The 56,215-nt window shown below is 64.1% G+C and carries 53 protein-coding genes and 1 pseudogene (1 of these 54 running past the window's edge); 28 read left to right on the top strand and 26 right to left on the bottom strand.

Going from position 1 to position 56,215, the window contains the following annotated elements; all coding sequences use genetic code 11:
- Positions 1 to 84: the 3' end of a hypothetical protein gene (locus tag C7G41_RS30315; RefSeq protein ID WP_146159828.1), read on the top strand. 387 nt of this gene lie to the left of the window's left edge; only the last 84 of its 471 coding nucleotides appear in the window; its start codon lies beyond the left edge, outside the window; its stop codon occupies positions 82 to 84.
- Between the two features lie 431 nt (positions 85 to 515).
- On the top strand, positions 516 to 812 hold the full coding sequence (locus tag C7G41_RS30310; protein WP_106945966.1) for a hypothetical protein: 297 nt from the start codon (positions 516 to 518) through the stop codon (positions 810 to 812).
- A gap of 155 nt (positions 813 to 967) precedes the next feature.
- On the opposite strand, the gene C7G41_RS30305 is transcribed toward C7G41_RS30310, so the two are convergent.
- Positions 968 to 1,669, bottom strand: a complete 702-nt coding sequence (locus tag C7G41_RS30305; RefSeq protein WP_106945965.1) for a hypothetical protein — start codon at positions 1,667 to 1,669, stop codon at positions 968 to 970.
- A 363-nt stretch (positions 1,670 to 2,032) separates the two neighbouring features.
- Between C7G41_RS30305 and C7G41_RS30300 the strand changes: the two genes are divergently transcribed.
- Positions 2,033 to 2,539, top strand: coding sequence for a cupin domain-containing protein (locus tag C7G41_RS30300; RefSeq protein WP_106945964.1), 507 nt, complete (start codon positions 2,033 to 2,035; stop codon positions 2,537 to 2,539).
- An 81-nt stretch (positions 2,540 to 2,620) separates the two neighbouring features.
- On the opposite strand, the gene C7G41_RS30295 is transcribed toward C7G41_RS30300, so the two are convergent.
- From C7G41_RS30295 to C7G41_RS30250, 11 genes and pseudogenes are all read right to left on the bottom strand, one after another.
- Positions 2,621 to 3,115, bottom strand: coding sequence for a hypothetical protein (locus C7G41_RS30295; protein ID WP_106945963.1), 495 nt, complete (start codon positions 3,113 to 3,115; stop codon positions 2,621 to 2,623).
- Between the two features lie 894 nt (positions 3,116 to 4,009).
- Entirely contained in the window at positions 4,010 to 5,185 is a 1,176-nt protein-coding gene (locus C7G41_RS30290; RefSeq protein WP_106945962.1) for an AAA family ATPase, read from the bottom strand.
- Positions 5,182 to 6,069: a toprim domain-containing protein gene (locus tag C7G41_RS30285; protein WP_106945961.1), complete on the bottom strand. Its 888-nt coding sequence runs from the start codon at positions 6,067 to 6,069 to the stop codon at positions 5,182 to 5,184. The genes C7G41_RS30290 and C7G41_RS30285 overlap by 4 nt, the downstream gene beginning before the upstream one ends.
- Positions 6,070 to 6,191: 122 nt before the next feature.
- Positions 6,192 to 6,491: an AlpA family transcriptional regulator gene (locus tag C7G41_RS30280; RefSeq protein ID WP_199198695.1), complete on the bottom strand. Its 300-nt coding sequence runs from the start codon at positions 6,489 to 6,491 to the stop codon at positions 6,192 to 6,194.
- Positions 6,488 to 6,730, bottom strand: coding sequence for a helix-turn-helix domain-containing protein (locus C7G41_RS30275; RefSeq protein ID WP_106945959.1), 243 nt, complete (start codon positions 6,728 to 6,730; stop codon positions 6,488 to 6,490). The genes C7G41_RS30280 and C7G41_RS30275 overlap by 4 nt, the downstream gene beginning before the upstream one ends.
- Positions 6,731 to 7,087: 357 nt before the next feature.
- Positions 7,088 to 7,933 carry a tyrosine-type recombinase/integrase gene (locus C7G41_RS30270; RefSeq protein ID WP_245446772.1) on the bottom strand — a complete coding sequence of 282 codons (846 nt, stop codon included), beginning with the start codon at positions 7,931 to 7,933 and terminating at the stop codon, positions 7,088 to 7,090.
- A gap of 84 nt (positions 7,934 to 8,017) precedes the next feature.
- A pseudogene (locus tag C7G41_RS39070) lies at positions 8,018 to 8,311 on the bottom strand (Arm DNA-binding domain-containing protein); the annotation flags it as partial.
- 639 nt (positions 8,312 to 8,950) lie between these two features.
- Positions 8,951 to 9,628, bottom strand: coding sequence for a hypothetical protein (locus tag C7G41_RS30265; protein ID WP_106945957.1), 678 nt, complete (start codon positions 9,626 to 9,628; stop codon positions 8,951 to 8,953).
- 54 nt (positions 9,629 to 9,682) lie between these two features.
- Positions 9,683 to 10,165: a transcription elongation factor GreA gene (gene greA, locus C7G41_RS30260; protein ID WP_106945956.1), complete on the bottom strand. Its 483-nt coding sequence runs from the start codon at positions 10,163 to 10,165 to the stop codon at positions 9,683 to 9,685.
- 40 nt (positions 10,166 to 10,205) lie between these two features.
- Entirely contained in the window at positions 10,206 to 10,721 is a 516-nt protein-coding gene (locus tag C7G41_RS30255; protein WP_106945955.1) for a hypothetical protein, read from the bottom strand.
- Positions 10,722 to 10,878: 157 nt separating this feature from the next.
- Positions 10,879 to 11,217: a hypothetical protein gene (locus C7G41_RS30250; RefSeq protein ID WP_106945954.1), complete on the bottom strand. Its 339-nt coding sequence runs from the start codon at positions 11,215 to 11,217 to the stop codon at positions 10,879 to 10,881.
- A gap of 249 nt (positions 11,218 to 11,466) precedes the next feature.
- Between C7G41_RS30250 and C7G41_RS30245 the strand changes: the two genes are divergently transcribed.
- The 4 genes from C7G41_RS30245 to C7G41_RS30230 all read left to right on the top strand — a co-directional run bounded on the left by C7G41_RS30245 (position 11,467) and on the right by C7G41_RS30230 (position 16,014).
- Positions 11,467 to 11,700: a DUF3551 domain-containing protein gene (locus C7G41_RS30245; protein WP_106945953.1), complete on the top strand. Its 234-nt coding sequence runs from the start codon at positions 11,467 to 11,469 to the stop codon at positions 11,698 to 11,700.
- Between the two features lie 324 nt (positions 11,701 to 12,024).
- Positions 12,025 to 13,560 (top strand): heme peroxidase family protein, encoded by a 1,536-nt coding sequence (locus C7G41_RS30240; protein ID WP_106945952.1) that lies wholly within the window; start codon positions 12,025 to 12,027, stop codon positions 13,558 to 13,560.
- 263 nt (positions 13,561 to 13,823) lie between these two features.
- Entirely contained in the window at positions 13,824 to 15,425 is a 1,602-nt protein-coding gene (locus tag C7G41_RS30235) for a hypothetical protein (RefSeq protein ID WP_106945951.1), read from the top strand.
- A gap of 22 nt (positions 15,426 to 15,447) precedes the next feature.
- Positions 15,448 to 16,014, top strand: coding sequence for a hypothetical protein (locus tag C7G41_RS30230; protein WP_106945950.1), 567 nt, complete (start codon positions 15,448 to 15,450; stop codon positions 16,012 to 16,014).
- 138 nt (positions 16,015 to 16,152) lie between these two features.
- Here C7G41_RS30230 and C7G41_RS30225 read toward each other — a convergent pair whose 3' ends face one another.
- From C7G41_RS30225 to C7G41_RS38855, 3 genes are all read right to left on the bottom strand, one after another.
- Entirely contained in the window at positions 16,153 to 16,671 is a 519-nt protein-coding gene (locus tag C7G41_RS30225) for a hypothetical protein (RefSeq protein WP_106945949.1), read from the bottom strand.
- Between the two features lie 137 nt (positions 16,672 to 16,808).
- The gene (locus C7G41_RS30220) at positions 16,809 to 18,356 is read right to left on the bottom strand and encodes an acetolactate synthase large subunit (RefSeq protein WP_106945948.1); all 1,548 of its coding nucleotides are present in this window, start codon (positions 18,354 to 18,356) and stop codon (positions 16,809 to 16,811) included.
- A gap of 47 nt (positions 18,357 to 18,403) precedes the next feature.
- The gene (locus tag C7G41_RS38855) at positions 18,404 to 18,529 is read right to left on the bottom strand and encodes a hypothetical protein (protein ID WP_306768066.1); all 126 of its coding nucleotides are present in this window, start codon (positions 18,527 to 18,529) and stop codon (positions 18,404 to 18,406) included.
- A gap of 92 nt (positions 18,530 to 18,621) precedes the next feature.
- Here C7G41_RS38855 and C7G41_RS30215 point away from each other — a divergent pair, with 92 nt between their 5' ends.
- Positions 18,622 to 19,200 (top strand): L,D-transpeptidase, encoded by a 579-nt coding sequence (locus tag C7G41_RS30215; protein ID WP_106945947.1) that lies wholly within the window; start codon positions 18,622 to 18,624, stop codon positions 19,198 to 19,200.
- Positions 19,201 to 19,269: 69 nt separating this feature from the next.
- Entirely contained in the window at positions 19,270 to 20,085 is an 816-nt protein-coding gene (locus tag C7G41_RS30210) for a DUF2927 domain-containing protein (protein WP_199198694.1), read from the top strand.
- Between the two features lie 261 nt (positions 20,086 to 20,346).
- Here the strand turns inward: C7G41_RS30210 and C7G41_RS30205 are convergent, their stop codons facing one another.
- On the bottom strand, positions 20,347 to 21,474 hold the full coding sequence (locus C7G41_RS30205) for a threonine synthase (RefSeq protein ID WP_106945985.1): 1,128 nt from the start codon (positions 21,472 to 21,474) through the stop codon (positions 20,347 to 20,349).
- Positions 21,475 to 21,861: 387 nt separating this feature from the next.
- Here C7G41_RS30205 and C7G41_RS30200 point away from each other — a divergent pair, with 387 nt between their 5' ends.
- The 3 genes from C7G41_RS30200 (at position 21,862) to upp (ending at position 25,194) form a co-directional block, all read left to right on the top strand.
- The gene (locus C7G41_RS30200; RefSeq protein ID WP_106945945.1) at positions 21,862 to 23,118 is read left to right on the top strand and encodes a GTP cyclohydrolase II; all 1,257 of its coding nucleotides are present in this window, start codon (positions 21,862 to 21,864) and stop codon (positions 23,116 to 23,118) included.
- A gap of 7 nt (positions 23,119 to 23,125) precedes the next feature.
- Positions 23,126 to 24,364 (top strand): URC4/urg3 family protein, encoded by a 1,239-nt coding sequence (locus C7G41_RS30195; RefSeq protein WP_106945944.1) that lies wholly within the window; start codon positions 23,126 to 23,128, stop codon positions 24,362 to 24,364.
- A gap of 200 nt (positions 24,365 to 24,564) precedes the next feature.
- Positions 24,565 to 25,194, top strand: a complete 630-nt coding sequence (upp, locus tag C7G41_RS30190) for a uracil phosphoribosyltransferase (protein ID WP_106945943.1) — start codon at positions 24,565 to 24,567, stop codon at positions 25,192 to 25,194.
- Positions 25,195 to 25,203: 9 nt separating this feature from the next.
- Here upp and C7G41_RS30185 read toward each other — a convergent pair whose 3' ends face one another.
- Positions 25,204 to 26,313 (bottom strand): M48 family metallopeptidase, encoded by a 1,110-nt coding sequence (locus tag C7G41_RS30185; protein WP_106945942.1) that lies wholly within the window; start codon positions 26,311 to 26,313, stop codon positions 25,204 to 25,206.
- A gap of 3 nt (positions 26,314 to 26,316) precedes the next feature.
- Positions 26,317 to 27,462: a YjgN family protein gene (locus C7G41_RS30180; RefSeq protein WP_199198693.1), complete on the bottom strand. Its 1,146-nt coding sequence runs from the start codon at positions 27,460 to 27,462 to the stop codon at positions 26,317 to 26,319.
- Positions 27,463 to 27,837: 375 nt separating this feature from the next.
- On the opposite strand from C7G41_RS30180, the gene C7G41_RS30175 reads away from it, so the two are divergent.
- Positions 27,838 to 29,103 (top strand): cytochrome P450, encoded by a 1,266-nt coding sequence (locus tag C7G41_RS30175; protein WP_106945983.1) that lies wholly within the window; start codon positions 27,838 to 27,840, stop codon positions 29,101 to 29,103.
- Positions 29,104 to 29,282: 179 nt separating this feature from the next.
- Positions 29,283 to 30,557, top strand: coding sequence for a cytochrome P450 (locus C7G41_RS30165; RefSeq protein WP_199198692.1), 1,275 nt, complete (start codon positions 29,283 to 29,285; stop codon positions 30,555 to 30,557).
- 217 nt (positions 30,558 to 30,774) lie between these two features.
- Here C7G41_RS30165 and C7G41_RS30160 read toward each other — a convergent pair whose 3' ends face one another.
- On the bottom strand, positions 30,775 to 31,695 hold the full coding sequence (locus C7G41_RS30160) for a LysR substrate-binding domain-containing protein (protein WP_007614509.1): 921 nt from the start codon (positions 31,693 to 31,695) through the stop codon (positions 30,775 to 30,777).
- 125 nt (positions 31,696 to 31,820) lie between these two features.
- Between C7G41_RS30160 and C7G41_RS30155 the strand changes: the two genes are divergently transcribed.
- The 4 genes from C7G41_RS30155 to mdlC all read left to right on the top strand — a co-directional run bounded on the left by C7G41_RS30155 (position 31,821) and on the right by mdlC (position 36,740).
- Positions 31,821 to 32,990, top strand: a complete 1,170-nt coding sequence (locus C7G41_RS30155) for an acyl-CoA dehydrogenase family protein (protein ID WP_106945941.1) — start codon at positions 31,821 to 31,823, stop codon at positions 32,988 to 32,990.
- 9 nt (positions 32,991 to 32,999) lie between these two features.
- On the top strand, positions 33,000 to 34,103 hold the full coding sequence (locus C7G41_RS30150) for a CaiB/BaiF CoA-transferase family protein (protein ID WP_106945940.1): 1,104 nt from the start codon (positions 33,000 to 33,002) through the stop codon (positions 34,101 to 34,103).
- A gap of 15 nt (positions 34,104 to 34,118) precedes the next feature.
- Positions 34,119 to 34,970 carry a MaoC family dehydratase N-terminal domain-containing protein gene (locus C7G41_RS30145; protein WP_106945939.1) on the top strand — a complete coding sequence of 284 codons (852 nt, stop codon included), beginning with the start codon at positions 34,119 to 34,121 and terminating at the stop codon, positions 34,968 to 34,970.
- 147 nt (positions 34,971 to 35,117) lie between these two features.
- Positions 35,118 to 36,740 carry a benzoylformate decarboxylase gene (mdlC, locus tag C7G41_RS30140; protein ID WP_106945938.1) on the top strand — a complete coding sequence of 541 codons (1,623 nt, stop codon included), beginning with the start codon at positions 35,118 to 35,120 and terminating at the stop codon, positions 36,738 to 36,740.
- A gap of 177 nt (positions 36,741 to 36,917) precedes the next feature.
- Here mdlC and C7G41_RS30135 read toward each other — a convergent pair whose 3' ends face one another.
- Positions 36,918 to 37,694, bottom strand: coding sequence for an SDR family NAD(P)-dependent oxidoreductase (locus C7G41_RS30135; protein WP_106945937.1), 777 nt, complete (start codon positions 37,692 to 37,694; stop codon positions 36,918 to 36,920).
- A gap of 75 nt (positions 37,695 to 37,769) precedes the next feature.
- Here C7G41_RS30135 and C7G41_RS30130 point away from each other — a divergent pair, with 75 nt between their 5' ends.
- Positions 37,770 to 38,231: a MarR family winged helix-turn-helix transcriptional regulator gene (locus tag C7G41_RS30130; protein ID WP_199198691.1), complete on the top strand. Its 462-nt coding sequence runs from the start codon at positions 37,770 to 37,772 to the stop codon at positions 38,229 to 38,231.
- Positions 38,232 to 38,387: 156 nt separating this feature from the next.
- Here the strand turns inward: C7G41_RS30130 and C7G41_RS30125 are convergent, their stop codons facing one another.
- Positions 38,388 to 39,182: an SDR family oxidoreductase gene (locus C7G41_RS30125; protein ID WP_106945935.1), complete on the bottom strand. Its 795-nt coding sequence runs from the start codon at positions 39,180 to 39,182 to the stop codon at positions 38,388 to 38,390.
- Positions 39,183 to 39,237: 55 nt separating this feature from the next.
- Entirely contained in the window at positions 39,238 to 39,933 is a 696-nt protein-coding gene (locus C7G41_RS30120; RefSeq protein ID WP_106945934.1) for a hemolysin III family protein, read from the bottom strand.
- A 193-nt stretch (positions 39,934 to 40,126) separates the two neighbouring features.
- On the opposite strand from C7G41_RS30120, the gene C7G41_RS30115 reads away from it, so the two are divergent.
- The gene (locus C7G41_RS30115; protein ID WP_106945933.1) at positions 40,127 to 41,596 is read left to right on the top strand and encodes a YcjX family protein; all 1,470 of its coding nucleotides are present in this window, start codon (positions 40,127 to 40,129) and stop codon (positions 41,594 to 41,596) included.
- Positions 41,593 to 42,621, top strand: coding sequence for a YcjF family protein (locus tag C7G41_RS30110; protein WP_106945932.1), 1,029 nt, complete (start codon positions 41,593 to 41,595; stop codon positions 42,619 to 42,621). The genes C7G41_RS30115 and C7G41_RS30110 overlap by 4 nt, the downstream gene beginning before the upstream one ends.
- Positions 42,622 to 42,814: 193 nt before the next feature.
- Here the strand turns inward: C7G41_RS30110 and C7G41_RS30105 are convergent, their stop codons facing one another.
- The gene (locus C7G41_RS30105) at positions 42,815 to 44,380 is read right to left on the bottom strand and encodes a glycosyltransferase family 39 protein (protein ID WP_106945981.1); all 1,566 of its coding nucleotides are present in this window, start codon (positions 44,378 to 44,380) and stop codon (positions 42,815 to 42,817) included.
- Positions 44,381 to 44,605: 225 nt separating this feature from the next.
- On the opposite strand from C7G41_RS30105, the gene C7G41_RS30100 reads away from it, so the two are divergent.
- The 4 genes from C7G41_RS30100 to C7G41_RS30085 all read left to right on the top strand — a co-directional run bounded on the left by C7G41_RS30100 (position 44,606) and on the right by C7G41_RS30085 (position 48,592).
- A complete protein-coding gene (locus tag C7G41_RS30100) occupies positions 44,606 to 46,339 on the top strand; it encodes an adenylate/guanylate cyclase domain-containing protein (protein ID WP_106945931.1) in 1,734 nt (577 codons plus the stop codon).
- 324 nt (positions 46,340 to 46,663) lie between these two features.
- Positions 46,664 to 47,863, top strand: coding sequence for a molybdopterin-dependent oxidoreductase (locus tag C7G41_RS30095; RefSeq protein ID WP_106945930.1), 1,200 nt, complete (start codon positions 46,664 to 46,666; stop codon positions 47,861 to 47,863).
- 11 nt (positions 47,864 to 47,874) lie between these two features.
- Positions 47,875 to 48,183 carry a cytochrome c gene (locus C7G41_RS30090; protein WP_199198690.1) on the top strand — a complete coding sequence of 103 codons (309 nt, stop codon included), beginning with the start codon at positions 47,875 to 47,877 and terminating at the stop codon, positions 48,181 to 48,183.
- A 208-nt stretch (positions 48,184 to 48,391) separates the two neighbouring features.
- Complete coding sequence (locus C7G41_RS30085; protein ID WP_007596519.1) at positions 48,392 to 48,592, top strand: cold-shock protein; 201 nt, start codon at positions 48,392 to 48,394, stop codon at positions 48,590 to 48,592.
- 168 nt (positions 48,593 to 48,760) lie between these two features.
- Here the strand turns inward: C7G41_RS30085 and C7G41_RS30080 are convergent, their stop codons facing one another.
- On the bottom strand, positions 48,761 to 49,222 hold the full coding sequence (locus C7G41_RS30080) for an Lrp/AsnC ligand binding domain-containing protein (RefSeq protein WP_007596520.1): 462 nt from the start codon (positions 49,220 to 49,222) through the stop codon (positions 48,761 to 48,763).
- Between the two features lie 113 nt (positions 49,223 to 49,335).
- Here C7G41_RS30080 and putA point away from each other — a divergent pair, with 113 nt between their 5' ends.
- From putA to C7G41_RS30065, 3 genes are all read left to right on the top strand, one after another.
- On the top strand, positions 49,336 to 52,335 hold the full coding sequence (putA, locus tag C7G41_RS30075) for a bifunctional proline dehydrogenase/L-glutamate gamma-semialdehyde dehydrogenase PutA (protein ID WP_106945928.1): 3,000 nt from the start codon (positions 49,336 to 49,338) through the stop codon (positions 52,333 to 52,335).
- A 114-nt stretch (positions 52,336 to 52,449) separates the two neighbouring features.
- Positions 52,450 to 53,655, top strand: a complete 1,206-nt coding sequence (locus C7G41_RS30070; protein WP_106945927.1) for a CaiB/BaiF CoA-transferase family protein — start codon at positions 52,450 to 52,452, stop codon at positions 53,653 to 53,655.
- A 151-nt stretch (positions 53,656 to 53,806) separates the two neighbouring features.
- Positions 53,807 to 54,454 (top strand): glutathione S-transferase family protein, encoded by a 648-nt coding sequence (locus C7G41_RS30065; RefSeq protein ID WP_106945926.1) that lies wholly within the window; start codon positions 53,807 to 53,809, stop codon positions 54,452 to 54,454.
- A gap of 9 nt (positions 54,455 to 54,463) precedes the next feature.
- On the opposite strand, the gene C7G41_RS37985 is transcribed toward C7G41_RS30065, so the two are convergent.
- On the bottom strand, positions 54,464 to 54,628 hold the full coding sequence (locus C7G41_RS37985) for a hypothetical protein (RefSeq protein WP_199198689.1): 165 nt from the start codon (positions 54,626 to 54,628) through the stop codon (positions 54,464 to 54,466).
- A 27-nt stretch (positions 54,629 to 54,655) separates the two neighbouring features.
- Positions 54,656 to 56,206 (bottom strand): hypothetical protein, encoded by a 1,551-nt coding sequence (locus tag C7G41_RS30060; RefSeq protein ID WP_106945925.1) that lies wholly within the window; start codon positions 56,204 to 56,206, stop codon positions 54,656 to 54,658.
- Positions 56,207 to 56,215: the final 9 nt, after the last annotated feature.

The raw sequence follows: 56,215 nt of genomic DNA, 5'->3' as shown, positions 1-56,215 counted from the left end.
GATGATCCCTACGAAAGACGAAGCCTATCGATTGTGGGCGATCAAGCAGCGGAGCCGGTAAGCGCGCGATACGCTTACGGATGACATGATGGCAGCGTTGCTCACGCAGGTGCCGGTGCAGCCGGACAAACGTGGCACCGGGCTGTCGGAACCGCATAGCGGGCATCGAGCGCAACACGCAACGCGCATTTACCCGAAAGCACCAAACTGCGCTGAAATTCAAATCCCGCTGTTTAACCACAGCCGCAACATCAGAACGCGCAGGCTCAGAACGCGTCGTCGGACAAACCTTCCGAGAAGGCAAACTCGGAAGGTTTAGCGGAGCCGCCGCAGCATCAGAACCCGCAAACGAAGACGCACGAAGCGTGCGAGGATCATCACCAATCATCGCATCATGCGCAGACAACTCCACCTTGTCGCGTTTGGCCACGCGCACCCTTCCAATTTGCCAGCGATCTTGCGATGGTGGCTTGATCGGTCGAAGCGATTTGCCGACTGACTTGAGGGGGGCGACCATGAACGCACTTGAGAAGAATATCGCGGCGGCGCGCGGCGAAGCTCTGGCTGCAAGCCTTCTGGCATCGGCCGCGTTACAGTCCGTGTTCATGTTCGTGCCTCCGCAGGACCGGGAAAAGTTTATTTCTGGTCTGAACGCCTTTGTTGACCATGCTCTGAACCGCGCTGGACCGGCCGACGCTAACGCGAACGATGATGAGCCCAACACGCTGATGCGCGAGACCGCCCGGTTTCAAGCCATGCAGCATCTCGATGCAATGACGCAAATGTTCAAAGGTCCGCCAGCAGGAAGCTGATCGCCAGTGGTGATCCTGCCACAGCATCGTCGGCAGTGACGGGTCAATGCAACGTCTTGCGATCTTGCTCAGGCTCGACGCCGCGCATCATCGCTTCCGCGAACCTGCGCCAGCACCGGCTTTGCCATGCCCTTCGGCACTCGTCGCAATGATAGTCAGACGCGGACACGTTCGCGCGCTGACACTGCGCGCACCTCACGATGCGTTCCATCTGAAGCCTCCGCTTCGTCTTCTGCATCTGCGATCCCGTTCATCGTCTTGGCTATTGCGAGGCGCACATCAGTCACCCATCGTTCAAGCTTCCGTCTGGCTGGCAGATCGCCAACCGGCGCGCACTGCGCTGGCATCGATGACAGGGCCGACAATATCACGCCAGCGATGGCTTCGACGCGGGCCTCATGCTCGGCACCGGGGATCAGCGTGGCCTTGCGTTCGGCAACACGAAGCTGCACCAGCTCCGCTTTCGCTTGCTGCAGGGCCACGTCCGCAGCGCCGCGAGGCGACAGCTTGCGGGCTTCCCGCAGATGCTTCAGGTAGGCCATTCGACATGCATCCTGATCGAAGCGGCCATCGCTGCGCTTTTCGATCACGCCTTGCTGGACCAGCTTGTCGAGGTAGCTCCTGACGCACCCGAGATGCTCGGCCAGCGCGGCTGCCGACACCGGCTCGCCCGCATCCGGCTTGCGGATATAGCGCACATAGCCCTGCACCAGATCGACCAGCCGGTAGCGGCCCGGCGCCATCGGCTTGAACGCGCCGTTCCGTTGCAGCCGCTTCAGCTCGGCTGGCCCGTCCAACAGCAGCAGCATCATCGCCTGATCCGCGCTGACGGTCCCGGCTTGCGGTTCGTCTGCCATCTCAATTTTCCTTCACCTCGCCCTTTGGCTTTGATGCCATGCCGCGTCTGCGCTTCGTTTTACCCACGCGGGTAAAAGGGCCCCGCTTGCGATCCGCCGCGCCAATCTGCCGCCGGTCACCGCAGAATGGCAAGTCACTGCCACCACGGAAATTCCTGATTTGAAATACGCTGGGAACTCAAGGTCGCGCGGTCCCGCCACTTGATCACGCCCTCCAGAGGACCCGCGACCCGATGAGGCCGCCATCTTGCGGAGGGCCGCCATCGTGAGAACGGTCACCGCCAGTCCCGTCGCGCATCTAACAGACATTTCTCAGGAAAGGCCTTATTGTGAGGGCGTTCGCGCACAAGGGAGCTTGATGACATGGAACGCGAATTTTCGGGTCGATCACCTCTTTCGTCCGGTCCACTGTTGATCCCGCTGGAGGCGGGTGAGAAATTCCACACTGGCCGCCTCGGTACGCAGTGGAAGATTGATGGTCCTCAAACCGGTGGCCGCTTCTCCGTAGTTCATCATCAGTTACCACCCCGCACGTTGGCAGCGCCCTTGCATCGCCACCACCGCGAAGACGAGCATTCGTATGTGTTGACCGGCACCCTCGGGGCGTTGCTCGGCGATGACGTTGTCACAGCCGAACCGGGAACATGGGTGTTTAAGCCACGAGGGCAGTGGCACACGTTCTGGAACGCGGGCGACGCCCCGTGCGAAATCATCGAAGTAATTTCACCCGCCGGTTTCGAAGATTACTTTCGCGAACTGCAGGCGATTTTTCCCGACAAAACCAAGGCCGCGCTGCTTCGTCAAAAGTATGAACTGGATATGGACCCCGACAGCGTCGCTGGATTGTGCGCGCGCTTTGGTTTGGTTTGATGTGACCTTGGTGTGGACGGCATCACCATCGCGAACGGCGCCAGCATCACGGCGCGGACAGGCGACCGACAGCGGACGGCATCACGTCATCAGCGCCGCGCGTGCCTTCCGCAGATTGCGCTCGGCTTTCTCGCGCATTTCGTCGGAGACCACCAGCTTGAAACGGTCATCCAATACGAGGTTTTCAGCTGCCAAATTCAAACGGTTATTTTCGATCAGAAATTCCAAGCCGTCAGTCTTCCGCTCGACCAGCTTTTCAAGCGTACCGATCACGCCATTGTCGGCGATCATCTTGTAAACGCGTGAGCCAACACTGGGCTTGCCCTGCACCTTGGCTTGGAGGCGCTGATACTCCAGCGTGATGCGGCGCAGCTCGCTGTCGAGCAGCTTCAACTGAGCCTGTTTGGTTTCGGGGCTGGCAGTGGCGCTCTCGGCCATCGGAAGGTCCGGGTATTTTTCGTCGCGATAGAGCTGAAGCGCATCGAGCAGGAGTTGGGTGCGGCTGACACCGGCATGATGCGCCAGACGCTCGGCCAGATCGACGGCGGCGGGATCATTGATGTGGAGGGCAGGCATGTATTTCTCTCTATGTTGATGGTCTGAGTTAGGCGATGTTGATAGTCTGACGTAGACTATGTAGATCGTTAGGTCAAGGAGGGTTCGCGACCAACAAAAAAACCGTGCGTCACCCACGACCGGCGGTAACAGCGTCAATCGTCGAGGCCGCAGGGAAGCCCGCAAATCCGGGGCTACAGGCGCTTCGCCGAGCGTGATAGGAGATCATAGCGGCGCGCCGAAAGGCCACTCAGCGGGCTTCCAAACGCTTCTGAGCCGCCATCGCCCCACCGGGGAATAGGATACACGCCGGGATACATGGAAAACCGGCCCGCAAAAATTCAATCGTCATTTCAAGGGGTTTAGCGGGCTTACCGAAAACGGATTTTCCCACAAGGGGAGAAGGTAGGCCAGCCGAGGGGGGATGGATCACCCCCGGCGTTTTGCGGCAAGGCCAAAGGTAAAGTTTTGCATGACAAACGCATAGGTAGCCCATGGCGAACCCACACCCCGTCGCAGCCGGCAACGTCGCTTGGCGGTTGATCATGCTGCAAAACCAATTCACGCCGGGCCGGACCAATCGACTGGCCTGCAAGGCCGTCAAACGCAATGGTGAAAAGTGCAACATGCTGGCGCTGACCCGATTTGGCCTATCAGTCTGCTCTGCTCACGGCGGGGCTGCGGCAATCGCAAGGATGCGACGGCGACAGGTAATTGATTGTTGGCGACCAAAGTTCACTAAAGGTGAGCGAGATTGATATGAAGCTCAAAAGAGCTGCCTGAGGGAGGCCACGCACGCCAATTTTGTGCGGCTCAAGCGAACCTCACGGCGAACTAGCGAACTTTGGCGAACTTGTTCGCCGGTGTACGCGAACGAACGCGAACACCCCCTTTAAGGGTGTTCGCTGGTTCGCCTCACCCGCTGTGCTTGGAGGCCGACCAATACTGGCCTTCCCAACATCCAACGAGCTTTCGAGCAAGGAGGACCTCATAAGAGGTTTTGAAGGCCTTCTGGTTCGCCCTTTCCCCGCCGCCGCTTATTCCGCGCGCATACGCGTAGCGCCTCCACTGGGCCTCGCTGACCACCCTAACGCTGCCCGGGATGATATTGGATGGTGGCGCGGCCACGCCCTCCTCGTTCACCGCATCATGCAGGGCGTCGAGCGTAATTCTAGCGGCGTTTGACAAATTTGCCTGCTTCGCTGCCTTGGTGCCGATGCCCTCGACCGGGACGACCACAGGCGCGGAAGTCTCCACGCCATCGACGCAGGCAACTTGCACGCTCTCCAGCCGAAATGTAATTCGCTGCCCTTCCTCAGCATCGTTTGCTTTCATGACGGTGGCGGTGCGGGCATCGCCGGCCTTCTCGACATGGACCGTGGTGTCAACGGCCGCGAGCAGCGCGCCATGGCCCCTCATCCTCGCGTTGCCGTCCTGCGGCTGGTGATGGGTCAGCAGGACGTGCGCACCGACGGCATTCTGGATGCGCCCAACTGCGGCGTTTGCAGCACCGACATCCTTGGGCGAGTTTTCGTCACCGCCACAGAGTGCCCGATTAAAGGTGTCGATGACAATCAGCACCACGGGCAGCCCTGTTACCTTGCTCAGAAGTTTCGCCGCCTGAATTACCCTGTCGGCGGTGGATCTTTCGCGAAAGTCGAGCACCCCCTGCATAACGGCGAATGGCAGGTTCTCTTCGACAGCGCGCTTCTTCCTAAATGCGACGGCCCGGCGCTTGACCAATTGGGCGCGCTCCAAGGCAACAAACAGGACAGCGCCATGCCGGATCGCTCGGCCATGCCACTGGAGGTCGGCAGCAACGTGGATTGCGAGATCCTCGACCAGCACGCTCTTGCCGCTCCCCGGCTCACCGAACCATGCACTGAACTCACCGTCGCCAAGAAGGTCGTGAACAAGCCAGCGTTTGGCGGCGTCGTTCTCGACGAGATCCCGCCACAACGCGAACGGCAGTGTTGCAGTTTTCTCGGCGGATGGTGCGCTTTGCCCTGCATCATCGGGTTGGCCGGTCACCTCCCGGATATCTATCAATCCGGTCAGGCGCGGGTCGGATAAGGGGATGTCGTCGCTCATCGCGCAACCTCCCGCCACACGTCCGCGAAGTCCTTCCCCCTGAGGGGGGCAATCACGAACACCTGCCGGCCGGCGCGGCGCCAACGCGCGGCGCAGGCTTGTGTCACCTCCGCGTTCCTGCCGTTCTTGTCGTTCTCGCCGAGAATGATCAGGACGTTGATTTCCGATAGAACCGGGAATGCTCCAATACCTCCCGCCGAGCCCACACTCCAAACTGGCCGAAGCCCGGCAACATAGGCCGCCAAACATGTCTCGAAGCCCTCCCCAATCACCAGCCGCCGACCAGCGAGAGGATGGGGATCAAGCTTTATGGCCGCGCCCTTGGCACGTCCCTTCATTCGACGGTCGATTTTCTCTGCGCTCGTGGCGTTGACGAAGGTCCTCTGGACACCGCACGGTTCGTCGGTTGAGACATCCCGCAACAGCGTCACCATGGCGGGGGTATGGTGCCCGTCCAGCCACAAACTTGGGTGAAACCTAACCACACGGCCGGCGAGTTCGTCCGGCAGCGGTAGAGGCCGATGGCCAAGGTATTTCTCGACTATCGTGCCGCGAGGATCGCGGGTCCTGCTCCAGAGCCGCAAAGCATCAGCTACTCGCTGCGGTTCATCTGTCGTCCGGTGGACGCGGGCAATCTCGCCAGCCGGGCGGATGGTTCGGGATTGATTTCCCCGAAGGCCAAGCGCAGCGCGCACATGATCGCGGCAGAGCTTGAGCGGATCGTGCGCGAATGAGTTCACGAGGAACCCATCGGGTGCATCAGGGTCGAGCCGGACGGATAAAGATCGGTCGGAAGGGCTGTGGCCCGGTCCCGGTGCGCTAATGTTGCTACCGTGCGCGTCACCGCCGAGTGCAGCGGCAACCGCACGAGGATCGTAGAGCATGGCAGTCTCCGTTCATGGAGACCGCAGGTCTGGCTCGCTTGCACGCGGAGCTAGCGTGCGGTAAGATTTGCTTACTCTAGAAATTTGCTCCGACGAGCTGCGCGGCCTGTCCGTGCGGCTCGTTATGCTGTTTCAGGTGCCGACATTGGCCGGCTGGTGTTGACGTTATCGGCGACAAGCCAAGTTCGAATATCGCCAAGCCTGTATCGTGGCATTCCGGCGACCTGCACGGATGCCGGCCCACGCTCTGGATGCCGGAGGCGCCAATCCTCCAACGTTGACAGTGAGAGGCGCAGCCACCCCGCCAACTCCCTTGCCGTCAGGAGAAAGTCATCGGGCAAGCGCGAGGGGTCAAAATTTGGCGGCGGCGGCACCGAGCGGTCGCGGCTGCGCCCTTGCAGCTTGATGTCCGCATTGCTCATCGCTCGTCTCCGACACTGTGCGGGGAAAACGGGCGACGTCCATGCTCGACGATCTCGTCGAGCGTCGTAGGCGGGATGCGTAGCAGCCGGCCGAACCTGACAACAGTCAGGCGGTCTGCCGTCAGCTTCCGACGCAGGAAGGCGCGGCTGACACCCAGACGGCGAGCGGCCTCGTCAAGGCTCAGAAGATCGTATCCGCCGCCGGCAATGGCCGGCGTAGATGTATGGGATTTGTCCATAGGTCCCTCAAAATGGAGACCGCAGGAAACAATCAGATAGCAACCAATCCGCAAACAGGTCTGCGGCTATAGGAAGGCCGTTCAGTGAACGGCGGCGTGAGCCCCCGGCCGGCAGGGCACTTGGCTCCCAGTGTGTCCCGAGCGTTGCGCAGCAACAGCGCCGAAGCCCTGCGCTCGGACAAGCGCGCGTTCCCTTCAAGCAGCTTATTGCCGCCTGCGCCCCACCCGCCGTAAGGGCCTTTTAGTTCCAATCAGCCGGACGTAGCGCAATACGCTCGGATCCTCCGCTCGACTGTGCAGCAGGTGACGGAAGGATACCTCAGTTGCTACTCAGATCCAAGATAATCTGTAGTGCTATCATGAAGCCTGAAGAAACGTGATAGTCGCGCTCGGCCCCTCCACAAGCTCCGTCAAATACGTCGAGACCAGCTCGAAGGCCGCGACGCGCCCCTCCCAAGCCTCGTCCTTGTTGTACCGCGCCACGAGGTCTGCGCGCTGGTGCCCAATGGCCAACTCGGCGATGTCCTCCGCTACCCCAAGACGGGACATCAGCGTCCGGCACGTCCGGCGGATGTCGTGCATCGTGAAGTCAACTCCGCTGATCTTCACGAGCTGCTTTACCAGCTTGGTCCAGCCGGAGATCCGTGTGCCTGTGCGGCTCGAAGGAAAAACCAGCTTCGAGTTAGTCAACGGTTGGCGCGCCAACACGGTGCGCATTAGGATGGTTGCGGGGACCTCATGAGCGGTGCCGGTCTTCGTATGCTGAGCTTCCAGCACCAGCCGGTCGGCCTTGATGTCAGCGCGGCGCAATCCTGACAGCTCGCCGCGACGCATGCCGGTCAAGAGAGATAGCTGGACGAGGCGACCGAAAGCCCCCAATCCCGCCGAAGCAGTCCAGACTGCCTTGATTTCCCCGTCCGACAGAGCGCGCCCCTTCTCTTGGGCCTTGAGCCGCTCGGCGCGCGTCCGACGGGGCCGACGCAGCCCGGCCAGAACGTTATGATCAGCCAAACCTCGGCCAACACACCACTCGGCAAAGGTCCGTGTGTGTTTCCGAAGGTCTTGGGCAGCTCCTAATCGGCCGCTCTTCTCAATGTTGTGGACGGCATCGACATAGTCGCTTCGGGTAAGCTTCTTGACGTCCCGGCCTAGCAGCGCTGTCAGGCCCCTACGAAGCGAACTCATGGTCGTCTTGACGTTCACGAGGCGGCGCTGCTTAAGGGCCCGCTCGTAATCGTCTAGTGCAAGCCGCAGAGTAGCTTTTTCACGCCGCCGCTCTTCTCTCCGGTCGGCAGCCGGATCGCGCCCACGGGCCACTGTGCCAGCGTGGGAGCGTGCCGACCGTCGGGCGGCATCGACAGTCACCTCAGGCCAAGAGCCAAGCCGGACGCGCTGAGAGTTGGCCCTGCGGCCGCCATCAGCTCGATACGCAAAAATCCACGTTCTCGAACCGCCAGACAGGCAGCGAAGCCCCAAGCCGGTCACCACGCTGTCCCAAAGGATGATCTGCGACCTCTCAGCAGGAACTCCCGTCTTCTGGCAGATGGTCTCGGTGAGCTTTCGGGCTTTTGATTTTGACATGGCACCTGAACGTAACTGAAGCCGGCCCCACAGGGCCCTTTCTTCTCTGTCGGCTTGACAGCACCTTGACAGCACGGGCTGCCATGGATCAGCCTGACCGAGCCCGGCCATATCGTATCAAAATAATCTAATTTTCAAGGAGTTTTCGAAGATGCACGTGGTCTAGCATGGTCAGGCCTGACCAAGACCTCTCTCTTCACACGGGAGAGGTCCAAGGTTCGATCCCTTGTGCGCCCACCATTCACCTTCCTGACCCTGCTGATTGCGGATCCATTGTCGACGCCTGGCGGCGTGTCGGGACCGTCTTAATCAAAAACGTCGAAAACAACCCCATGCACAGTAGCCGACCTCAGTCGGATCAATGGGTTACAGACATGCGAATTTTCCGAAATTGGATTTGACTCGTCGGGCAAAACACCCGCAGGATGGCATCGTCGCGGGGGCCTGAAGCGGGAAGGATTAGGTCCATCGCTTTGGCGCATCAGCTTTTGTTTTGCGCATGATCTCCCCTCGTCATTGCGAGCGTAGCGAAGCAATCCAGAGTCTTTCCGTGGAGACAGACTGGATTGCCTCGCTGCGCTCGCAATGACGGAGCAAGAGGTGAGACCGCGCCGGTTGACGCGCACGCCACCTCGAGCTTTAAGCCGCCCGCGCCGGCCGCCAGGCCGCGTACAGACCAACGAGGGTCCCGATGGCGACCAGCGCTGCCGCCAGCAGCAGCTGTAATTCCCCGTCGTCGGTGGTGCCCACGGACGACACCAGTCTGCTCACGACGACGAACAGAACGCCCACGGAGGCTGCTGCACCCACGCCGAGATAGGCGAGCTCGCGCGTCAGGTTGCGGCCGAGAAGTCCGAGCGCCGTGAAATACATCGCGCAGGCGTTGGGATGAACGAACAGGGCAACGCGCGCATATGGGCCGTAGGCGTCGAGGAGGGACTCACAGCGGTTCAATGCCGCCTTCGAGGCAACCCGCTGCAACAGCGGTCTGAAAAAACGGGCCTGCCCGTAACTCAGAACGGCGCCCACGATGATGGCCAGCCACGCTACGACAAAGACGGAGAGGTCTGCGGGCTTCGGATTGAGCGCCACGGACATCAGGATGAGGGCGGTTCCGGGGAAATAGCCAAAATACGGGAAGACCGACTCCAGCAGCACGCAGACGAATATGAAGACCGGAAACCACGACGAACCGGTCGCATCCTGGACGATGGCGTTCAGGTCGAAGAGATCGGTCTTGTACAGGACGAGGTACATGCACGTGGCCAACCCGGCCAGCGCGTAGAACGGCAATGCTCCCGACAGAAACCGCCTCATCCAGCTATCGCGCCTTGTTGCGCGGACACAGCGGAAACCATCGATAAACGTCCCCTACCCAATCGACAAAATCTCGATCTCCTGCGCGCCCGCGCCCACGACATCCCCGACCGCCTTCCCCATCAACGACTTTGCCACCGGCGCCACGAACGAGATCGAGCCGGCCTTGGGATCGGCTTCGTCCTCGCCGACGATGCGATAGGTTTGCACGCGGCCATCGGCGCGGCTGAAGGTCACCGTGCTGCCGAAGGCGACGGTGTCGGTCGAGGCTGGGGCGGGAACGACCTGCGCCGTGCGCAGCCGTTCGGTGAGATAGCGGGCGTCACGCAGGGGCACTGCCGATTGCCGGCGCTTTTCGTTGACGTCCTCGATACGTTGCGCGGCTTCATAGGCTGCGCGTGCGTCTTGAAGCTGCGCCTGCAACGCCTGCAAGCCTGCTTCCGTCACGAGGTTTGGATGCGGCGAGATCGGCCGATCCGGCAACAGCGTCTCGGCGGCGGTTTCCGCGCTCTCTTCTTTGGTAAAGGCAACGCTCAAGTCGAAAATCCTGTCGAACTGTTCGGGCTCACGGCCACGATCATATCTCAAGTTCGACGAAACGGCGCAGCTTGAAGACGATGTCCGGCATGGCTTGGCGGAACCGCGTCGCATCCCGGAACGCGGTCGAGAACGGCGCGAAGGTGATCATCGCGTTCCAGTGCCTGTAACCGTAGACCGTCACGGAGGCGCCGGTCGCCGGAAAATTCTCCAGCTTGCGCAGCTCGCCCAGGACGAGATCGGCGATCGCTTCAGCAGGCAGCAATTGCTTGCCATCAGGCGTCGTGGCGATCTTCGCCGGCGGCTCGACCGGCTTCGCGGCAGCCGGCGCCGCATCGGGCGCGTTCTCGGAGCTGTTTTCGGAATTGGTCTCGAGCCTGGCCGGCGGCGTATCGGCGGCGGGGGGCTCGACCAGCTCAAATCCGTTCGTCGGCGCTGTCGGCGGCGGAACCTCGATGAGCGGCGGCGGCGCAACGCTTTCTGCGGCGCGCTTGTTGCCTCCCAGGATGCTGCTGATCATGGCCACAAGGCCAGCATCCCTCACGTCGTCACTCATTACTCCCCCCAGGCTTCGACCTACTCTAGCACCGCTCGCGCGGACCGCCACTGGGGATGTATGGCCGGATTCCGCCCGACCAAGGTCCTATTTCAGTCCGTCACGCGATGACACCGGCGGCGCGAAGCCCGATCACGCCGCGCCGCCGTGCGATCCGTCACTGCTTATCGAACGGAACGTATTGCTGGTACTGTTTGGGCACCGAGCTGCGGTAGCGCGCGGGCACCGTGCCGCTGTCGACCGAGTGATCGATCTCCTGCTGCCGCGTCATCTTCTTCTTCACCGGCTTCTTCGACGCACTTTTCTTGGAGTCGGTCGGCTGGCTGGAAGCGTCATTGGTGGCGCCCGGCGCTGTCGTCGTCGCTGCCGGCGCGGCAGTTGTCGCCGCAGGCGCCGCCGTTCCGGCGGCGGCTGGTGCGCCCTGCGCCAGCGCGAGCGGTGTTTGCATGAGAAGCGCCAGCGCTGCTGTCGCAGCCAGCAAGAATGACTTTTGCATTAGAACCTCCAAAATACCTGATCCGAATAAGGCAAGCGTAGTTCTCCGGGATCGACGCGTGCAAGTCCGCTCACGATAGGCCGGAACCCCATCGTGAACTGTGGCCGAGATCACATTGCCGGCGGCAGGCTGCGTCATGATGTACCTCATCGCGAACGCAAGGCATTCCGATGACACCAACACAGACGAGCTCCTGGAACATTGACCTCGGCTGATCGTCCTATCCACTCGCTCTCAAAGGAGACTGACATGCGTCGCACCATCCTCACTCTCGCATCGTTCGCGGCCCTGTTGGCCGTAGCATCCCCGGCCGCCCAGGCACATCCTGCGAACGATCGATATTGCATCCAGGGCCGCTCGTGGGGTTACCCCGGCAATTGCCAGTTCGCCAGCTATCAGCAGTGCCTCGCCAGCGCGTCCGGCACGTCCGCCTATTGCGGCATCAACCCGCGCTACGCGTTCTCGCAGCAGCGCGATTACTGACGAATTGGCGGCGTGCGCGCATGACGCGCGCGCCGCCACAATTTTTACGTGAAGCCGATCCGCTTCGCCGAAGATCCGGCGAATTGAAACCGTGCGAAGCCGCCTGCGTCCGTCGATGACGAGAATGTTATCCGTCATCGCCACGGAGAAATTCACGATGCGCAGCCGTGGCTTGCGGGGACAAGCACACCTTCCGAAAATTTCGATGCCGGGCAATTGTGATCCATCTCGCTCGTGACAGGCGCGATCGCGCCTAGGCTGTAAACCCCAGCGCGAGAAACCTTAGCCCGATCTTTCCATTCGACTTTTCAGGAAGGTGTTTCAATGAGCAGCCGTCACGCAATTGTTCCGCGCGGTCTGAACGCAACGCGTTCGCCGCTTTCGCAAGGCCGCTTCGGCCGCATGTTCCGCAAGCTCGCACCGGCCAAATTCGGCCCGAACGATTCCAACACGATCGCAAACCTGTCGGCGCTCGCCGACAAAATGGTCGCCGGCTTCGACGGGCCGAAGGACGGGCCGGACGCAGAAGAGAGCGGCATTCCCTCGCTCTATACTTATTTCGGTCAATTCGTCGACCACGACATCACCTTCGATCCGGTCAGCTCGCTGACCAAGCAGCAGGATCCCGACGGGCTCGTCGACTTCCGCACGCCGTCGCTCGACATGGACAATGTCTACGGCCGCGGCCCGAACGACCAGCCCTACATGTATGACGGCATCAAGTTCCGGCTCGGCGAGAAGGTCACCGGCGCGGGCGTACCCGACGCCAGCGACCTGCCGCGCTTCAAGGGCCGTGCGCTGATCGGCGATCCCCGCAACGACGAGAACAGCATCGTCTCGCAATTCCAGGCCTTGATGCTGCGCTTTCACAACCGCATGGTCGACGACAATGACAGCCTGTCGTTCGAAGACGTGCAGCAGCGCGTCCGATTCCACTATCAGTACGTGGTGCTGAACGATTTCCTGCCGCGCATCGTCCATGCCAGCGTGCTGGACCAGCTGAAGACCGCAGGTCACTACGACCGCGGCAAGCTCGCTTATTACCATTGGAAGACCTATCCGTTCATGCCGGTCGAGTTCTCGGTCGCGGCCTACCGGCTCGGGCACTCCATGATCCGCCCCGGCTACCGGCTGAACGACGCGGCCAACATGCTGCTGCAGATATTCCCCGATCCCAACAATCCCGACCACAACGCACTGACCGGCTTCCGTTCGATGGGACCGGGACGCGCCATGGACTGGGGCCGCTTCATCGATCTCGACACGCGCCCCTACGGCGTCGAGGACGACGACACCAATCCCGACAACAAGAGGCGGCTGCAGTTCGCCTATCGCATCGATGCCTCGCTGGTCGACCCGCTGCGCAAGCTGCCGCCGGAAGTCGCCTCCAATCCGGCGTCGCTGGCGCTGCGCAATCTCGAGCGCAGCTGGCGGCTCGGGCTGCCGTCGGGCCAGGCCGTCGCCAGGGCGATGACCCTGACGCCGCTGACCGACGACGAGATCATCATCGGCAAGGCCGTCGACGAGCCGGGACCGGGCGATCCGCAGGTCAAGATCGCGACCATCGCGAACGGCGTGTTTGCCGACAACTGCCCGCTGTGGGCCTACATCCTCGCCGAGGCGCGGCAAAACGCGACGGACATGCCAATCTCCGCCACCGGTGGGCCCGCCACGGTCAGGACACCGCAGCTCGGACCAGTCGGCGGCCGCATCGTCGCCGAGGTCTTCCTCGGCATGATGTTCGGAGATAATTCCTCCGTGCTGTCGCTCGACCCGCAATGGACGCCGGTGACCGGCTCCGGCTTCGCGCTCAAGGACCTCGTCGCCTACGCGCTCGGCCAGGGCGATCCGCTGCATTGAGCGGGTGACGGACGATGAAGTAACGGCCGCCCGCCTCACGCGGGCGGCCTTGTGGCCACTCGCCTCGACGCGCGGGCGGATGGATCCTGACAGGCGTGCTTCCCTAACGCAAATCCGCCCGCTTCCTGTTGACTCGCATCGCGAATGGAGAAATCTTCAACGACACAATTGCCATTGCCAGTCTTAGCAGTACAAACTTCGGCGCTCTCGGTTTTATCGGCGCCATCTGACCAAATTTATTCTGAACAGAAACGGAGGGGCCGATGCGCGCGCTCGCCTTGAGAACCGTCTCACTTCTCGCCCTCGCTGCCCTGGGTTCAATTTCCGGCACGCCTGCCGCGCGCGCGGAGGACGGGACCGACGAGCAATTTGGCAGGGTGCACTTCCAGACCTCCTGCAACGAGGTGGCGCAGCGCCGCTTTGATCGCGGGATGCGTTATCAGCACTCGTTCTGGTACCGGCCGGCAAAAGAAATTTTCGAGGAGACGCTGCAGGCCGATCCGGAATGCGCGATCGCTTATTGGGGCATTGCCCTGAGCCTGCTGTACAATCCACATTTTCCCGCGCCGAAGGAAAACCTCACCGGAGGTCTCGCCGCGCTGCAGAAGGCAAAGGCACTCGGCGCCAAGAGCGAACGCGAACGTGACTACATCGATGCGCTGCTGGCCTTCTATTCGGGCGACGAAAAGACGACGTTTGGACAGCGCGCGCAGTCCTATCTCAAGGCAACCGAAGCCGTCGCCGCGCGCTATCCCGATGATGACGAGGCGCAGATCGCCTACGCCATCACGCTGAACGTCACGGCGTCACCAAACGACAAGTCCTATGCCAACCAGCTCAAGGGCGCCGCTATCCTAGAGCCGATCTTCAAGCGCCAGCCGCGGCATCCCGGCGTCGCACATTACCTGATCCATCTCTATGACTATCCGGCGATCGCAGAGCAAGGACTCGACGCTGCCAAGCGTTATTCCGAGATCGCGCCGGCGGCACCGCACGCCTTGCATATGCCGTCGCACATCTTCACGCGCGTCGGTTACTGGAACGAATCCATTGACGCCAATAGCCGTTCCGCCAAGGCTGCCAAGGAGGGCAAGGATCCCAGCGAGCAGCTGCATGCCGACGACTATATGGTCTACGCGCTGCTCCAGCTTGCGCAGGACAGCCGAGCCAGCGACGTCATCGCGGACATGATTGCGACCACGGGCTATGCGCCGGCTGTGCGCGCCGGTCCCTACGCGATAGCGGCGAGCCAGGCGCGCTATATGGTCGAGCGCGGTGATTGGCAGGGTGCTGCCGCACTGAAGGTCGAGCCGAGCCGGTTTGCCTATGTCGATGCGATCACCTATTTCGCCCGCGCCCTTGGCGCCGCGCGCTCCGGCAATGCAGACGCAGCGACGGCGGACATCGCCAAGCTGGCGGAGTTGCGGGACAAGCTGCAGCAGGACAAGGATGCCTATTGGGCCGAAATCGTGGACATTCAGCGGCAGGTCGCTACAGCCTGGCAGCTCAACGCCTTGGGGAAACAGGCGGATGCGTTGGAAGCAATGCGCCTTGCCGCCGATGCCGAAGACAAGACCGAAAAATCCATCGTGACGCCGGGTCCGCTCGCCCCCGCACGCGAGCTTTACGGGACCATGCTGCTCGAACGCGGCATGGCGACGGAGGCATTGGTCGCGTTCGAAAGCACCATGCGCAAGGAGCCGAACCGCTTTGGCGCGACGATCGGCGCCGCTCACGCGGCCGAGAAAGCGGGGGATACTGTGAAGGCCCGCCAGTACTACGCGAAGATCGTCGAAACGGCGAGAAATGGCGACTCGTCGCGAGAAGACCTCGCGGCCGCTCGAAAGTTGATGGCTCAGAATTAGCAAAGGTGCCGCAGCAACTTCCATGCGCCTGACAAGCAAATTAGTTGCAACCAGCGCAGCCATCGCACTGATCTGCTCAGCCGCTGCCGTATGGATATTGCGGTCCGGTGAACCGGCACGCGCAACAGCGGCATCCGGGGAGGTCCGCCCGGTGTGGACAGAAATCGACTGGCCTTTCGGCGCGGATCCTTGGGGGAAAGGAAAAGCGTTCCGCTGCAAGGCCGCGGATTGCGGCGGCGAAGTCCAGCTCTACGTTCGCGCCAAGCTCGGCTTTTGCAATTGCGCCACTGGCATTGCCGATGACGGTGACCTCGAGCAGATGGGCGACCTGGCGCTGATTGGGAAGGCAACGCCGATGGCTGCGGGCCGAGAGATCGTCGTCGGTCCAATGCGCGGCCGCAGCCGGGCATATCGCGTCGAGGGGAACCCCAAGGCCGCGCTCTCACTCGCCTTCAATCAGCGCTGCGACATGGTGGCCGCGACGGCTTTGCTCGCACCGGGCGCGCCCGCGTCACTGGAGCCGGCGGTGCTGTCATTCCTCAATAGCGACCGCATGCTGAAATGGGCCGAGATCGCGCTTGGGCTATGACTCAAAGCAATCAGCTTCCGTCGTTCGCAGAACCATAAGACGTCCGACTCTTCGTCAAGGACAGCGTCCTTGGTGAGGTGCGTCGCGGTCGGCCTTCCGTCGATAGCTGAATTAAAGGCGACAATTTCGGCACGCGCTCTAATGAGCAGCCCCGAGGCCGACCTCCTGCAGCCGGGTCGCGAACCAGCGCGACAGCGGCTGATCGAGGACGCCGCTGACATAGACCTCCGAGATCGTCACATGGTGCTTGTCCAGCACCAGCAGCATGCCGATCCAGAAGGCGAACCAGACATGCGCATCGGTCAGCGCCATCAGCTTGTGCCGGTCGTGATCGAGCGAGGTGTGATTGCTGGCCTTGCGGATCTCCACGGTGAGCAAATTGTTCGGAATCTCGCGCTGATGCACGACGACGTCAGGGTAGATCGACTTGCCCAGATGATCGTCGGTCGAGATGATGGTGCCACGCGGCAGATGCAGCGTACGCTCGCCGAGCCGGTCGTAATTGCAGTCGACGGCCCAGCCTGAGAACTGCCGCTCGAGATAGACGGCGAAGCGGTGCGTGATCGCGCGCTCGCCGATGTCCTTCTCGAACATGAATGCTTCGTGGGCGTAGAAATCCCGGAGCGCCGCGATCACCTTGTTCAGCTCGGTCTGCATCTTGCCTCCGGGCCCAATCGTAGCCCGGATGGAGCGCAGCGCAATCCGGGTTCTCGCAAAACGCACGGCGTCCCGGATTACGCTGCGCTCCATCCGGGCTACGTGAGGGCCGGAATTCGCGGCGCAATCGACCAGAGTTACATCTGGACTTCGATCAGCCGCGGCCCGGGCTCGGCGACGGCCTCGGCCAGCGCCTTGTTGAACTCGTCCGCGTTGGTGACGGCGCGGCCGGGCACGCCCATGCCCTTGGCCAGCGCCACGAAATCCAGCGTCGGCCGGTCGAGCTTCAGCATGTCGTTGGCGCGCTGGCCGGGCTCGCCGGCGCCGACATTGTCGAACTCGCCGCGCAGGATCTGGTAGATGCGATTGGCGAACACGATGGTGACGATGTTGAGATTCTCGCGGGCCTGCGTCCACAGCGACTGGATCGTGTACATCGCACTGCCGTCGCCGACCATGCAGATCACCTTGCGGTCCGGGCAGGCGATCGCGGCACCGATCGAGAGCGGCGTTGAGAAGCCGATCGAGCCGCCCATGTTCTGGAGCCAGTCGTGCGGCGCAGCCGCCGCCGTCGGCGGGAAGAAGGCGCGGCCGGTGGTGAGGGATTCGTCGACCAGGATCGCATTCTCCGGGATCGCATAGGCGATCGACTGCGCGATCGAGGCGTGGGTCAGTGCGCCGGTCGGCTTGAGCAACTCCTGCGCGGCCTGCGGCTTGACGTCCTTCGCGCTGGCCTTCACCGCGCCGGCGAGCGCTTCCAGTGCCGCGACCGAATTCTCACCCCAGGAGGTCATGCGATGCACGTCGCAGCCCTCGGGCTTGAGGATGCTCGGCTTGTTCGGATAGGCGAAGAAGGCCACGGGATCGTCGGACTCGATCAGCACGATATGGCGGAACCTCGCCAGCATCTGCAGTGCGTTGTCGATCACGTAATGGATGCGATCGATCGAGAAGCGGCCGCGGCCGCGCGCCATCCTGGGACGGAAGGTTGGGCCCATCACGGTGCAACCGGTCTTGGCGGCGATGCGCTCGGCCAGCGCCAGGCCCTGCTCGCTCAGTGCACTGCCGGTCATCAGCAGCAGCGTGCCCTCGCCGTCGCCGTGCAGGATCTTTGCGGCCTGCTCGACCGCCTGCGGCGAATAGCTCGCGCGCTGCTGCTCGGCCGGAACCTCGGCGATGCCGTCCGCTTCGTTCCAGGCGGTGTCGGCGGGCAGGATCAGGGTCGCGATCTGCGGCGGCGCGCTCTTGGCGGCGGCGATCGCCGCGGCACCGTCGGCGGCGACCGATTTGGAGTCCGGCGAGGTCCGGACCCAGGACGACATCGGCCGGGCCAGGCCCTCGATGTCGGAGGTCAGCGGCGCGTTGTAGCCGATGTGGTAGACGGCGTGCTGGCCGACGATGTTGACGATGCCGGAATTGGCCTTCTTGGCGTTGTGCAGATTGGCCAGGCCGTTGGCGAGACCGGGACCGAGATGCAGCAGCGTCGAGGCCGGCGTGCCCTTCATGCGGAAATAGCCGTCGGCGGCGCCGGTCACGACGCCTTCGAACAGGCCGAGCACGCAACGCATGCCGGGCACGCGGTCGAGCGCTGCGACAAAATGCATCTCGGAGGTGCCGGGGTTCGAGAAGCAGACGTCGACCCCGCCCTTGACCATCGTCCGCACCAGACTTTCCGCACCGTTCATCCGTCAGCTCCCGCAACCGGCAATGTTCCAACAATCCGTCCGAACAATCATTGTTCGCTCGTCTCGTCAAAGCAATAGCCGGCATCGCCGCCCTGCCCCGCACGGCGATGCGCTGGTTTGGCTAATACTTTCCGGCAAATTGGCGCGGTTGCCGGTTTGGTAACTTCCTTCATTAAGGATGCCTCCCTCACGGGGCCGTGGCTTGCGGAAAGCCCGCAAATATGGCCTGTGACTTCAGTTGAATCGATTTTTGCTGGGGGAAACTATGATCCGGTATTTTGCCGCGCCGATTGCCGCCATCGCACTGCTGTCGGCTACCGCCGGCGGCGCCTTCGCCGAGGAGTTCGACTCGCGCGACATCATGGGCGGCGGTCCGAATTTCTTCCGCGGCGGCTCGAGCCCGGTTCCCCGCACCACCGTCATGTATAACGGCAATTACGCCCCCGGCACGATCGTCGTGAACACCTCGGAGCGCCGGCTCTATCTGGTGCTTCAGAACGGCCAGGCCCTTCGCTACGGCATCGGCGTCGGCCGCGACGGCTTCCGCTGGGGCGGCGTGCACCGGATCACCGCCAAGAAGGAATGGCCGGACTGGACGCCGCCGTCGCAGATGCTGGCGCGCCGGCCGGACCTGCCGCGTCACATGAAGGGTGGCGTCGAGAATCCGCTTGGCGCGCGCGCGATGTATCTGGGCTCGACGCTCTATCGCATCCACGGCTCCAACGAGCCGGAGACGATCGGCCAGGCGGTATCCTCGGGCTGCTTCCGCATGACCAATGAGGACGTCAGCGATCTCTACGGTCGCGTCGGGGTAGGCACCACCGTGGTCGTGCTGAACAACTAGCAGGAACCGGCGGGCGCGTGGATATGCGGTCTTGTGCGTCGCTTCCGAATACGGCAGCGTCGTCTGGCAATGAGCGCATTGGCCCCGCCTTCGTCCGGCTTTCGCATCGCCCTGCTGGCGCTCGCCACCTTAGCGTTCGTCCCTGACACCGCTACCATCGCCGTCGCGGGCGAATTGCCCGCGATTGCCTCGCGCCAGCGTGCCGAGAAGAAGAGCTTTACCGACGGCGAGATCGTCGATGGCTTTCTGAAGACGGCGTTCGGCGCCGAATACCACCTTGCCGGCCGCGTCGACCGCATCCGCAAGTTCGACGGACCGGTGCGCGTGTTCGCCGAGAGCGACCGCGCCGACCGCAAGGCGCAGCTCGCAAAGGTCGTGGACGACATCGGCAGGCGCGTGCAGCATCTCGACATCGCCATGATCGACAGCAGCGAGGCGGCGAATGTGCGGGTGAAGCTCGTGCGCGACCGCGATCTGTTCCGCACCATCTCGAGCTTCTACGGCGCGGAGAAGGCCCGCGAGATCCGCACCTCGCTCGATCCGCAATGCCTGTCCGGCTTCCGCAAGAACGACAATTTCGAGATCGAGCATTCCGACGTCATCCTCACCGTCGACAACGGCGATTTCACCTTCCTCGACTGCGCCTATGAGGAGCTGCTGCAATCGCTCGGCCCGATCAACGACACCGCGAGCGTGCCCTGGACCATGTTCAACGACAACGTCTCGATGGGCTATTTCGACGTCTACGACCAGTACATCCTCAACCTGCTTTACGATCCCCGCATCAAGGCGGGCATGACCATACAGGAGGTCAAGGCGGTGCTGCCCGACGTGCTCACCGATGTCAGGACGTGGGTGAAGCGGGTGAACGGTCTTCCTGAGTAGTTGTCCCGTCATCCTGAGGTGCGAGCCTTGCGGTAAATGCACCGCGAGGGGAGCCTCGAAGGATGAGCGGCCGAGATGCAGCCGGGCCGTCGTCCTTCGAGGGCCGCTGAATAAACGGCCACCTCAGGATGACGGTCAGACATAGGTGCTCGCAGTTTCCACATCGTCATTGCGAGCGCAGCGAAGCAATCCAGACTGTCTCCTCGGAAAGATTCTGGATTGCTTCGCTGCGCTCGCAATGACTGATGAAGCGTATCGTCCCTATTGCACGAGATCGGCAACGATGGTCGCGGCCTTGAGGCCGGTGCCGGTGAGGACCGCGACCGTGGTCTCGTTCGCCTTGATGGCACCGGTGGCGGACAGTTTGTCCAGCGCGGCGGCCGCACTTGCGCTGGTCGGCTCGGCAAACAGGCCTTGCCGCGCGAGACGCCGCAGCGCGGCGACGATCTCATCCTCGGTGAGTGCGACGGTGCCGCCGCCGCTCTCGCGCAACGCGCCGATGATTTCGCGCAGGCGCAGCGGATGCTTGATCGCAGTGCCTTCGGCGATGGTCTTGTTGACCTCGCGCGCGACGGGCGTATCGACGCCCGCCTTGAAGCTCGCATCGATCGGCGAGCAATTTTGTGGCTGCGCTGCGAACAGGCGCGGCAGCTTGGCGATCTGGCCGGCCTTCAACAACTCGCGGAAGCCGAAGGCGCAACCGAGCAGAGAGCTGCCGGCGCCGACGGGGACGATGACGTTGTCGGGGGCGCGAAAGCCGAGGTCTTCCCAGATCTCATAGGCGAGCGACTTGGTGCCTTCGAGAAAGAACGGCTGCCAGTTGTGGCTGGCGTAAAAGGTCTGTTGCGACTGCCGGATGGCCTCGGCCTCCGATTCCTCGCGCGGGCCCTCGACGAGCTGCACCGCGGCGCCATAGGCACGCACCTGCGCGATCTTGGCAGGTGAGGTCGACGCAGGCGCGAGAATCTTCACGCGCATGCCGCCGGCGGCACCTAACCCCGCCATCGACGAGCCGCCATTGCCGGACGAGTCCTCCAGGATGGCCTCGACGCCAATCTGTCGAAGGAAGGATAGCATCACGGCGGAGCCCCGGTCCTTGAAGCTGCCGGTCGGGTTGAACCATTCGAGTTTGAAGAACGGGCGCAGCTCGCCCCAGGCCTGCTGCACCAGCGGCGTGCAGCCTTCGCCGAGCGTGATCGGAGTCTTGATCTCGACCGGCAGCGCCGCCCGGTAGCGCCAGAGCGATCGCGTGCGCGGCTCGATCTCCTCCCGCGACATCCCGGCCCCCGCCGTCACCAGCAGCGGCGCGCGTTCGTCCGAGCACCAGCGCGGCTGGTCCAGCGGATAGAGCTGGCCGTTACGGGGATCGATGTAGCTGGCGGCGGGCATGGCGGTCTCCAAGGCAGGCGACAAGGCAAAGGCGGTCTGTACGTTGGGTTTGATGACACGTTTTGTAAGGAAACTCGACGCCCGGCGCGCCAACCGTGCGGCGCCTCTTGAAAACGTGAAAACAATAATTACTTCATTGGCTTACAGCAATGGGTGGCGGGGTCGGCCATTGCGGTGGCATCGCACTCACGCAAGCCGTACCGGCGCGCTGATGGCGAGAATTCGACCGCGGGCCACCCTGCCTCGCGCAGCACGATTAACTTGTCTGTCGCGACTGCCCGCTACAATATGTTGGATTGAGCTCGCGCCGCCGGTGTTCCGCATCGGCAGCGCGACGAGCCAAGGCCCGTCCGAGCGGCGGGCCGTTGGCTTTTTAGGAGTTTGGTCATGAGCCGCGCGAACCGTACCGACCACATCCGCCTCACCTCCCATCCGGAGCCGGGCCGGACAGCCGCATTCCCGATCCACTGGGGCGCCGCCGACGCACGCGCCCGCGGGCCGATCATCGGCACGGTGTCGCGCGCTGGGGATCGCAACGTGATCGGCAGCCATGGCGGCTCCTATGCGATGTACCGCGCGCTCGCGGTGTCCGCCGGCGCGCTCGATCCGATTCGTAGGCCCGACCTCACCAACACCTTTCCGGCCGCGACCATTGGGCCGTTTCCGCAATGGAGCGATCCCGCCAAGATCGTCGCGCTCGATCCCTGGGGGCATCTCGTCGCCGAGAATTTCGGCAAGGACATCGCTGAGGGCATCGACATCAGGCCGAGCATCGCGGTGACGCGCGCGCGGCTGGACCTGCCGGAGATCCGCGAGGCGCTCGACGCCAAGCGCCTGCGCGCCGACGGCGACGTCGTGCATGCCAATGGCAGCGTGTCGGTGGTGAAGATCGCGATCGATCCGGTCTGGTATCTGCCCGGCCTTGCGGAACGCTTTGCGACCAGCGAGACCGAGCTGCGGCGCACGCTGTTCGAGCAGACCGCCGGCATGTTCCCCGAGCTGGTGACCCGGCCGGACATGAAGGTGTTTCTGCCACCGATCGGCGGCACCACGGTGTACATGTTCGGCGACGTGACAAAACTGCCGGACCATCGCACCAAGATCACCTGCCGCGTGCATGACGAGTGCAACGGTTCCGACGTGTTCGGCTCCGACATCTGCACCTGCCGGCCCTACCTCATTCACGGCATCGAGGAATCCGCGCGCGGCGCCCAGGAGGGCGGGCTCGGGCTCGTGATCTACAACCGCAAGGAAGGCCGCGCGCTCGGCGAGGTCACGAAATTCCTGGTCTACAACGCGCGCAAGCGCCAGGAGGACGGCGACGCGGCCGCCGCCTATTTCGAGCGCACCGAATGCGTCGCCGGCGTCCAGGACGCGCGCTTCCAGCAATTGATGCCCGACACCATCCACTGGCTCGGCCTGAAGCGCATCGACCGTTTCCTGTCGATGAGCGACATGAAGCATGACGCTTTGACCTCGCAGGGCATCGACATCGTCGAGCGCGTGCCGATCCCGCCCGAGCTCATTCCCGCCGACGCCTATGTCGAGATCGCCGCGAAGAAGGCCGCCGGCTATTATTCGGACGACATCGCGCCGGAGAAGGACGTCAACGGCGTGGTCGGGCGTTCGCTGGAAAAATACTGATCGATTGATGGCAGACGCTTTGGAATTGCAGGCCCGTTCGCTGCTCAGCGCAGCAGCGGTTCGCGCGCGTGCCGGCGAGATGTTCGAGATTGGCCTGAACGGGGGCTTGAGCCATTTCACGATCGATCTCGATCGCATGGACGGCGTTGCCGACGCCGTGTTGGCTGTCACGCGAAAAGCCTATCCGACGCTGGAGATTCCCTTCCATGCGCGCTGGCGCCATTTCGTGCTTGGTGGCATCGACCGCTGGGCGCGGCTGGCGGACGCGGCGTCATGGCCCGATCGCGCGGCGCGGGCGCGCGCGGAGTTCGACCTTGCCATCGTCAGCGTGCTGCTCGATGCCGGCGCGGGTGCGGCGTGGCGATATCGCGACGCTGTGACGGGACAGAGCATCGGCCGGTCGGAGGGCCTTGCGATCGCAAGTCTCGACATGTTCGCGACCGGTCTCTTCTCCGGCGATACGCGCGCGCCATTCAGGGCCGATGCGGACGTGCTCGCGCAACTGCCGCTAGCCGCGCTCACTTCGGCTTTTCAGGTGAGCGATACCAATCCGCTGCTCGGGCTCGAGGGGCGGACCGATCTGCTGCGCCGCCTCGGCAAGCTGGTGGCGGAGCGCGCAGACGTGTTCGGCTCGCACGACACGCCGCGGCCGGGCGGGCTGTTCGATCACATCGCCGCGCAGGCGAAGGGCGGCGCGGTTCCCGCACCCGCGATCCTGGCCGCCGTGCTGAACCAGCTCGGACCGATCTGGCCATCGCGGCTCGAACTTGCCGGGATTCCGCTCGGCGATTGCTGGCGTCATCCGGCGGTCAAGGCCGATGACGCGACCGCGGGTCTCGTGCCCCTGCACAAGCTGTCGCAATGGCTGAGCTATTCGCTGATCGAGCCGCTGCAGCGCGCCGGGTTTGACGTCACCGACATCGACGGCCTGACCGGGCTTGCCGAATATCGCAATGGCGGCCTGTTCGTCGATCACGAGGTGCTGCGCCTGCGCGATGCGGCTGACGCCGAACGTGCGCATGCGGTGGACTCCCTGCTCGTCGTCGAGTGGCGCGCGCTGACAGTAGCGCTGCTGGACCGGCTTGCCGAACTGGTTCGCGCGAAGCTCGGTCGCACCCCTGAGACATTGCCGCTCGCCAGCATTCTGGAAGGCGGCACCTGGGCCGCGGGCCGCGCCATCGCGTTCTCGCGCCGGCCCGACGGTTCGCCGCCGCTCAAGGTGATCAGCGACGGCACGGTGTTCTAAACCCTCTCCCCTTGCGGGAGAGGGCGGCTTCGCGAAAGCGAAGCCGGGTGAGGGGTTGCTTCCGCGGGGTTATCTCTCACCGGAGCTCGCGGAGACAACCCCTCATCCGGCGCTTCGCGCCACCTTCTCCCGCAAGGGGAGAAGGGAAGAAGTATCGGCCCGTCGCGTTTCACCCAAGTGCATTTCGTTAGGAGCGTTTCATGCAAGGCGTCACGATCGTCGATCATCCACTGGTGCAGCACAAGCTGACCCTGGTGCGGGACAAATCGATCTCGACCAAATCGTTTCGGGAGCTGATCAAGGAGATCGGCATGCTCTTGTGCTACGAGGTGACGCGTGACCTGCCGCTCGCCGATACCGTCATCGAGACGCCGCTGGCGACGATGCATTCGGCCAAGATCGCCGGCAAGAAGCTGGTGTTCGTACCGATGCTGCGCGCTGGCACGACCTTCGTCGACGGCATGATGGATCTGGTGCCGACCGCGCGCGTCGCGCATATCGGCCTCTACCGCGAGCCGCACAGTTTTGCAGCGGTCGAATATTTCTTCAAATCGCCATCCGATCTCAGCGAGCGCCTGGCGATCGTGGTGACGCCCGTGGTTGCGACCGCCAACACGACTGTGGCCGCAATCGACCGGCTGAAGGAGCGTGGCGCCAAGGATATCCGGCTGGCCTGCCTGATCGCTGCCCCCGAAGGGCTCGAACGGCTGCGCGGATTGCATCCGGACGTCCCGATCTGGACGGCCGCGGTGGACGACGGTCTCGACGAGAACGGTTTCATCCTGCCGGGCCTCGGCGACGCCGGCGACCGCGCTTACGGGACGAGATAGGCGCGAGGCTCAAATCTTGCCGCTGCCGCAGATCCCTTTCAGCGCCTGCCACTCCGCATCCGTCAGCAGCGGCGGGCCACTGGCGGGGCGATCTTCCTTCGTCATGCGCGCGAGGCGGTCCTCGGTCAGCGGATGGCTCGCCAGGATCGACGTGAGGCCGCCGCCTTCCTTGCCGGTGATGCGGAACATCAATTCCGCCGCGGGCTTCGGCGAACGGCCGAGCTTGTGCATGATCTCGATGGCGAAACTATCCGCAGCGGTCTCGGCCTCGCGCGAATAGGAGGCCTCGACCACGCTGCGCGAGGCGAAGATCACGGCGCTCGAGCCGGTGACATCGCCGAACAACAGGCCGATCAGGAACGAGGTGCCGCCGTTGTAAATCAGGCCGCGCATGTTGTCGTGGTGCTTGAGATGGCCGAGTTCGTGGGCGAGGATGCCGGCGAGTTCGTCCGGGCTCTCGGCCTTGTCGAGCAGGCCCTTCAGCACGAAGACCTTACCGCCGGGCAGCGCGAACGCGTTCGGCACCGGGGTCGGCAGCACGCCCGCGGTCATGGAATCGTCGTCGAGGCCGGCGGCATCGCGCAGCCGATTGACGAGTTTGATGAAGGCCGCTTTCCCCGCCGCATCCTCGCACGCATTGCGGCCGAAGATCGTCTTCACCTGAACTTCAGACGCATCGCCGATGCGCCGCTCGATTGGTTTCGGAACCAGCGGTGCAAGGCGGTCGGCAGCGAGCGGCACGCCGAACAGCACCACGCAGACGATGGAGACGGCGGCAGCCATCGACCAGCCGACGATCTTTGCGACGCCGCGGCGCGAGGTCTGGTGCTCGTCGAGCCGCATGCAGCGGGCGGTCACGTCTGAGGCGAGCAGAGCGTCGCGGATTTCCAGCCGCGCCAGCGGCGGCGCAGATGTCGAGGCCAGGCGCAACACGCCCGCCGGGCTGTCGGCGCGGCGGATGTCGGCGTAGGCCCAGCGAACGGGCGCCCCACCCTGTTCGAGGATCTCGAGCGCGTCACTGAGCGTCAGCGCAACCTGCCGCCTGCGGCTCGACACGCCGTCGAAGAAGACCGTCGGCTTCACGGACTGCGCCGGGGCCTCGGCGAATACGTCACTCACAGCTCAGAATCCCGCGACATCGAGTCCATCGGCAAAGCCTTCGCCGAGCGCGCTGGCAAGCTCGGCGCTGCCGCGCACGTCAGCCGCGGCCCCGATGTTGTGCACCTCAACCGTTTCCAGCACCTTGGCCCAGAGATCGCGCTGGAGATAGACCCGCATGATGATGTTCACCGCAAGAGCGACGGCAAAATAGCCGATGACCATCATCACCAGCATCGGAATGCTCTTGGCGGCATTGTCAGGTCCGAACGCCTGCTCGGCGGGAAGGCCGGTCAGCTTGACCAGGAGCAAGGTGCCCCCTCCTATATAGGCGCCGAAGATGACCGAGAGCAGCATCCACCAGCCGATCACCTTCCAGTACAGCCCGTAGAACGCGTTGGTCGGCAAATCCGAGGACACGCTCACGCCGCCGATGCGGATACCGTCGAGCCACCAGCGCCATTCGCGCGCCTTGAACTGGGCATAGAAGAACGGCGCGAGCGGAAAGATCACCAGCGCGATCGGGCTGAGCAGCCACAGCCACCAGCCGCGCTTGAAGAACGTCCAGCCGTCGCCTTCGAAATCGCCTCGCAAATCGCCGTAATGGGTGTGCCGCATCTTGTAGCGTTCGAGCGACGCCTCGCGCCACGGCAATGCCAGACCAAGCGTCAGAAACACCAGCAAGCCCCACAGCATGGCGCGGAACGAATAGGCCCAGCCCGATCCGTCCATCCAGAACCGCACGCCGCGCCAGACCGTGCGCGTCAGGCGATAGCGCCGCGCGCGAAAGATCGCAAACTGGCCGAAAGCGTAGAAGCTGATGAACAGCGGCGTCGAGGCAAAGCCCTGCCAGCGCTCGAACTCGATACCGACAAGGAAGTAAGCGAGGTAGATCGGCACCAGGATCGCGAGCGCGAACAGGAAGCCGACCAGAAGCTCCTTGGCCCGGCCGGTATATTCGGCAGCGTCGCCGTCGATCGCGGTGTTCGCCCACAGATGACGGCGGATGTCGGTGACGAGCCAGAACCGGTAGAAGCCGAAGGTGACGAGCTCGAGCAGGGCACCCTTGGTGACCAATTTGCGAAACTCGGTGCGGTTGCCGGTGAAATCGACCCGCGTGGGCGGCAGCGGCGGGGGTAAGGGTTCGGAGCCGATGGGGGCCCATTGCATGTCATTCACGGCGGCAACCTCGGGGTGCGGACCTGGTTCGATCAAACTATAAATCAGAGATTGGTCGATCCCCAAGATGGGCAGGTTCGATTTGGCTCGATTCCAGTCGGTTTCTGGCGCGTTTCCACGGCCAAGGGCGTGCGCGAGATCACGTTCGCGAATGTCCCGTAGCCCGGATGGAGCGCAGCGCAATCCGGGACAGCGGCAGTGGCGGCCCGAATCCCGGATTACGCTTACGCTCCATCCGGGCTACAGGCGAGACCGTGTGGCAAAACTCGCCCTTGCTCCGGCGCAGACAACCGGCTGTAATTGCAAATCAAATACCGCAGCGCAGAATTCAACGAGAACGCGCGGTTCATGTCAGGGAGAGCGGTCATGCATGGGACCATCGAAAGCGCGGCGAAGCTCGACGCGTTACGCGCACGCGCCACATCACTGCCGCTGGAGCAGTTCGATCCGGGCGACCCCGAGCTGTTCAGGACCGATACGTTCTGGCCTTATTTCGATCGCCTGCGCCGCGAAGATCCCGTGCACTATTGCAAGAACTCGATGTTCGGGCCGTATTGGTCGGTGACGCGCTACAACGACATCATGGAGATCGAGACCAATCATTCGGTGTTCTCCTCGGCCTCCTCGCTCGGCGGCATCACCATCCGCGACATCGATCCGGAACTGCGCCGCGAGAGCTTCATCTCGATGGACCCGCCGCGCCACGCGGCGCAGCGCAAGACCGTGGCGCCGATGTTCACACCGACGCATCTGGACAATCTGGCGCTGAGCATCCGCAAGCGCTCGGCCGAGTGCCTGGACAATCTGCCTCGTGGCGAGGTGTTCGACTGGGTCGACCGTGTCTCGATCGAGCTCACCACGCAGATGCTCGCCGTGCTGTTCGACTTCCCCTGGGAGGACCGCCGCAAGCTGACGCGCTGGTCGGACATTGCAACCACCATTCCCGGCCCTGACGGCCTTGTCGCCACCGAAGACGAGCGGCAGGCCGAGTTGACGGAATGCGCGGGCTATTTCGCGCGACTGTGGAAGGAGCGCATCGCGCAGCCGCCGAAGAGTGATCTGCTGTCCATGATGGCGCACGGTGCCGCGACGCGCGACATGGACGCGAAGAACTTCCTCGGCAATCTCATCCTTTTGATCGTCGGCGGCAACGACACCACCCGCAACACCATGTCAGGCTCGCTCGACGCGCTGAGCCAGCATCCGGAGCAATATCGCAAGCTGCGCGAAAACCCCGCGCTGCTCGACAGCTTCGTGCCGGAAGTGATCCGCTGGCAGACGCCGCTGGCCCATATGCGCCGCACAGCGCTTGCGGATTTCGAGTTCCGCGGCAAGCAGATCAAGAAAGGTGACAAGGTCGTGATGTGGTACGTCTCGGGCAACCGCGACGCTGACGCGATCGAAAAGCCCTACGAATTCATCATTGACCGCGCCCGGCCGCGCACGCATCTCTCCTTCGGCTTCGGCATCCACCGCTGCGTCGGCTTGCGGCTTGCCGAACTCCAGCTCAAGATTATCTGGGAAGAGATCCTCAAGCGATTCGACCATATCGAGGTGGTCGGCGAACCCAAGCGGGTCTATTCGAGTTTCGTGAAGGGTCTCGAAACCTTGCCGGTGAAGATTGCGGCGTGAGTTAACTCCCTCTCCCCGTTCTTACGGGGAGAGGGTTGGGGTGAGGGGCTCCATCCGCGAACAGCGTGACAGCCGAATCGCGGAGAGTCCCCCTCACCCGGAATTCGAGCTTCGCTCGAATTCCGACCTCTCCCCGCAAGCGGGGCGAGGTGAAGGAAGAACCAACTGGAGCTACCGCCATGAACATTCAGTCTCCGGTCAAGACCGACAAGGCCGAACGCATGCGCAGGGCCCACGAGGAGGCCTATGCGACGCCGCTGGCGCAGTTCCACCCGGGGGCGCCGAGGCTATTCCAGGACGACACCCTGTGGCCGTGGTTCGAGCGGCTGCGCAAGGAAGAGCCGGTGCATTACTGCACCAACGCGCCGATCGAGCCGTATTGGTCGGTGGTGAAGTACGACGACATCATGCATGTCGACACCAACCACGGCCTGTTCTCCTCCGACTCGACGCTCGGCGGCATCGGGATCCGCGACGTGCCGGAAGGCTATGACTGGCCGAGCTTCATCGCCATGGACCAGCCGCGTCATTCGTCGCAGCGCAAGACGGTGTCGCCGATGTTCACGCCGACGCATCTGGACGAGCTGGCAAAACTGATCCGCCAGCGCTCGCAGACCGTGCTCGACAATCTGCCGCGCAACGAGACCTTCAATTTCGTCGAGCGCGTCTCAATCGAACTGACGACGCAGATGCTGGCCACCCTGTTCGACTTCCCCTGGGAAGAACGGCGCAAGCTGACGCGCTGGTCCGATGTCGCGACCGCGCTGCCCAAGAGCGGCATCGTGGCCTCGGCCGAAGAGCGCCGCCGCGAGATGGACGAATGCTACGCCTACATGTCCAAGCTGTGGAACGAGCGCGTCAATTCCGCGCCCCGCAACGATTTGTTGTCGCTGATGGCGCACAACGACGCCACGCGCTTCATGGACCCCGACAATCTCATGGGCAACATCATCCTGCTCATCGTCGGCGGCAACGACACCACGCGCAACACCATGACCGGCTCGGTGCTGGCGCTGAGCGAGAACCCCGAGCAGTTTGACAGGCTCCGCGCCAATCCCGAGCTGATCGATTCCATGGTGCCCGAGGTGATCCGCTGGCAGACCCCGCTGGCGCATATGCGGCGCACCGCGCTTGCCGACACCGAGATCGGCGGCAAGCAGATCAAGAAGGGCGACCGCGTTGTGATGTGGTACGTCTCCGGCAACCGCGACGAGGAGATGTTCGATAGGCCGAACGAGTTCATCATCGACCGCCCGCGGCCGCGCACCCACCTCTCCTTCGGCTTCGGCATCCACCGCTGCGTCGGCATGCGCCTCGCCGAGCTCCAGCTCAAGATCGTCTGGGAAGAGATGCTCAAGCGCTTCGACCGCATCGAGGTGGTCGGCGAGCCCAAGCGGATCTATTCGAGCTTCATCAAGGGATATGAGTCGCTGCCGGTGAGGATTCCGGGCTGAGCTCTATCCTCCGTCATTGCGAGCGCAGCGAAGCAATCCAGAATCCCTCTGCGGAGACAGCCTGGATTGCTTCGCTGCGCTCGCAATGACGAGTTCCGGGATACACATACTCGCCAAACTCACGGCGACCGTAGCCCAGCTATAAAATTCCGGCATGACAGGTCGCGCCAGATGCGAAGGCGAGATCGCGCGCGGCTGTTCTACGACACCGGTGCATCTAACTCAACTTGATGTCCCACACGCCGTCCTTGCGGCAGGCGGCGACCTCCTCGCGCAGGAGGGCCGTGACGGCAACCGAGGCCGTCGAGACCGGACGGTCGATCGGAGAGGCGAATATGAGCTCGCGCGTCATCGGCTTCGAGACGACGGCGGTTTCCAGCCGACCGTCCGCGACCTCGCCGTGGACCGACGAGGGCGGCAAGAGCGCGAAGCCTAACCCCTCCTCGACCAGGCTGGTCAGCACGCGAAACGAATCCGCCTCGAGCTGGACGTTTAGCTTGATCTTGCGCTGCGCCGCGGCGTGCTCGATCAGCGCACGGAGGCCGTGGGAGTGACTGGGCAGCACCAGCCGTTGCCGCAGCAGCCAGCCGATATCGACGCTCTTCTTGCGCGCGAGACCGCAGCCACGCGGACCAACCGCGACGATGTTGTCGCGGCCGAGGCTCTCGACGTTGAGATGCAGATCGGCGGAGCGGCCGTAGAGGATGGCGAGGTCCATCTCGCCGCGATGCAGCCATTCGACGAGATGGCCGCTGTAGCTCTCGACGATGCGCAGCGAAATGCCGGGAAATTTTTCGACGCAGCGCCGCGCGAAGCGCGCCGACAGCACGCAGCTCACGGTCGGGACCAGGCCGAGCACGACCTGGCCGGACGGCGGCCCCTTGGACGACTGGATGTCGTCGCGGATCTGGTCGATCTGCCGAACGATGCCCGAGGTGCGCGCCAGCAACAGGCGGCCGGCATCCGTGAGCACCATGCCGCGGCCGTTGCGGGTGAACAATTCGGTGCGCAGCTCGTGTTCCAGCAGCTTGATCTGCCTGGACAGAGCCGGCTGCGCCACACGCAACGTGTCGGACGCCTTGGAGAGGCTGCCGAGCTCCGCCACACAACTGAAGGTCCTGAGCTGACGGAAATCCATGCTTGCCAATCCTGGAAGGCTACTCCATACGCTATAGCAAATGAGCATAGGGGGCTGGCATTGTTTTCACAACGCCAGAGGATCGGCCGGCGTTATCTTAACTGCCGCACCCAACTGGAAACGCCATGAGCGAAGAACACCACACCGAAGATCACGCCGACATCCGCGAAGCCGTCGCAAAGCTCTGCGCGCAGTTTCCCGGCGAATACTGGCGCAAGCTCGACCGCGAGATGGCCTACCCGAAGGCCTTCGTCGACGCGCTGACCGAGGCCGGCTATCTCTCCGTGCTGATCCCCGAGGAATATGGCGGCGCCGGCTTGAAGCTTTCAGCGGCCGCGGCGATCCTCGAAGAGATCCAGCGCGCGGGCTGCAACGGCGGCGGCTGCCACGCCCAGATGTACACGATGGGCACCGTGCTGCGGCACGGCAACGACGAGCAGAAGGCAAAATATCTGCCGAAGGTCGCAAGCGGCGAATTGCGACTGCAGGCCTTCGGCGTCACCGAGCCGACCAGCGGCACCGACACCACCTCGCTGAAGACCTTCGCGCGCAAGGACGGCAATGCCGGCTACATCGTCAACGGCCAGAAGATCTGGACGAGCCGGGCCGAACATTCCGACCTGATGCTTCTGCTGGCGCGCACCACGCCGAAGGACCAGGTCAAGAAGCGCACGGATGGTCTTTCGGTGTTCATCGTCGACATGCGCGAGGCCAAGAACAAGGGCCTCGAGATCCGTCCGATCCGCACCATGATGAACCACGCCACCACCGAAGTGTTCTTTACCGACATGAAGGTGCCGGCGGAGAATCTGATCGGCGAAGAAGGCAAGGGTTTTCGCTACATCCTCTCCGGCATGAATGCCGAGCGCATCCTGATCGCGGCCGAATGCGTCGGCGACGCCAAATGGTTCATCGCAAAGGCTACCAACTACGCCAAGGAGCGCAGCGTTTTCGGCCGGCCGATCGGCCAAAATCAAGGCATCCAGTTCCCAATCGCCAAGGCCTACGCCGCGATGCGCGCGGCCGAGCTGATGGTGAAGGAAGCGACGCGCAAATATGAGGCCGGGCTCGACTGCGGCGCGGAGGCCAACATGGCCAAGATGCTCGCGGCCGATGCGTCCTGGGAAGCGGCCAATGCCTGCGTTCAGACCCATGGCGGCTTCGGCTTCGCCGAGGAATACGACGTCGAGCGCAAATTCCGCGAGACGCGGCTCTACCAGGTGGCGCCGATCTCGACCAATCTCGTGCTGTCCTTCATCGCCGAGCACGTCCTCGGCATGCCCCGCTCGTACTGAGGCCGCATCATGGGAGCTCTTGACGGCATCAGGGTGATTGCGGTCGAGCAGGCGGTGGCGGCGCCGTTCTGCTCCTCGCGGCTGGCGGATGCCGGCGCGGAGGTCATCAAGATCGAGCGGCCCGAGGGCGATTTCGCCCGCGGCTACGACGCGGCGGCCAAGGGCCAGAGCAGCTATTTCGTCTGGCTCAACCGCGGCAAGCAATCCGCGGTGGTCGATCTCGCCACCAAGGAAGGCTGCGCCGAGCTTGAGAAGCTGATTGCCAGCGCCGACGTGCTGATCCAGAACCTCAAGCCGGGCTCGATGGACAAGCTCGGCTTTTCGCGCGAGCGGCTGCTGAAAGACTATCCAAAACTGATCTCCTGCACGATCACCGGCTATGGCGACGAGGGCCCCTATGCGCACCGCAAGGCCTACGATCTGCTGATCCAGGCCGAGAGCGGCCTTGCCTCGATCACCGGCAATCCCGACGGCGCCTCGCGGGTCGGCATGTCCATCGTCGATGTCGCGACCGGCGCCACGGCGCATGCAGCGATTTTGGAAGCGCTGATCGGGCGCGGACGCACCGGCAAGGGCGCCGACATCCGCATCTCCATGTTCGACGTGATGGCGGACTGGTGCACCGTGCCGCTGCTCAACTCGGAAGCCGGCAATCCACCCAAGCGCATGGGGCTGCGCCATCCCTCGATCGCGCCCTATGGCGTGTTCACGTCCAGCGACGGCAAGGACATCCTGATCTCGATCCAGAGCGAGCGCGAGTGGAAGACGCTTTGCGCAAAAGTGCTGGACCAGCCGGATCTGCCCGCCGATCCCCGCGTTGCCAACATGGTCGAGCGGGTGCGCAACCGCGACTTCACCGACAAGACGGTCGCGGATGCCTTCGGCAGGATGACGCGCGACGAGCTGCTGAGGCGGCTGTCCGACGCAGACATCGCCTTTGCCGAGGTCAACACCATGGCCGACCTCACCAAGCATCCGCATCTGCGCCGCATCGAGGTCGACACGCCGCAGGGACGCGTCAGCTATCCCGCACCGGCGCCGATCATCATCGGCGAAACCCGCAGCTATGGCGCGGTGCCCGCGATCGGCGAAAATCCCCAGACCAAGAAATAACAAGAGCGAGGCGTCATGACCGGGAAGCTCGACATCGATCATTTGCGGCAATGGATCGGCCGCAGCGAAGAGGCGACCGACACCGTCACCGCGCAGCTCGTGAAGGGTTTGCGCGCGACGCTGTTCCAGGAGGTCGGCGCGCCCAAGACCGGCGATGCGGCGCCGTTCACGGTGCATTGGTGCCTGGCGCAGCCGGTGTTCCCGATGGCGATGCTCGGCCCCGACGGCCACCCCACCCGCGGAGGCTTCCTGCCGCCGGTGCCGCTGCCGCGCCGGATGTGGGCCGGCGGCGAGATCGAGTTCCTGCAGCCCTTGCGCGTCGGTGATGAATCGACGCGGACCTCGCGCATCTCCGATGTGCAGGTGAAGACGGGTTCGACCGGCACGCTGTGCTTCGTCTCGGTCGAGCACAGCATCTCATCGCCGCGCGGCATCGCCATCCGCGAGCGGCAGGACATCGTCTATCGCGAGATGACGACCAGCACGCCTGCGACCGCAAAAGCGCCGCCTCCGCCGCCCAAGGCGCAGCATCGCGAGACGCATGTGTCCGATCCGGTACTGCTGTTTCGGTATTCGGCGCTGACCTTCAACGGTCACCGCATCCATTACGACCGCGACTACGTCACCAAGGTCGAGGGCTATCCCGGCCTGATCTTCCACGGGCCGTTGCAGGCAACGTTCATCGTCGAGATGGCGGCGAAGCTGCGCGGCGGCAAGGCGCCGAAGAAGTTTACCTATCGCGGCCTCCAGCCGCTGTTCGAGGGCTCGGAGTTCTCCATCAACGCCAACGAGACCGCTGATGGCATGGAGCTGTGGACCGCGAACGCGGAGGGGCAGCCGACCATGAAGGGCACGGCGGTGTGGTGATACACTGCTGCCTCCTCTCGTCATTGCGAGCGTAGCGAAGCAATCCAGAATCCCTCAGCGGTGGCAGTCTGGATTGCTTCGTCGCAAGGGCTCCTCGCAATGACGGGGTGAGGCTGCTACCTTCCAAAAACAACAGGAACGGAAACCATGGCGAAGAACGGCAAGAGCGGCAGCAAATCCGTCACCGTCAAGCAGGCGACGCTCGACCTGCTGCGCTCCCTTGGCATCAAGAAGGTGTTCGGCAACCCCGGCTCGACCGAGCTGCCGTTCCTGAGCGACTGGCCGGACGACATCGACTACGTGCTGGCGCTTCAGGAAGCCTCCGCGGTCGGCATGGCCGATGGTTATGCGCAGGCGACGCGCAATGCCGGCTTCGTCAATCTGCATTCGGCGGCTGGCGTCGGCAACGCGCTCGGCAACATCTATACCGCGCATCGCAACCAGACGCCGCTGGTGATCACCGCGGGCCAGCAGGCGCGCTCGATCCTCCCGTTGCAGGCATTCCTCTATGCGGAGCGTGCGTCCGAATTCCCGCGGCCTTATGTGAAATACAGCGTGGAGCCGGCGCGGCCCGAGGACGTGCCGGCCGCGATCGCGCGCGCCTATTACACCGCGATGCAGGCGCCATGCGGGCCGACCTTCGTGTCGATCCCGGTCGACGACTGGGCGCATGCGGCAGCTCCGCTCGAAGCACGTAAGGTCAGCCGCGAGAACGGGCCTGAGGCTGACGCGATGAAGGCGCTGGTCACAGCGCTCGGATCGGCCAGACACCCTGCCCTCGTTGTCGGCCCCGGCGTTGATCGTGCCGGCGCGGTCGACCTGATGGTGCGCGTGGCCGAGAAGGCCAGGGCGAGCGTCTGGGTCAGCCCGTTTTCGGCACGGTGCTCGTTCCCGGAACGCCATCCCCAGTTCGCGGGCTTCCTGCACGCCTCGCCGGCGCAATTGTCGGACGCGCTGCGCGAGCACGATCTCGTGATCGTGATCGGTGCGCCGGTGTTCACCTTCCACGTCGAGGGCCACGCCGCGATCTTCGACGGCGGCGCGACGATCTTCCAGATCACGGATGACCCGGATGCCGCGGCGGTGACGCCGGTCGGAACCAGCATCATCGCGACGATGAAGCCGGCGCTCGCAATGCTGCTCGACCTCTTGCCGGAGAGCAAGCGCGCCGCACCGAAGGGGCGAACGCTGCCGCCGGCGCCGCAGGCCGCCGATCCGCTTCCGGTCGAATTCCTGCTGCATTCGCTATCGCAGGCGATGCCTGATGGCGCTTCACTGGTCGAGGAAGCGCCCTCGCACCGACCGGCGATGCAAAAATTCATGCCGATGCGCGGCCAGGACAGCTTTTACACCATGGCGAGCGGCGGCCTCGGCTACTCCCTGCCCGCCGCCGTGGGAATGGCGCTCGGCAAGCCGAAGAGCCGCACGGTGTGCCTGATCGGCGACGGCTCGGCAATGTATTCGATCCAGGCGCTGTGGACCGCCGCCCAGCGCAAGCTGCCGCTCACCATCGTCGTCATCAACAATTCCGGCTACGGCGCGATGCGCTCGTTCAGCCAGGTGATGCAGGTGAGGAACGTGCCCGGACTGGAGCTGCCCGGGATCGATTTCGTCCGGCTCGCCGAAGGCATGGGTTGCCATGCGGTACGGGTGAGCAAGGCAGCCGAATTGGGCGAGGCGCTCAAGCGCGGAATGGCATTCGAAGGGACGAGCCTCGTCGAGGTGATCGTGGATTCGGCGGTGCCGGTGTTGTACGGGCAGAAGCATTAGGGACGCACGGTATATCCACATCGTCGTCCCGGCGAAGGCCGGGACTCATACCGCGTGATCTATCGATTGCGCGTATTGCTAATCCCGAACAACCAATCTTCGCCAAATTACTCCCTGGGGTTATGGGTCCCGGCCTTCGCCGGGACGACAGCGAATGTTTGGCACGACCGTCCGCAACTACGACGCCAAAAATCCCCCGTCCGCCGCCAGCACATGGCCGACGACATACGACGACGCGTCGGACGATAGCCACACCACCGCCTCGGCGACCTCCTCCGGGCTCCCCATCCGCCGCAGCGGCAGGCCCGCGCTGACGGTTGCGACATCGCCGACGCCGGCGCGCAGCATCATGTCGGTGACGACGCGGCCGGGGGCGACGGCGTTGATGCGGATGCCGCGTGGAGCGTTCTCCATCGCAGCAGAGCGTGTCAGCGAGATCGCCGCGGCTTTGGATGCCGAGTAGAGCGAGAACCCGGGATTGGGATTGCGCACGCCGCTGACGGAGGCGTTGACGACGATGCTGCCGCGGCCGTTCGCGAGCATGACCGGCAATTGATGGCGCAGGCACAGGAACAGCGCGCGGACATTGGTGTCGAACACGCTGTCGTAGAGATCCGTGCCCTGCTCCTCCAGCGGCGCGCGCCGCTCCTGGAAGCCGGCATTGTTGAAGGCGACGTCGAGCCGGCCGCAACGCTCGACCGCCGTGGCAACGAGGCGCGCGACGTCGTCCTCGCGCGTGATGTCGGTCTTGATCGCGATGGCGTCCGCACCGAGTTCGCGGCACGCCGCAGCGGTGGCATCGATCTCGGCTTCGCGCCGGCCCGCCACGACGATCGCCTCCGCGCCTTCGGACGCCATTCGCAACGCCGTGGCACGGCCGATGCCGCTGCCGCCGCCCGTCACCAGGCAAACCTTGCCCCTCATCCGCACCCCCGCAGGCAAAGTTCCGCCCATGGCTCACTCCAAGACGCTTGCGCGCGCCGTTGCGTGCATATAGTTGTATGATACAACTATATGCCGGGAGTCAAGATGGCCGGGCTTTCGCTGATCGACGACATTCGCGCGGCCTCGCGCCTGATGGTGCGCGAGCTCGGCTTCATGGATGCGACCGTGGCGGCATCGGACTATCCGCCGTCGGCCGTGCACACGATCCTGGAGATCGGTATCCGCGGGCCGATGAATTCGGGCGAGCTCGGCGATTTCCTGCGGCTGGAGAAATCGAGCGTCAGCCGCCTGGTGCGCAAGCTGATCGACTGCGGCGAGCTGCGGGAGACGCCTGATGAGGCCGACGCACGCAGCAAGCTGCTGTCGCTGACGGCGAAGGGCCGACGCACGCTGGAAGCGCTGCACGCCTTTGGTCGCCAGCAGGTGAGCGGCGCCCTTGCCGCGCTGACGGAGGCCGAGCAGCGCACGGTGCGCGAAGGGATGATGCTCTATGCGCAGGCATTGCGTCAGAGCCGGGTGGAGGACGAAGGGCAATCGGCGGCTTGACCGCCAGCGTCGTCCCGGCGAAGGCCGGGACCCATACCCACAGGCAGATGTGGTCACGAAGACTCGGAGTTTACGGCCGAGCCAAACAACTACTCCCTGGGATTATGGGTCCCGGCCTTCGCCGGGACGACAGCGAGTGTTTGGCGCCCGCCTTCCCTACGTCCCGAACTCATCCCGCATCCTGGCCTGGATCTTGGCCATGCCGGCAATCCAGCGGTCGTAATTCTCGGTTTTCTTGCGCATGTAGCCGAGCACCTGCGGATGCGGCAGGATCAAGAACGTCTCCTGCTCGAGGCCGGCGAGGACATCCTTGGCGACCTGTTCGGGCGAGAGGTCGCCGTCGCCGGATTGCGGGCCCTTGGGGATCGAGCGCAGCATGTTGGTGTCGACACCCTGCGGACAGAGGATCGAGACACGGATGCTGTGCGCCTTGTGCGAGATCGCGAGATTTTCGGCAAAGCCGACCGCGGCATGCTTGGTGGTGGAGTAAGCCGGGCTGCCGACCTGGGACAGCAGGCCCGCGGCCGAGATCGTGTTGAGGAAATAGCCGCCGCCGCGCGCCTTCATGCGCGGGATCAGATGCCGCGCCGCATAGACATGCGCCATGACGTGAATAGCCCAGCTGCGCTGCCAGGGCTCATCCGAGGCGCCGCCGGCATTGACCGACATCGGATCGAAGCCGCCGCCGATGCCGGCATTGGAGCAGAACAATTCGATCGGGCCGAACTGCCGCTCGGTCTCCTCGATGACGTGGGAAATATCCTTTTCCTGTGCGACATCGCATTTGAACGCCGCGCCATCCACCGTCGCAGCGACCGCCCTCGCATTGTCCGCGTCCATATCGGCGACGACGACCTTGGCCGCGCCAGCCTTGTGAAAGGCCTCGCACAGCGCCTTGCCGATGCCGTTGGCGCCGCCCGTGACGACCACGACCTTGCCGGTCACCTGCATGCGACGTCTCCTCTTGTCTTATACCGCTTCGCTTATTCCGCTTCGCGGAGCTTGCTCAGCTCAACACGAGGTCGAGCACCGCGGTATAATGGCACGCCGCACCGGCCAAGACAAAGCCGTGCCAGATCGCATTCTGGAAGCGCAGCCGTCGCCAGGCATGAAAGATCACGCCAAAGCTGTAGAGCAGGCCACCCGCAAGGATGAAGCCCAGCACCAGCGCGGGCAGCGCTTTGACCACGGCGTCATAGAGCATCACGCCGCTCCAGCCCATGGCGAGGTAGATGCCGACCGCGACGCGGTCGAACCGGCCGGGGTAGAGAAGTTTCAGCACGATGCCAAGGATCGCCACGCACCAGACGCCGCCGAGCAGCACCAGCGCGAACCCGCTGTCCTTCACCTCCAGGATGAACGGCGTGTAGGTCGCCGCGATCAGGAGATAGATCGCCGAATGGTCGAAGCGCCGCAGCAGCCATTTGGCCGGCGAGACCGGCCAGAGATTATAGGTCGCCGACAACACCAGCATCGAGAGCAGGCCGGCGACGTAGATCGAGACGCCGACGATGTCGGTCGCGTCGGCAAAGAGCACCGTCAGCACCACCAGCACGGTCGCGGCAATGATGCCGCAGAGCACGCCGATCGCGTGGATCACGCCGTCGGCGATCAACTCGGCGCGGTCGTAATGCCAGCCGACCGCGTCGGCCGCGGCGTGGACGGAGGAGGATGCGAGCTGTTTCAGTTGGAAGACGGTCATGGCAATCCGCAAAGTGAGACAATACCCTCTTGTATGGGTGTTTCGGGACCGGCGCGTCGTTCAAACGGGTGACTTGCAAACGGCTGATTTGCCGACAAACGAGGTGGAAGTATGAAGCTTGATTTTCCCCGCGCAATTGCCACTTTTGTGATCGGTCACACATTTTCTCCCGCCGAGATCCCTTAACGTTCAAATGGCATTCAGTTTCCAGGATATGGTCGAAGAAGCGCGCCTATCGGCGAGGGCGCTGATCGACTATGGCGAGCACTTCTTCAACCCGACGGTGCGGCTCGGGGTCACCGGCCTGTCGCGGGCCGGCAAGACGGTGTTCATCACCGCGCTGATCCACGGCCTGACGCGTGGTGGGCGGTTTCCGGTATTCGAGGCCTATTCGTCCGGGCGGATCGCGCGGGCCCATCTGGCGCCGCAGCCGGACGACGCCGTGCCGCGCTTTGCCTATGAGAGCCATCTGCGCGCGCTGATCGAGGAGCGGCTCTGGCCGAGCTCGACTGTCGACATCAGCGAGCTCAGGCTCGTCATCGACTACCAGCGCCAGAACGGCGCCGACCGCACGCTGACACTCGACATCGTCGACTATCCCGGCGAGTGGCTGCTCGATTTGCCGCTGCTCCAGAAGAGCTTTGAGCAATGGTCCGCTGAGAGTCTCGCCCTGTCGCGCGAGGCGCCGCGCGTCCATCTTGCCGCGGACTGGCACGCGCATCTCGCAACGCTCAAGCCCGAGGCGCGCGAGGACGAGCAGGCGACGCTCACGGCCGCAAAGCTCTTCAGGGGCTATTTGCAAGGCTGCCGCGACGAGCGGTTTGCGATGAGCCTGCTGCCGCCCGGCCGCTTCCTGATGCCGGGCAATCTCGCCGACACACCGGCGCTGACCTTTGCGCCGCTCGACGTGCCCGCGGGCGGCCAGGCGCCGGAAGGATCGCTGTGGGCGATGATGGTGCGCCGCTACGAGGCCTACAAGGACGTCGTGGTGCGGCCGTTCTTCCGGGATCATTTTGCCCGGCTCGATCGCCAGATCGTGCTGGCCGACGCGCTCGCCGCGTTCAACGCCGGCCCCGAAGCGCTGCACGATCTGGAAGCCGCACTCGCGGGCATTCTCGACTGCTTCAACATCGGCCGCAGCACGATCCTCTCCGGCCTGTTCCGGCCCCGGATCGACCGCGTTCTGTTTGCGGCGACCAAGGCGGATCACCTGCATCATTCCAGTCACGACCGGCTCGAGGCCGTGCTGCGCCGCGCGGTCACCCGCGCCGTTGCGCGCGCGGAAACTACCGGCGCGACGATCGACGTCGTCGCGCTCGCCGCCGTCCGCGCCACCCGCGAGGCGCAGGTCGCGCATGGCCGTGACAAATTGCCGTCGATTTTGGGAACGCCGGCCGCGGGCGAAAGCGCCGGCGGCGAGTTCTTCGACGGCAACACCGAGGTGGCGACCTTTCCGGGCGACCTGCCGCTCGATCCCGAGCCGCTGTTCAACGGCACCGACGCCTTCCGCGGGCTCTCGACCGAGGCCGCCGAGAAGAGCGATTTTCGTTTCCTGCGCTTCCGTCCGCCAAAGCTCGAACGCGAGGGGGCCGACGAGCCGGTGCTGCCTCACATCCGTCTCGACCGTGCCTTGCAGTTCCTGATCGGAGACAAATTGTCATGAACGACCGATCGAAGCCACGGCGGCCGGCGACGTTCCGGCTCGACGACCCCGGCGTCGTTGTCACCGAAGCCGATGAGACGGCCCGGCTTGGCCGCGGCACCATCCAGATCACGCCGGAGCACGATCCGGCGACACTGCCGGTGCCGATCGCATCGGCGCTCCCGGCGCGGCGCGGCCTCCCCTGGGGCGCATTGTTCTGGTCCGGCGTTGCCGGGCTGACGCTGCTGGGGGTCGGGCTCGGCGTAGTCCATCTGATCGAGGATCTGTTTGCGCGCAGCGAAAGCCTCGGCTTCGTCGGACTGGCGCTTGCCTTCGTCACTGCGCTTGCGCTCGTGGTGGTGACCGGGCGTGAAGCGTATGGACTGGCGCGCCTCGCGACCATCGAGAAGCTGCATCAGCGCGCCGCCGCCGTCCTCGCCAGCGACGACCGCAAGGAAAGCCGCATCATCGTGCAGGATCTGCTCAAGATCGCGCATCAGAACCCGCAGCTCGCGCGCGCCCGTGCCGCACTGGAGAGCCACGCCGGCGAGATCATCGACGGCGCCGACATGATCCGGCTCGCCGAGCGCGAATTGATGTCGCCGCTGGACATCGAGGCGCGGCGGCTGGTGTCGTCAGCCGCGCAAAAGGTCTCGATCGTCACGGCGGTGAGCCCGCGTGCGGCGATCGACGTGATGTTCGTGTTCATCGTGTCGCTGCGCCTGATTCGCCAGCTCGCTTTTCTTTACGGCGGCCGTCCCGGCGCACTCGGCATGATCCGCCTGCTCCGCCACGTCATTGCCCATCTCGCCATCACCGGCGGCATGGCCGCGAGCGACAGCCTGGTGCAGCAGATGCTCGGCCACGGCATTGCGGCGAAGCTGTCGCAGCGACTGGGCGAAGGCATGCTGAATGGATTGCTGACGGCGCGGCTGGGCCTGGCCGCGATCGACGTCACACGGCCGCTGCCGTTCGCGGCACTGCCGCCGCCGAAGCTATCGGATCTCGCGACGGATCTGCTGCGGAGGAAGGACGAGGAGGAGTAGCGCTCTGTTCGCGCGAAGCGAGCGCTGTTCCCTCTCCCCTTGCGGGAGAGGGTGGCTCGCCGCAGAGCGGCGAGACGGGTGAGGGGTTCTCTCCGCACGTCACCCACTCGCATTTCGACTCGCTGACGCAACCCCTCATCCGGCGCTTCGCGCCACCTTCTCCCGCAAGGGGAGAAGGAAGAAGCCCACCTTGCTAGGCGAGCGTACGTCGCTCGAACTCTCCCGCCAGCACGCGCCACTGGAACAGCGGCGAGTCCTTCGGGGGCGACAGCTCCGGGGTCCAGCCTGAAAGCTTCTCCACCACGTAATTATCCATCACGAGACCGCGCCAGCGTCGTTCGACCTGGCCAAGCTGCTCGCGCTTGGCGGGGATGTTCTCCCACAGCGATGAGCGGTTGTCCGGCTCGCGTCCGACATAGATGCCGGCGCGGTCTCTGATCCGGTCCATGCCGGGATCGCAGAAACCCTGGAAGCGGCCGCGCTCGTTGATCTCGATCACCGGCACGCGGCCCCTGAACAGCCAGCGCATCATGGCATAGGTGCGGTAGTCCGTGGTGGCGATCCAGGTCGCGCCGGTCTCGTCCAATGCGGCCTGGGCGCGCGCGGCGACCTGCTCGTAACCGGACTCGGCACCGGTCGGATCGATCTTGCCGAGCAAATTCCACGGCGTGGCTACATAATAGAGGAACACGATGACGACAAAGGCGATGCCCGAGACCACCGCCGTGTTGGCCCAGAACAACGACGACCGGATCATCCGCGCCGACCATTTTTCACGCGACAACATTGTGAGGTTGACGGCGGCGGCGGCGAAGCCGACCGGCCACATGAACATCGGCCAGGTGTCGCCGACGCGGAGGGTCAGGGATTTCGCGAGGAAATAGAGAAACGGCACCAGCACCGCGGTCGACAGCAGAATCGCGACCGGCTCACGCGCGCGATAGCCGCGCCATGCCGTCAGCACCAACCCCGTCAGCACCACCGGCAGCATGACGAAGCCGACCAGTCCGAATTGCAGGCCGATGTAATCGCCGAAGGTGCGGAGCGAGATTCCGTAGCTGGTTGTGGCGCGCACGCCCTGGAAACGGATCGCGGCCCAGTCGTGCTGCACGTTCCAGATCAGGACCGGCGAGAACACGGCGATTGCGGTCAGAACCGCGAGATACGGATAGGGGCTGCGCAGCCAGCGCCAGCGCCAATCCGGCACCAGCAGAAAGGCGGCAACCGCCGGCGCGAACATGATCACGGTGAATTTCGACAGCATCGCCAGCCCGGCGAACAGGCCGGCCGCGAGCCACCAGCGGCCGTCGCCGCCCTGCGCAAGCCGCACCAGGCACCACATCATCGCCACCGCCAACGGGATCATGGCGACATCGGGCGCGACCTTGGCCATCAGCAGGCCGTAATAGAGCGCGGCCTCCGGCATCAGCACCGCGAGCACGACGGCGCGCATGTCATGGGTGAGACGGCGGACGATATCGGCGAGCAGGAGCTGCGTCACCAGCATCGCGACGATGCCGCCGAAGCGCACCCCGAGCGTGGTGTCGCCGAAGATCGCGGTGCCGAACCGGATCAGCCAGGCGATGCCCGGGGGATGATCCAGGAAGCTGAGCGCCGTCTCCTGCGACCAGGTCCAGTAATAGGCCTCGTCCGTGCGGAGCTCGATGGCCGAGGCGTAGACGATGCGCAGCAGCGTCATCGCGGCGACGATCGCCGCAGCCATGACGAGCGGCCGGCGCGCCGCGCCGGCGGGGGGCATCGTGGTGTCGGGAGCTGTCGTCACGGCGGCGCTTTTCGCCAACCTGGGAGGGGGAGTCAATGTTGGGGTGGATCGACCTATCCGCTGTCGTCCCGGACAAGCGAAGCGCCGATCCGGGACGACAATGGAGTAGTTCCTACCGCGGATGTGATCCCGCAAGTTATCCATCCCCGGAATTAAACGCCACGCTGGCTGTTCTCCTTGGTGAACTGATACAACAGAATCATGGCCGCAACCGCATCCTCACGATTTTCCGAGCTTTCCCGCGCCATCAGCTTGCGCCAGGTGCGGCTGGTCTGCGGCGTCATCCTGTTCGCCTATGTGGTCAGCCATTTCCTCAACCATGCGCTCGGCAACATCTCGGTCGATGCCATGGAGATCGGGGTCACCTACCACACGCTGTTCTGGCAGTTCCTGCCTGTAACGATCGTGTTCTACACGGCGGCGCTCACGCATATGGGGCTCGGCATCTACGCGTTGTATCAGCGCCGGCAGTTCCGCTGGCGGACGGTCGAGCCGTTGCAGCTCGTGCTGGGCTTGAGCATCCCCGCGCTGGTCATGGCGCATGTGATCGGCGTGCGCCTCGGCCAGACGCTGTACGGACACCAGAAACTCTATCCGCAGGAACTGTATCTGTTCTTCGTCGCGTCCAACCGTATCTGGACCATGACGATCCTGCTTCTCATCGCCTGGGTGCACGGCTGCATCGGCATCTATTTCTGGCTTCGCCTCAAACCGTTCTTCACGCGCGCGGCGCCCTATCTGCTCGCGGCAGCCGTGCTGATCCCGACGCTGTCGCTGCTGGGTGTCTATCAGGGTGGCCGCAGCGTCGAGATCGAGGCCGACGATGGAGAATGGCGGACGCATAATCTCACGCGCCGCCAGGTCGGCACGGTTGCCGAGGCCACGACGCTCGAGCGCATCACCGGGGGTCTCACCGCCGGTTATCTCGGATTGCTCGCCCTGGCGCTGGCCGCACGCGGCGTACGGGCCTGGCGCGAACGGCGCGGTGGCATGATCGCGCTGTCCTACGGCAACGGCAAGACGGTGCGGGTGCCAAAAGGCCTCTCCGTGCTGGAAGCGAGCCTGCGCCACAATGTGCCGCATGCCAGCGTCTGCGGCGGCCGCGCCCGCTGCTCGACCTGCCGCATCCGCATCATCGGCGATCATGGCGCCCTGCCCGAGCCGTCGCAGCGCGAGGCGTTCGTGCTCACCCGTGTCGGCACCAGCGATCCTTCGATCAGGCTGGCCTGCCAGCTGCGGCCGACGTCGGATCTCTCCTTCTTCCAGCTCTTCACCGCGCATACCCTGACGGCGAGCACACAGGCCTCGACGCCCGCCAGAATCGGCCAGGAGCGCTATCTCGTCAGCCTGTTCGTGGACATGCGCGGCTCGACGCAGCTGGCCGAGAAGCGGCTGCCGTTCGACACCGTGTTCATCGTCAATCGCTTCCTCGGCGCCGTCTCGCAGGCCGTGATCGAGAATGGCGGCCAGCCGAACCAGTTCGTCGGCGACGGCATGCTGGCGCTGTTCGGGCTGAGCGTCGATCCGCAAGAGGCATGCCGGCAGGCGCTGAAGGCCGCCGCCGGCATCGCCAGGCAAATCGACGAGCTCAACGAGCTCCTGAGCCACGATCTGCGCCAGCCGATCCGCTTCGGCATCGGCATCCACGGCGGCGAGGTCATCATCGGCGACATCGGCTATCGCGATCACATCGTGTTCACGGCGCTGGGCGATGCAGTCAACGTCGCGGCCCGCCTTCAGGACATGACCAAGACACTGGCCTGCGAAGCGATCGTCTCGGAGGAAGTCCGCCGCACCGCGGGCCTTGCCGACGATACGCTGCCGCAGCAGGAGGTCGCGATTCGCGGCCGCGACGAACCGATGGCCGTGCGCGTCGTCGCGGACGCCAGGGAGCTGGCGGCGCTCGTCGATCACGGCGAACGCGTCGCGGCGTGAGGCAGCCACGAAGGCGGTGCGCCCCCTCTCCCGCTTGCGGGAGAGGGTTGGGGAGAGGGTGCTTCCGCAATGGGACAATCCGCCAGAGGAGAGAACCCTCATCCGCGCCTTCGGCGCGACCTCTCCCGCAAGCGGGAGAGGTGCACCGTCGTTGCGGCTACGGCTCGGCTCAATCTCTTTACAAGCGTAACACCGGCTTGCTGCAACGCAGCGGCATGGGCCTGCTGCGAAAGCACGAATTGACTTCATCGGGGGCGTTGCGACAGATGAGCGCGAGATCGTGGTGATGACCACGATCAACGAAAAGCTCCGGGAGGAGACCACATGTTCGATCGACGCGACCTGCTCAAAGGAGCGGGCCTTGCCGCTGCTGCGACGGCCCTGAACCCGACCAAGGCGCTGGCACTCGACACCGTCACCCTGCCTTTCGCCAATGGCGAACGTCCCTTGGTGAAATATCCGCAGAAGCGGCCGATGATCGGCCTGACCAGCCGCCCGCCGCAGCTCGAGACGCCGTTCGCGGTGTTCAACGACGGCCCGATCACGCCGAATAACGCGTTCTTCGTGCGCTATCACCTGTCCGACCTGCCCTACAGTCTCGACCCCGACAAGTTCACGCTCGAGGTCAAGGGCAAGGTCGACAAGCCGCTCAAGCTGTCGCTGAAGGACATAAGGAAGATGAAGGCGACCGAGATCGTCGCCGTCAACCAGTGCTCCGGCAACAGCCGCGGCTTCCTGGATCCGCGCGTCGCCGGCGGCCAGCTCGCCAACGGCGCGATGGGCAATGCACGCTGGCGCGGCGTGCCGCTGAAGGCCGTACTGGCGATGGCGGGCGTGCAGAGCGGCGCCAAGCAGGTCACCTTCAACGGCATGGACGGTCCGGTCAGCGACAAGACGCCGGATTTTGTCAAGGCGCTCGACATCGATCATGCCAGCGACGGCGAGGTGATGCTGGCCTATGGCATGAACGGCGAGGACCTGCCGTTCCTCAACGGCTTTCCGCTGCGCCTGATCGTGCCCGGCTATTTCGGCACCTATTGGGTCAAGCACCTCAACGAGATCACGGTCGTCGACAATGTCTATGACGGCTTCTGGATGAAGTCGGCCTATCGCATTCCTGACACGCCGAACAACGCGGTCGAGCCCGGCACCGCACCGAAGGCGACGATCCCGATCAACCGCTTCACGATCCGTTCCTTCATCACCAGTGTCCCCGACGGAGCCAAACTGAAAGCGGGCGGCACGACGCTGCGCGGCATCGCCTTCGACGGCGGCAAGGGCATCAAGGAGGTCGCGGTCTCCACCGACGGCGGCAAGACCTGGACCAACGCCAGGCTCGGCAAGGATCTTGGCAAATACTCGTTCCGTGAATGGACGCTGCCGGTGAAGCTCACGGCGGGCTCCCACGAGCTCAAGGTGCGCGCCACCGGCAATGGCGGCGAAACCCAGCCGGATACGCCGCGCTGGAATCCGGCGGGTTATCTGCGCAACGTCGTCGAAACCGTCCGCGTCACCGTGGCTTGAGGGGAATGATCATGCAGCGCACCGCTCTTCTCGCCATTTCGCTCGCGCTCTCGGCCGCCATCAGTGCCGTGGTCGCGGCGCCCGTCAACTACAAGATCCCGGACGAGGTCGCCGCCTTCAAGCCAGGCCCCAATCTCGAAGTCGTGCAGGGCAATTGCAGCGCCTGCCACTCCGCCGACTACATCAACACGCAGCCGCCGATGAAGGACAAGAAAGGTTTCTGGCAGGCCGAAGTGACAAAGATGATCAAGGTCTATGGCGCCCCCATCGATGATGCCGACGTCGGCAAGATCGTCGATTACCTGGCCGCGACTTATTGACGGATGGCGCGCGGCGCGCGGACCAAGTGACCGCGAAACGGGCAAATCTGGCAAAAACGCCGCGAAGTTGAGCGGAATTCGGCGAAATGCCGATGTGGTTTGAGCTACCAAGCCAGCCACATTCCGCGTATCGTATTAGGACCGAACCGGCCGGTTGGCGGGGACTGGCGGTTCGAGATCTCGGAGGAAGACCAGCGGAGAAGTCGTGATGGCTAAAGGTACGGTCAAGTGGTTCAACCCGACGAAGGGTTATGGATTTATCCAGCCTGCGTCGGGCGGCAAGGATGTGTTCGTGCATATCTCGGCAGTGCAGAAAGCCGGTCTGTCGTCCCTGAACGAAGGACAGACGGTGGAATATGAAGAGATCGCAAACCGAGGCAAAAGCTCCGCAGAGAACCTCAAAGTATAAGCCCGCCAGCGTTTGCTAACTCCCGGATCGATCCGGGAGCCGGGCCAAGAAATTTAGAAGACGGTCAGTGCATTCGACGACAGGCGTTGCGATTGCACACGGAGAGCTATTTGCCCGCGAAGACCGCCCGTTCGACGCCACAGCAATGACAATCGCGACGGCACTCCGTTAGTCCACCGGCAATGGTGCGTCGCGCTTGATCTCTTCCATCACCGCATAGGTTCGCGTTTCGCGCACGCCCGGCATCGACAGCAAGGTCTCGCCGAGGAAACGTCGATACGCGGTCATGTCCGCCAGCCGCGCCTTCACAAGATAGTCGAAGCCGCCGGCAACCATGTGACACTCCAGCACTTCGGGCGCGAGTTTCACTGCGCGGGCAAAACGCTCGAAATTGTCGGGCGTGGTCTTGTCGAGCAGCACTTCGACGAACACCAGGAGCCCGAGGCCGAGCCGGTGCGGGTTGAGCCGCGCGCCATAGCCCTCGATGAAGCCCTCTCGCTGCAAACGCTTCAGCCGCTCGCCGATCGAGGTCGGGGACAGCCCGATGCGTTCCGCGAGCTCGACATTGGCGATTCGCCCGTCTTGCTGCAGAATCGAGAGAATTTTCCGGTCCGTTCGATCTAATTCCATATTTCATAAGGCAAACTGACAAGGCAGCTTCATTTTCTAAGCCAAATTGGCTAAATTGTCTATCGAGCTCAGGTCGCGTGGGCATTATCCTGGATTGAGTTACAGGACACGCCATGCCGGACATTCCACCTCGTTTCATCGCCCCCTACGCGCCCGATGATGCCGATATCGCCGCGCGCCTCTTGCCATCTGCGCATCTCGGCGCGCCGCAGGAGGCGCGGATCGATCGCACCGCGACGCGGCTGATCGAAGCCATCCGCAAGCGCGACGGCGGTCTTGGCGGGGTCGAGGACATGCTGCGGGAGTTCGCGCTCTCGACCAAGGAAGGGCTCGCCTTGATGGTGCTGGCCGAGGCGCTGCTGCGCGTGCCGGACGCGCGCACCGCCGACCAGTTCATCGAGGACAAGCTCGGCGAGGGCGACTTCATCCACCACGAGACCAAGTCCACGGCCTTCCTGGTCAACGCTTCGGCCTGGGCATTGGGCCTCTCGGCACGGGTGATCCAGCCCGGCGAGACGCCCGACGGCACCATCGGCCGGCTGGTGAAGCGGCTGGGCGCACCAGCCGTGCGCACCGCCACGCGCCAGGCGATGCGGCTGATGGGCAATCATTTCGTGCTGGGGGAGACCATCGAGCAGGCGCTGGAGCGGGCCCGGCCGCGCTCCGGCGAGCGGCCGCGCTATTCATTCGACATGCTCGGCGAAGGCGCGCGCACGGCCACTGACGCCAGGCGCTATTTCGACGCCTATGCCAGTGCCATCGAGACCATCGGCAAGGCGGCCGGCAACCATCCCCTGCCCGACCGGCCCGGCATCTCCGTCAAGCTCTCGGCGCTGCATCCGCGCTTCGAGGCGATCAGCCGCGACCGTGTGATGAGCGAACTGGTGCCGCAATTGCTGGACCTGGCGCAGCGCGCCAAGGCCCACGATCTCAACTTCACCGTCGATGCCGAGGAAGCCGACCGGCTGGAATTGTCGCTCGATGTGATCGCGGCAACGCTTGCCGATCCCTCGCTCGCCGGCTGGGACGGATTTGGCCTCGCGATCCAGGCCTATCAGAAGCGCGCCGGCGACGTGATCGACTATGTCGATGCGCTCGCCCGCGCGCATGACCGCAGACTGATGGTGCGGCTGGTCAAGGGCGCCTATTGGGACACCGAGATCAAGCGCGCGCAGGAGCGCGGGCTCGACGGCTACCCCGTGTTCACCCGCAAGGCGATGACGGATTTGAACTACGTTGCGTGCGCGCAAAAGCTGTTGAGTCTGCGGCCGCGCATTTTCCCGCAATTCGCCACCCACAACGCGCTGAGCGTCGCGACAGTGCTGGAGCTTGCCGGTGCGCATGGCGGCTTCGAATTCCAGCGCCTGCATGGCATGGGCGAGGCGCTCTACGAGCAGCTCGCCAAGGATCATCCCGAGATCGCCTACCGCACCTACGCCCCGGTCGGCAGCCATCGCGACCTGCTCGCCTATCTGGTGCGGCGACTGTTGGAGAACGGCGCCAACTCCTCCTTCGTGGCGCAGGCGTCCGATTATCGTGTGCCGGTTACGGCGTTGTTGCAACGTCCGGCGGACGCCATCGTCCGGCCGCAGCAGGCGGCCCATCCCAAAATTCCGCTGCCGGGCGATCTGTTCGCGCCGGAGCGGCGCAATTCGCGCGGGGTCGAGTTCGGCGCGCGCGCCGCGCTCGACCGGCTGCTGACGGAGGTCAAGGCCGAGACGGCCGACCTCAAGCCTGTCACTGAGGCAACGCCGGATCAGGCCAATGCGGCAGTGGCTGCGGCGCGCGCGGGCTTTGCGGCCTGGAGCCGGACGCCCGCAGCCACGCGCGCGGCGGCGCTGGAGCAGGCCGCGCATCTTCTGGAGAACCGCGCGCCCCATTTCATCGCGCTGCTGAAACGCGAGGGCGGCAAGACGCTCGACGATGCGCTGTCGGAGCTGCGCGAGGCCGCCGACTTCTGCCGCTATTATGCCGCGCAGGGCCGCAAGCTGTTCGGCAACGATGTGGCGATGCCGGGCCCGACCGGCGAGAGCAATGCGCTGGTCATGCGCGGCCGCGGCGTCTTCGTCGCGATCTCGCCCTGGAATTTTCCGCTGGCGATCTTCCTCGGCCAGGTCACCGCAGCTCTGATGGCCGGCAACAGCGTGGTGGCCAAGCCCGCGGAGCAGACCCCGCGCGTCGCGGTCGAGGCGGTGCGGCTGCTGCACGAGGCCGGCATTCCCATAAGCGCGCTGCACCTCGTCACCGGCGACGGCCGCGTCGGCGCCGCGCTGGCCGCGCACCCCGATATCGCCGGAATCGTCTTCACCGGATCGACCGAGGTCGCGCGCAGCATCAACCGGGCGTTGGCGGCCAAGGACGGGCCGATCGTGCCGCTGATCGCGGAGACCGGCGGCATCAACACCATGATCGCGGATGCGACCGCGCTGCCCGAGCAGGTCGCGGACGATGTCGTCACCTCGGCGTTTCGTTCCGCCGGCCAGCGCTGCTCGGCGCTGCGGCTGCTGTTCGTGCAGGAGGACGTCGCCGACCGGATGATCGAGATGATCGCGGGCGCCGCGCGCGAGTTGAAGATCGGCGACGCAAGCGACGTCGCGACCCATATCGGGCCGGTGATCGATATCGAGGCCAAGCAGCGCCTCGATGCGCACATCGCACGCATGAAGAGAGAGGCGCGGCTGCACTTTGCCGGCACCGCGCCGGAGGGCTGCTTCGTGGCCCCGCACATCTTCGAACTCAAGGATGCCGGCCAGCTGACCGAGGAGGTGTTCGGCCCGATCCTCCACGTCGTACGCTACCCTGCCGAAAATCTCGAACGCGTCCTGCAAGCCATCGAGCGCACCGGCTACGGGCTGACGCTCGGCATCCATTCCCGCATCGACGATACCATCGAGGCGATCGTCGACCGCGTCCAGATCGGCAACATCTACGTCAGCCGCAACATGATCGGCGCCGTGGTCGGCGTACAGCCGTTCGGCGGCCATGGCCTGTCCGGAACCGGCCCGAAAGCCGGCGGCCCGCACTACCTCGCGCGCTTCGCGACCGAGCAGACCGTGACGATCAACACCGCAGCAGCCGGTGGCAACGCTGCCCTGCTCGCAGGGGATGAGTGAGGCGCGGCGAGGAGCGTTGCATCCCGCCGAAACATCGGTCTAATGCTGCCCGTGACGTGGCCCTCGCCAATTCCAGCGCGCGGGAAACAACACGAGCGAGGGAGCAACGCCGCGATGGAAAAGGGCATTTTTGCAGGGCTCAAGGTGCTGGATTGCGCAAGCTTCATCGCAGCGCCAGCGGCCGCGACCGTGCTGTCGGATTTCGGCGCCGATGTCGTCAAGATCGAACCGCCCGGCGCCGGCGATCCCTACCGCAATCTGCCCAACATTCCGGGCTATCCGACCAGCGAGCACAATTTCGCCTGGCTGCTTGAGGCCCGCAACAAGAAGAGCATCGCGCTCGATCTCTCCAAGCCGGAAGCGCAGGCCGTACTCTACAAGCTCGTGGAAGAGGCCGACGTCTTCATCACCAACATGCCGCCGCCGGTGCGCGCCAAGCTCGGCATCACCTATGATCACCTCGCCCATCTCAATGATCGCCTGATCTACGCCTCCTTCACCGGCTATGGCGAAAAGGGCGAAGAGGCCAACAAGCCCGGCTTCGACAGCAACGCCTATTGGGCGCGCTCCGGCCTGATGGATCTCGTCCGGGCCGATACCGACACGACGCCGGCCCGCTCGGTCGCCGGCATGGGCGACCATCCCTGCGCCATGGCATTCTACGGCGCCATCGTCACCGCGCTATACCAGCGCGAAAAGACCGGCAAGGGCTCGCATGTCGCCTCCAACCTGATGGCGAACGGCGTGTGGGCGGCGAGCGTGCTGGCGCAGGCAAAGCTCTGCGGCGCCAAGTTCGCCGAGCGGCGGCCGCGCGAACGCGCGTTGAACGCTGTCGCCAACCACTACCAGTGCAAGGACGGCCGCTGGCTGATCCTGTCGCTGCTGAGCGAGGAGAAGCAGTTTCCGACGCTGGCCAAGTGCCTGGGCCGCGAAGACCTCATCACCGATCCGCGCTTCGCCACCAAGCCCGACCGCCACGCCCGCTCGGTCGAGCTGATCAAGATCTTTGACGAGACCTTTGCGACCAGGGATCTCGCCGAATGGCGCAAGATCCTCGACGGCAACGGGCTGGTGTTCGGCATCGTCGGCATCCTGGACGACATCCCGAACGACAAGCAGATGCTCGACAACGAGGTTCTGGTGCCGTTCGAGAACGACACCATGCTCACCATCTCCAGCCCGATCTGGATCGACGGCGCCAAGAAAGTGCAGCCGCGCAAGCCGCCCGGCGTCGGCGAGCACAGTGACGAGATTTTGCGTGGCGCGGGATACGACGAGGCCGCGATCAAGCAGCTGCGGTCGCAGGGGGCGGTGGGGTAGGCAACACGCTGCCGCAATCCCGTCATTGCGAGCGCAGCGAAGCAATCCAGAATCCCACCGCGGATGCATTGCTGGATTGCTTCGCTACGCTCGCAATGACGACGTCGGGACATCGCGGTATAACAATTGGCAAAGTCATCCGCGAGGTCCCATGCCCAGCTACCGACTGCACTACTTCCCCGAATCCGGCAACAGCTACAAGCTGGCGCTGATGCTGACGCTTTGCGGCGAGAGGTTCGAGCCGGTCTGGACCGACTTTGGCGGCGGCGTCACGCGCACGGCGGAATGGCGCAAGAGCGTGAACGAGATGGGCGAGATTCCCGTACTCGAAGTCGACGGTGTGAAGATGACGCAGACCGCGCCTCTTCTGCTGAAGCTCGCCGAGCAATACGGTCGTTTCGGCGCCGAGACGGCGGACGAAAACTTCGAGCTGCTGCGCTGGCTGTTCTGGGACAACCACAAGCTCACCGGCTACATGGCGACCTATCGCTTCATGCGGGCGTTCACCGAGAAGAACGACCCGCAGGTGCTGAAGCATTTTCGGCGGCGGCTCGAGGACTTCCTCGGCATTCTCGACGGCCATCTCCAGCACAATGAATTCGCGATCGGCACCAGGCCGACCGTCGCCGATATCTCGATGATGGCCTATCTGCACTATCCGAGCGACGAGCACGGCTTCGATTTCGCGGAAAGCTATCCCGCCATCCACGCCTGGCTTGGCCGCATGGCCGCACTGCCCGGGTGGAAGCCGGCCTACGAGCTGCTGCCCGGCAAGCGGATGACGAATTACGCGAAGTGAGGGCGCCGACTACTTCAGCGCCAGCCAGCCAAGCGTGAACAGGATCCCGCCGACGATGACGACCGCTACGATGGCCGAGATGCTGACGCGAACGCTGCCGGTGACCTGCTTGGCCTCTTCATTCTGCGCGATCTCGCGATTGCGCTCCTTGTTGGCTTCGCTGGAGTCCGTCATGGGTCATCCAAACCGGTTCGAGACAGCCTAACGCGTCTTGATGAAGCACATGCCGATGCGGCGCGACGCCGCGGCGGCCTGACACGTCAATCCTTTAGCACAGCTCCATGACGTAAAACTCCTGTCGGCCGATCCCGATCCCGCATTTTCCAGGGAACAATGCGCGCCCCAGCCGTCCTGATATTCGGTCCCGGCCAGCTCAGTGCTGCCGCGGGTCTGCGGCCGGCTGGCAAATCCGCGTGAGAAATCAGGACGTTTGCCTGTGGCCATCGCGGTCAGGATGTCGCGGCGGCGGACCTGGTCGCCAAGAAAATGCGGCGAGGCCGGCACGATGGTAGCGTTGGACGGCTTGTCCGCAAGCCAATCGACGCCCGGGAAATGCAAGCCGCCGATGCCGCGGGTCTGGTGGCAGCCGGCACAGGTGACGTCGTTGAGGCGACGCTGGAAACCCGCGACCGAGCGGACGTTCTGCATATCGATGCCGCGCGCCGCCGCCTGCTTCAGCGCACCAACCACGTCGCTGTCCGAGAAGACCGGCTCGCCTTGCCCCTCTCCGTTGCCCTCCCCTTGCATCATCCCGAACTCCGGCTGCAAGGGAGAAGCATCGAGGCCGGCCGGCGTCGGCACCACCGCAGCCTTGGCCAGGAATTTTTCCGGAATCAGCACCGTGCCGCGATCGAAGTCGCGAAGATGATCGGGCGCGAGCAACCAATCCTTGAAGTCGCGCCGGAGATCGTTGTCGGCGAGGATGCGGTCACGGTCGATCTGGTTCTCCAGCGTCGATTCCGCGAACGTCTTCGAAGCGGCGTCGTACTTGAACACCTTGAGCAGGTAGTCGGAGCGGAAATCGTGCAGCGCCGATTTCGCTGCAACCGAGATCTGAACGTTGGTCTCGATGCGATCGAGCATCGCATCGTAAGGATAAGAGCTGCTGCCGATCAGCCCCTGCCAATTGCCATTGCCGAGCCAGCGTCGCGCCACCTCGGCGCAGGTGATCGGCGAGCCGCTCGTATCCGTCTGCCGCGCATCGCGCGCCTTCATCACCAGATTGAGCGTCATCGGCAGCCGCGTTGCCGTTCTGCCGCCGTCCGGCTTGGTCTCGAAACGCGCGAGACGATAGATCAGCCTGATCTCACCGCAAGAGTCTTCCGAGACATAGGCGCGGTCCATGCGGTTGACGATGCCGGCCAGCACGAACCGGGTGTCGCGAGATTTCAGATTGGACCGATCGAACAATTGCACGTCGAAGCCTTCGCCGACGCCGATGGTCTCGGTCGGATATGCGGCTCTCTGCCGGGCGACGTAGCGGTCGATCTCCGCCTCGATCGCGGGAGGAATGTCCTTGAGCTGGGGCAACCACGAGAACATCAGATCGGTCGTCAGCGGAAAGTCCGCGTTCCGCTCCGGCCACAACAGGCGCGAGATCGTGAGCGCATCGCGCCGGTCAAGCTCGCGCAGGAGATCGGGATCGGTGATCGCCGTGCCGCGCGCCAGTTGCGCGTTCTCCGCGGCCAATAACGACACGATGCCGCCGAAAAATACGGCGGCGGCAAAGAGAATTCGCAACGCGCGGTTCATGCCCTAGGT

The organism is Bradyrhizobium sp. MOS002 (assembly GCF_003020115.1).
In the GTDB taxonomy this organism is placed as follows: domain Bacteria; phylum Pseudomonadota; class Alphaproteobacteria; order Rhizobiales; family Xanthobacteraceae; genus Bradyrhizobium.
The sequence above is the reverse complement of the archived record's forward strand: the minus strand, read 5'-3'. Positions and strand labels throughout refer to the sequence as shown.

Bases quoted from the DNA above. Each gene is read 5' to 3' on its own strand.
- C7G41_RS30290 (WP_106945962.1), bottom strand. From the start codon at position 5,185: ATGAGCGACGACATCCCCTTATCCGACCCGCGCCTGACCGGATTGATA.
- C7G41_RS30300 (WP_106945964.1), top strand. From the start codon at position 2,033: ATGGAACGCGAATTTTCGGGTCGATCACCTCTTTCGTCCGGTCCACTG.
- C7G41_RS30120 (WP_106945934.1), bottom strand. From the start codon at position 39,933: ATGACCGTCTTCCAACTGAAACAGCTCGCATCCTCCTCCGTCCACGCC.
- C7G41_RS30265 (WP_106945957.1), bottom strand. From the start codon at position 9,628: ATGAGGCGGTTTCTGTCGGGAGCATTGCCGTTCTACGCGCTGGCCGGG.
- C7G41_RS38855 (WP_306768066.1), bottom strand. From the start codon at position 18,529: ATGAAGGAAGTTACCAAACCGGCAACCGCGCCAATTTGCCGGAAAGTA.
- C7G41_RS30115 (WP_106945933.1), top strand. From the start codon at position 40,127: ATGGCATTCAGTTTCCAGGATATGGTCGAAGAAGCGCGCCTATCGGCG.
- C7G41_RS30220 (WP_106945948.1), bottom strand. From the start codon at position 18,356: ATGAACGGTGCGGAAAGTCTGGTGCGGACGATGGTCAAGGGCGGGGTC.
- C7G41_RS30130 (WP_199198691.1), top strand. From the start codon at position 37,770: ATGGCCGGGCTTTCGCTGATCGACGACATTCGCGCGGCCTCGCGCCTG.
- C7G41_RS30205 (WP_106945985.1), bottom strand. From the start codon at position 21,474: ATGCCCGCCGCCAGCTACATCGATCCCCGTAACGGCCAGCTCTATCCG.
- C7G41_RS30160 (WP_007614509.1), bottom strand. From the start codon at position 31,695: ATGGATTTCCGTCAGCTCAGGACCTTCAGTTGTGTGGCGGAGCTCGGC.
- C7G41_RS30065 (WP_106945926.1), top strand. From the start codon at position 53,807: ATGCCCAGCTACCGACTGCACTACTTCCCCGAATCCGGCAACAGCTAC.
- C7G41_RS30060 (WP_106945925.1), bottom strand. From the start codon at position 56,206: ATGAACCGCGCGTTGCGAATTCTCTTTGCCGCCGCCGTATTTTTCGGC.
- C7G41_RS30110 (WP_106945932.1), top strand. From the start codon at position 41,593: ATGAACGACCGATCGAAGCCACGGCGGCCGGCGACGTTCCGGCTCGAC.
- C7G41_RS30310 (WP_106945966.1), top strand. From the start codon at position 516: ATGAACGCACTTGAGAAGAATATCGCGGCGGCGCGCGGCGAAGCTCTG.
- C7G41_RS30235 (WP_106945951.1), top strand. From the start codon at position 13,824: ATGCGCGCGCTCGCCTTGAGAACCGTCTCACTTCTCGCCCTCGCTGCC.
- C7G41_RS30090 (WP_199198690.1), top strand. From the start codon at position 47,875: ATGCAGCGCACCGCTCTTCTCGCCATTTCGCTCGCGCTCTCGGCCGCC.
- C7G41_RS37985 (WP_199198689.1), bottom strand. From the start codon at position 54,628: ATGACGGACTCCAGCGAAGCCAACAAGGAGCGCAATCGCGAGATCGCG.
- putA (WP_106945928.1), top strand. From the start codon at position 49,336: ATGCCGGACATTCCACCTCGTTTCATCGCCCCCTACGCGCCCGATGAT.
- C7G41_RS30250 (WP_106945954.1), bottom strand. From the start codon at position 11,217: ATGCAAAAGTCATTCTTGCTGGCTGCGACAGCAGCGCTGGCGCTTCTC.
- C7G41_RS30070 (WP_106945927.1), top strand. From the start codon at position 52,450: ATGGAAAAGGGCATTTTTGCAGGGCTCAAGGTGCTGGATTGCGCAAGC.
- C7G41_RS30225 (WP_106945949.1), bottom strand. From the start codon at position 16,671: ATGCAGACCGAGCTGAACAAGGTGATCGCGGCGCTCCGGGATTTCTAC.
- C7G41_RS30105 (WP_106945981.1), bottom strand. From the start codon at position 44,380: ATGCCCCCCGCCGGCGCGGCGCGCCGGCCGCTCGTCATGGCTGCGGCG.
- C7G41_RS30155 (WP_106945941.1), top strand. From the start codon at position 31,821: ATGAGCGAAGAACACCACACCGAAGATCACGCCGACATCCGCGAAGCC.
- C7G41_RS30305 (WP_106945965.1), bottom strand. From the start codon at position 1,669: ATGGCAGACGAACCGCAAGCCGGGACCGTCAGCGCGGATCAGGCGATG.
- C7G41_RS30125 (WP_106945935.1), bottom strand. From the start codon at position 39,182: ATGCAGGTGACCGGCAAGGTCGTGGTCGTCACGGGCGGCGCCAACGGC.
- C7G41_RS30095 (WP_106945930.1), top strand. From the start codon at position 46,664: ATGTTCGATCGACGCGACCTGCTCAAAGGAGCGGGCCTTGCCGCTGCT.
- C7G41_RS30230 (WP_106945950.1), top strand. From the start codon at position 15,448: ATGCGCCTGACAAGCAAATTAGTTGCAACCAGCGCAGCCATCGCACTG.
- C7G41_RS30135 (WP_106945937.1), bottom strand. From the start codon at position 37,694: ATGGGCGGAACTTTGCCTGCGGGGGTGCGGATGAGGGGCAAGGTTTGC.
- C7G41_RS30150 (WP_106945940.1), top strand. From the start codon at position 33,000: ATGGGAGCTCTTGACGGCATCAGGGTGATTGCGGTCGAGCAGGCGGTG.
- C7G41_RS30180 (WP_199198693.1), bottom strand. From the start codon at position 27,462: ATGCAATGGGCCCCCATCGGCTCCGAACCCTTACCCCCGCCGCTGCCG.
- C7G41_RS30100 (WP_106945931.1), top strand. From the start codon at position 44,606: ATGGCCGCAACCGCATCCTCACGATTTTCCGAGCTTTCCCGCGCCATC.
- C7G41_RS30240 (WP_106945952.1), top strand. From the start codon at position 12,025: ATGAGCAGCCGTCACGCAATTGTTCCGCGCGGTCTGAACGCAACGCGT.
- upp (WP_106945943.1), top strand. From the start codon at position 24,565: ATGCAAGGCGTCACGATCGTCGATCATCCACTGGTGCAGCACAAGCTG.
- mdlC (WP_106945938.1), top strand. From the start codon at position 35,118: ATGGCGAAGAACGGCAAGAGCGGCAGCAAATCCGTCACCGTCAAGCAG.
- C7G41_RS30080 (WP_007596520.1), bottom strand. From the start codon at position 49,222: ATGGAATTAGATCGAACGGACCGGAAAATTCTCTCGATTCTGCAGCAA.
- C7G41_RS30145 (WP_106945939.1), top strand. From the start codon at position 34,119: ATGACCGGGAAGCTCGACATCGATCATTTGCGGCAATGGATCGGCCGC.
- C7G41_RS30195 (WP_106945944.1), top strand. From the start codon at position 23,126: ATGGCAGACGCTTTGGAATTGCAGGCCCGTTCGCTGCTCAGCGCAGCA.
- C7G41_RS30210 (WP_199198694.1), top strand. From the start codon at position 19,270: ATGAGCGCATTGGCCCCGCCTTCGTCCGGCTTTCGCATCGCCCTGCTG.
- C7G41_RS30285 (WP_106945961.1), bottom strand. From the start codon at position 6,069: ATGCTCTACGATCCTCGTGCGGTTGCCGCTGCACTCGGCGGTGACGCG.
- C7G41_RS30295 (WP_106945963.1), bottom strand. From the start codon at position 3,115: ATGCCTGCCCTCCACATCAATGATCCCGCCGCCGTCGATCTGGCCGAG.
- C7G41_RS30165 (WP_199198692.1), top strand. From the start codon at position 29,283: ATGAACATTCAGTCTCCGGTCAAGACCGACAAGGCCGAACGCATGCGC.
- C7G41_RS30085 (WP_007596519.1), top strand. From the start codon at position 48,392: ATGGCTAAAGGTACGGTCAAGTGGTTCAACCCGACGAAGGGTTATGGA.
- C7G41_RS30200 (WP_106945945.1), top strand. From the start codon at position 21,862: ATGAGCCGCGCGAACCGTACCGACCACATCCGCCTCACCTCCCATCCG.
- C7G41_RS30275 (WP_106945959.1), bottom strand. From the start codon at position 6,730: ATGGACAAATCCCATACATCTACGCCGGCCATTGCCGGCGGCGGATAC.
- C7G41_RS30245 (WP_106945953.1), top strand. From the start codon at position 11,467: ATGCGTCGCACCATCCTCACTCTCGCATCGTTCGCGGCCCTGTTGGCC.
- C7G41_RS30280 (WP_199198695.1), bottom strand. From the start codon at position 6,491: ATGAGCAATGCGGACATCAAGCTGCAAGGGCGCAGCCGCGACCGCTCG.
- C7G41_RS30215 (WP_106945947.1), top strand. From the start codon at position 18,622: ATGATCCGGTATTTTGCCGCGCCGATTGCCGCCATCGCACTGCTGTCG.
- C7G41_RS30175 (WP_106945983.1), top strand. From the start codon at position 27,838: ATGCATGGGACCATCGAAAGCGCGGCGAAGCTCGACGCGTTACGCGCA.
- C7G41_RS30255 (WP_106945955.1), bottom strand. From the start codon at position 10,721: ATGAGTGACGACGTGAGGGATGCTGGCCTTGTGGCCATGATCAGCAGC.